Genomic DNA, 57671 nt, shown 5'->3' with positions numbered 1-57671 from the left:
ACGTTGCAGGATCAGGGAAACCTCGAAACCTTCCGCGTCGATACGCCCGGCCAGGAATGGGCCATGCGCCGACAGTAACGGGACCAACGTACGATTATATAGGACTTATTTACCGGGTACTCAACTCTATGTTTTGTCATCCCGACGGCAGGAGGGATCTTCGGTAGCAAACTGAAAAATTCCTTTTACCGAAGATCCCTCCTGCCGTCGGGATGACAGGAAAAGCGCTTGCCGAGGCTCAACTTTAGAAAGCTTAAGCAGATTCCTACTTGAGAACAGATCGTGGCCGGTCTTCCGGCCGAACGCCCCAAGTAGTACCCGGTTTGTTATCCATAATAATCGTCAGCGTGCCACCGTCCAGAATGGCCTGATGCGTGAGATACGATTTCGTGTAGGGTTTGCCATTCAACAGCATCTGCCTGATGTAACGATTCGCCCCCCTGTTGTTCTGTACGACGAGCCGGAACGTCTTTCCACTCGCCAACTGTACCGCTACATCATCGAAGACGGGACTGCCAAACACGTAAGCTCCATTAGCGGGATTGACCGGGTAGAATCCCATGGACGACAGCACGTACCAGGCCGACATCTGCCCGACATCTTCATTGCCAATCAACCCATCGGGCCGGGTCGTGTACATACTATCGAGCACAAAACGCACTTTTTCGGCTGTTTTCCAGGGTTGCCCCACATAGCCGTATAGATAGGTAATGTGGTGGCTGGGCTCGTTGCCGTGGGCATACTGCCCAATCAGGCCGGTGATATCATTCGATGCTTCCTTGCCCATATCGCCTTTGACCACGAACAGTGAATCCAGCTTTTGCGTGAACGCCTTTTCACTCTTGAACAGGGCTATCAATCCTTCTACATCGTGCGGCACCAGCCAGGTGTACTGCCAGGCGTTCCCTTCGGCAAAATCGTCTTTCATGTGCCGGGACATGATAGGGCTGAAGGGTGTTCGCCGTTCGGTATCCGACACACGCCCCCGCATGAATCGCGTTTCCGGATCAAAATACTGCTGGTAGGCTTTGGCTCGTTTGCTGAAGTAGGCGTAGTCATCCTGTTTCCCCAGCTTTCTGGCGACTTGCGCAATAGCCCAGTCATCGATGGCGTATTCGAGTCCCTGGGCTACGCTTTCCACCAGGCTATCGGCGGGTATGTAGCCCTTTGCCTTGACGAATTTCAACCCGCGCTCGTCCAGCATAGCGCTTTTTTTCATGGCCGCAAACGCCCGGTCCACGTCGATTCCGGCAATGCCTTTCAGGCAGGCATCGGCAATAACAGGCATGGCGCTGTTGCCGGGCATGGTGTTGGTTTCATTCCCGACCAGGTGCCAAATGGGAAGTTTTCCCTGCTGATCGCAGATCGCCAGCATACTGTTCACCATGTCCGATACGCGCCGGGGCTGGGTTAAGGTAAATAAAGGATGGGCGCTCCGGTACGTATCCCAGAGCGAGAACGTAGTCATGTTGGCGAAGGTCGCCTTCGTATGCACCTGCTTGTCGGCACCGCGATAGTCGCCGTTGTGGCCGTTGAACAAAGACGGGGCCACCTGCGTGTGAAACAGGGCCGTGTAGAAGATTTTCAGCCGGTTCTGATCGCTGGTTTTCACGATGATCTTGCCCAGCTCCCGGTTCCAGGCGGCATCCGCATCGGCGGCTACCTTAGCAAAGTTCCAGTGGGGCAACTCAGCCCGAATGTTTGCCAGTGCATTGGCCGAGCTAACGGGCGAAATGCCCACTTTTACCAGCACCTGTTCATTAGCCTGGGTAGCAAAACTGACCACCCCTTTTATCCGAACGTCTTTGGCCGACGAGCCCGCAACGGCCGTCTGATCGCTGTAAAGCGCCAATTGCCGAAGGGGTTTGGCGAATACGACCGCAAAATACAACCGCTGATCAGGTGCCCATCCCTTCGAAAAACGATACCCCGCCAACGTCGAATCATTGAGCTGTTCCAGATAGGTTTCCGTTGGTCGATCACCCACGCCTTCGCCGAGATCGAGCGTGATGTGCGCGTCGCTGGACTTGGGGAATGTGTACCGATGCAGCCCTACCCGCTCGGTAGCGGTCAGGGCCACGTCGATGTCGTAGCGCTGCAACTTAACGGCGTAGTAGCCGGGTCGGGCGGTTTCTTCGGTATGCGAAAAGCGAGATGCGTAGCCACTATGACTATCCTTTGTTGTGCCACGACCTAACTTAACGGGGCCGGTTGTTGGCATCAGCAGCACATCGCCCAGGTCACCAATGCCGGTTCCGTTCAGGTGGGTATGCGCAAAGCCGACGATCAGCGAGTCTGAATAATGGTAGCCCGAACACCAGTCCCATCCCTGCGACATCTGCGTTGGGCCCAGTTGAACCGCCCCAAACGGTACGTTTGCCCCCATGAACACGTGCCCATGAAAACCCGTGCCAATAAACGGATCGACGTAGCGGGTGAACCCCAGCGGTTTTTTCGTTTTAGGCGATTGACTTACAGCAACTAGCGGCTGCGTTGCCAGACAGACAGCAACAATATAAATGAGTGTTTTCATAGACGATGTCAAGGCGGTTGAAAAATTACGGTTGTCCACAGACGTATTTTTGTCATGCTGACGAAGGAAGCATCTTCGCGGAGAATACTATTAGCCAATTACCGAAGATGCTTCCTTCGTCAGCATGACAAAAATGAACCGAATTCCCCATGGTCCGTGTCTGCACGGACCACTCACCCGGTAGGTCTATTAAGTCAGCCCACTAGCGGGCCGTGCGGACACGGCCCGAGGAAAAGGCATTCTCACTTCGTCGTGTTCAGATAGATACTGCTCGGCAGCTCAAACTCTTTGGTGAGCCGGATCACATCGGATGATGGCCCAACCATGACAGCAAATGTACCCGCTTCGGCGACCCATTGCCAGGATGCGTTGAGCAATTTAAGGTCATCGGCGCTTAGCTCGAAGTCGATGGTTTTCTGCTCCCCTGCTTTGAGCGGAATCCGCCGAAACTTCTTTAGTTGTTTGATTGGCCCAACCACGGAGCTGACCTTGTCATCAACATACAGTTGAACGACCTCATCCCCATCCCGCGTACCGGTGTTTTTAACCGAAAAAGATACGTTTGCCCTGGTAGCCTTTCCTGTGCCAAGCACCCGTATTGTCAGATTGCTGTAGTCGAACGACGTGTAGCTCAATCCATAACCAAACGCGAAAAGAGGCTTGGCATCGACCTCTACATAATCGTGGCTGGCGGGTTTCTTGGCATTGTAATAAACGGGCAACTGACCAACCGATTTAGGAATCGAGATCGGCAATCGACCCGCCGGGTTGTAGTCACCGGCCAGCACATCGGCCAGCGCATTGCCTCCCTCCTGACCCGGATACCAGGTCGTTAACAGAGCGGGGACGTGCGCGGCTGCCCAGTTCATGTTTAGCGGCCGACCCTGAACGTGTACTAATACAACGGGTTTACCGGTTTTTACAACAGCCTCCAGAAGCTGCTGCTGACGGCCCATCAAATCCAGCGACGACCGGTCGAACCCCTCGCCACTTTCCATGTCACTGATCGATGCTTCTGTCGCGTTGACCGACGCGGCACCGGTTGTCTGGTATTCCGTTTTGAAATCGCGCGCACTGGACCCTCCCAGCACCAGTACCACGACATCGGCAGCACGAGCGGTCTCTACGGCTTCGGCAATACCGGCCGACGACGTATCCCGAATGCTGCACCCTTTGGCGTAAGTTACGCGGGTGCCAGCGCCAAACTTCGTCCGGATTCCCTGAAGCATCGTTATGACTGACCCGGCTGGCTGGGGAGCGGTGTAATCACCCAACTGGTTGTACACATTGTCGGCATTGGGGCCGATGACGGCTATGTGTTTCGTGGTTTTGGCTAACGGCAGCAGGTTGTTTTCGTTCTTTAGTAACACGATTGCTTCCTGCGCGACCTGGCGAGCCAGCTTCACGTGGGAATCGGTTTTCACCCCCGCCGATGCCTTTTGTGGATCGACATAGGGATTATCGAAAAGACCCATCGCAAACTTCTGTCGCAGTACGCGGCTCACCGCCGTATCCAGCACCGCCGTACTTACCTTTTTCTGGCGAATGGCGTCCAGCAGGGCCTTACCAAAACCATACCCGCTCAAATCATCGTCCAGCCCGGCGTTGATGGCCAATGCAGCACCATCGGCGGGCGTAGCCGCTACCCGGTGCGTACCATAAAGTCCCGAAATACTGGTCAGGTCCGATACCGTAAACCCCTTGAAGCCCCATTGATCACGCAGAATCGTTTTCAGCAGATAGGGATTGGCCGAACACGGAACGCCATCGATGGAGTTGTAGGCCGTCATCACCGACAAAGCACCCGCCTTTACGGCAGCCTCGAACGCGGGCAGGTAAGACCGCTGTAGTTCACGCATACCGGGACTGACACTACCACCATTATGGCCCCCTTCAGGTACGCCATAAGCCGCAAAATGCTTGAGCGTCGATATGATATTGACGCCACTCGTCAGGCTTTTCCCCTGGAAACCACGCACCATAGCACTGCCCAGCTGACTGGTCAGAACAGGGTCTTCGCCGTAGGTTTCCTCTACCCGCGACCAGCGAGGTTCACGAGCCAGATCGAGTACGGGGCCGTAGCCAATGTGCGCTCCCTGCAGCCGGGCTTCCTGCGCGATAACGGTAGCCATCTGTTCGATCAAAGCCGGATTCCAGGTACTGCCCTGCCCGAGTGCCGTTGGAAATACCGTGGTGCCGATGGCCATGTGGCCGTGCGGACATTCTTCGGCCAGCAGCAACGGAATGCCCAACCGACTATGCTCCATGGCGTACTTCTGGAGGGCGTTCGTGGCCTGGGCGGCCTGGTCTGGGTTAAGGCCGTTGGTCAGGGTTTTCTGAGTCCAGGGATCAGCCCGCAGGGTAGCCCATAAAGCGCCTATCTTCTGTTCCTGAATGGCCTGTTCGAACTTCTTGCTGACCTGAATCGTAGTGCCCTGTTTATCGTACATCTCCCAACCCAACAGTGTCGACAGTTGGCCCACTTTTTCCTCAACGGTCATCCGTTTCAGGAGATCCTGCACTCGTTTGTCGATGGCTGCTGCCGGATTTTTGTATAGCGGCACGGGTTCTTTGGGCACGCTGGCCGAGAGCGCCATCAGGGCCAGAAAGGTTGCAGCAACGCGTAGCGGGTAACGGAGGGTATTCATTCGATCTCTGCTAAAAAACGAGGGCTTCGACAGCGCCGGACGGCTGGCCGCTGCCATTAAAAACTTTCCATGGTCCGTGAGGACACGGACCATGGGGGCTTTTTTTATCGTGCTGACCAAAGCAGCCGACTTCATAAAACATCATCAATGCGTGAACCAGCTATCGGGAATATCCATTGGCTCGGAGCCGTTGAGGCTGTATTTCAGTTTGAGGGTAAAGCCGCCCCCACCTTCGATAAAATCAGCTTCGAAAGGGTGAGCCCCTTTCTGCAAAGCAACCTGCCCGCTTTTTTCAATTGGAGCGTGGTTGCCGTCATTATCCACCACCATCCGATCCGCGATCCGGAGAATACCACCATCGTCGCAGGTGTAGAAGAAGCTGTACACGCCCGTTTTCGGTACGGTCAGGTACCCCCGAAACTGAATGCCAAAGCTAGGCGCGTTTATCGATAACGGTACAATCACATTATTGATCGTGTAGGTACTGTCGACGGCCTGTAGCTTCATCAATTTCGTTTCTTTGAAAAATTTTTTGATGTAGCTGCACTGTAAACCAGCCTTCGAACCGGTAGCACTAACCGGCACGGCATACGCCTGTTTCTGGTAACGCAGCGAATACACATCGCCCCGAACACCCGATGGCGTAAAGGCCGCCACCTTGATCGTTTGCGGTTTTGTGATAACCAATCCAGTAGGCAATTCCGGAGAACCCGAACCCGGCTGCGATCCGTCGACGGTGTAACGAAGAGTGTAGCTATCAAGTGGTTTTTTGATGTGCAATTCGGCTTTATCGACAAATACGTTCTCTTCGGCAAAGCCGGTCAGATCGGGCAGGCGGTAATGAATGCCCATTTTCTCCAGGCGCAGGAAATGCTGGAGGAGCCGTTCCTGGTAGGCTATAAAATCCTTTTTTGCCGTCCAGACCACTTCCGACAGCGCCGTCATGCGGGGCATCGCCATGTAATCGACGCGGTTTTCGGTTGAGATGTATTCCGTCCAGATGTTGGCCTGCGCACCCAGAAACTGCTTCGTCTGGCTGGCGGTTACGCCTTCGGGAACAACCGCCATGTTATACACATTTTCTACCGACCGAATGCCCGGAGGGCTATCGAAATACAGATTGCTAACCGGCGTCATCACCACATCGTTGCCGTTTTTCGCAGCTTTTTGGGGTGCATCTTTTACCCAGCTACGCCAGTACATGACGGCGGTGGAAGGCTTCAATCCACCTTCGAGCGCATCATCCCAAACCATCAGTTTCCGGCCTTTCGATTGCACAAATTTCTCGATCCGGTGTACGAAATAACTCTGTAGCTCCTCCACGTTTTTGATGCCTTCCCGTTTCATCAACCCGGTGCAAGCGGCCGATTCTGTCCAGGTCGACTTCTCAACTTCGTCGGCCCCGATGTGTATATACGGACTGGGAAACAGGGCGATAACTTCGCTCAGCACCGTTTCCATGAAGGTATAGGTGGATTCGTTGCAAGGACAGATGGGTACAGAAAACGTTTTGCCCATCCCCGGCTGACCCGTACAGCTCAGGAACGGATATGCTTTGATGGCCGAGCTCAAATGGCCGGGCATGTCTATTTCGGGAATGATTTCGATGTGCCGGGCGGCTGCGTAGGCAATCAGGGCGCGCATCTGCGCCTGGGTGTAAAATCCACCGTACTGCGTCTGCCCGTTTTTCTGCTGGATAAACTTCTTCGGCAGCTCGAAGTCGGGATTGGTAGCGGCCCGTTTCAACACGACCGAATCCTGGTTATTGAACGTTCTCCAGGCACCTTCGCTGGTTAATTTGGGGTACGCTTTTATTTCCAGCCGCCACCCCTGATCGTCGGTCAGGTGCAGGTGAAAGGTATTGAATTTGTATAGCGCCAGCCGGTCTATAAACGTCCGCAGGTAGGCCATCGAATAAAAATGCCGCGACACATCGAGGTGCATGCCCCGCCAGGCATAGGCAGGCTGATCCTGAATTTGCACGGCGGGAAGACTCATGGACGTCACAGGGTTTCCCGCTTTTTCAATGGTTATAGGGAGCAACTGGCGAATCGTCTGCACAGCCCGAAACATTCCGACGGGCTTACTGGCTTTCAGCGTCACTTGCTGTGGGGTGATAGTCAGTTCGTATCCTTCAGGATTCGCAATAGCGGGATCGTGCTGAAGGACAATTTTTGACCCGCTCCCCTTCGCTGACAGCGTTTTGCCAAGCCCCTGCTGTAATAGGGCATTCAGTTGGCTGGCTTCACCCGCAAACCGGCCGTCCTGAACCACCAGTGCCGTTTGCGCCGTTACGGTAAACTGCCCCGACGCGGCTTTTAATGACGTTGGATAGGGAATAAGGGGATACCGCCGGGCCAGGTCCTGCGCCTGTCCGGAAGAAGCCATCAAGAGGGCGGTCAAAAAGAGGACGTATACTCGAATCATGTTTACGTAAATGGGCGTTTAAGTTTCTCGTACGATAGGTTTAGTCATGTCCACTCGTTGGCCCATTAACACGGTACTGCTCCGGTGTTAATTGCCAGTTGTTATCGAAGAAGCCAGCCATCCGAACGCCTTTGCTGCCCGTCTGAACCATGTCCAGTCCGAAAATCATGAAGTCGGGGAAACCGCTGGCTCCGGCAAAATACTGGTTGGCTAAAGCCGCCCGCATCCCTTTGACACCCGTTCCGCCAATGACAGCAACCGATGTTGTGGCCGACCCGTTGATGGGCCAGACGAAATAAGCCGCCAGATCATCGCCCTGCCATTGCTGATCGCCCGCCCGCACGCGGTTCCGCTCCAGCTGGATCGGACAGTCGGCCAGGAGTTGTTTCCAGGCCGCATTGTTGGTGGCGTTTCCGAACAGCACAACACCCCGATTGGCATAGGCCGTCAGCGCAAAATCGGTATCGGCAATGATGTCGACAGCGCCATTGCCGCGGTAATACCAGGTTTCGGCATCGTAGCGGGCTTTCTGCAGGTTCAGGTCATTTTCTTCTTTCGTGCCCTTGGTGCCGTATACAAAGACCATTCGGTGATTGAACGCATCTTTGAACGTGCCATTGCGATGTGGTCCTTTCTGGGCGACACCGGGCCGTTGAGCGGGCTGCCACTGCCCATTCTCCCGGCGCAGGAACAGCGTATCCTGTGCACGCACCGTAGTGTAGGTGATGGCCGGTGTACCATCCAGCGTGACTGTCAGGGGCGTTTTTGCCGCGAATTCATTCAGCGCCAATTTCAGCAGAGCCACATTGGTCGTAATACCGGCAATAGCCTTTCCTTTGCGGTTGAGCTGTATGCGGCTATAGAGCAGTGGCTGCGTTTGCTGTTCGATAGAGGCCCAGCGATAGGTTGACGAAATGCCCGGATTAGCCGTCATGAAATCGATCTCGTTGACGGTCGAGTCGACTCCAATCTTGTGCCATTTAAAAAAGTCGAACAACGGTTTCCAGTCCACACTTTCATCGCCAAACCAGTGGCTGCCACCGGGGTATTCATAATAGCTTATATCGGGCTGCGATTCACCCAACAGTTTTCGCATCTGGCGGGCGTAGGTCACGGGGACTGTCCGGTCGGCGTCGCCGTGCAGTACGTAAATACCGAGTGGTTTGTAGTTGCTCGTTAGTTTCAGGACGTCGCTCTGATTCCCGGCCCGTAACAGCATCTGTTCGAGCGGGTCGTTGCTGGTATCCGGAATCACCCCATCGGCAGAACCGTACTCTTTCAGCGTCGGATAACCCGCGCAGGGGGCAATAGCTGCCCATTTGTCGGGATACGTTGCCCCCAGAAACCAGGTGCCGTGCCCACCCATCGAGTGGCCGGTCAGGTATACATGCTGCGGATCGGGTTTGAAGGTATTTTTGGCGATGGCCAATACTTCCAGCGCGTCGATACGCCCCCAGTCTTCCCAGTTGAAACCGCGTGGCCGACGGTTGGTAGCGGCTACCAGATTCCCCCAGTCTTTGGCTTTGTACGCCCGCGCCTGACCGCTGGCTTCTACGCCTGCCCCGTGTACCGACAAGAACAAGGCCGAGGGAGCCGTACTTGCCGACGACTGGGGAGTTACGGCATAATACTGCAAACTACCATCGATCTGACTAATGAATGTCTGGCTATAAGAGGCTTCTGCCGGAACGGCCTCTATTGAAACGGTACCCGCGTCGAGTGCCTTTCCTTTCTGCGTGAGCATCAGTTCGCAGGGGTGTGGTCCTTTCGCCGTAACCCCGCTTCCATCAAACATAAACGCCACTTTTCGGCTCGATAACGCCGGAACGATAGGTATTGCGGTGGTCAGGGTTTTACCCGATAGTTTGCTGGTCAGTTGCAGCCCCAGCAACGGAGTTGTCGAGGTGTTCACGACAACGACAGCGCCTTGCAGCGATGCCCTGGATTCGCCCAACCGGATGCTGGGCAACGTTGGGTCGTCGGTCGATAACAGCGCGGGCCTGTCGGGGAAAGACAGGTTAGCCGTGATCATGACGCCCCGTACGTAAAACTCATTTACGCCTTTTTTGAGCTTGATGGGAATGTGCAGATACCCCATGCTATAGGCATCGCCCATGTGTAACTCGCCATTCACGTACACGTTGCTGTTCCCTTTTATCGTCAGCAATGCTACCTGCTCGCGCGTGGATGGGTAGGTGAGGTACGTATATCCCCCGCCCCCACCGATGCCGCCCCGCAGGCTACCCGCTACCACGCCAGGGCCTGCGGGTGCGCCCCCATTACCCCGATATCCACTCCGAAGCCGGAGCCGGTTCAGGCTATCGGCCGTTACAGCCAGCCATTTAATGTCACCGCCTTTCTCGTCGGCTCCGAACACGGCTCCTTCGGTGGGTTGCCGGAGTGTTCCGCTATACAGTTGGTGCGCCAGCGGATCGGTGTAAATAGCCTCCCGTCCGTAGCGGCTACCGGTCAGGGCAACCAGCCCTTTTGTGAACGTATATGTCTTCGGATCGGGTGTCTTCGAGGCTGTCTGCGCCCCGGCGTAACCCATCGGGAGCAGCGCCATGGCCAGGCAAGTAATTGATTTCAGCATAGTTGAGGTATAACGGGAATAACTATCGGGTTATCACACCCAATTCAGCAATGGAAACAGTAGCATCTTTTTCACCTGTCGTTTCGAGGGCGTCAAATTTCAGGTAACGACCCGACTGCACTTGATCGAAGCGGATCGACTGTCCAACGGGATTATTGTTAATGTTGCTGAAGGTGCCCTGGCTGACAGGGGCCGACCAGGTTTTCCCATCCGGACTCACCGATACGGCGTACCGGTAGACGATCCCCTCTTTTTTGCCGTCCTGGCGGGGCAGGTAGGTAAAGCCCCGCAGCGGCAACGTCTCACCCAGATCCAGAACGACCGATACAGGCTCTTCACCCGCTTTGCGTTGTTGCCAGAATGTATCGGCATTCCCATCAATCAGGCGGTCGGCTCCTTTGCCCGATGCCGGGCCACCCGCCGAGACCACCGTCCATTTGGCGGCACTAATGTCGAACTCCGCTGAAACGGGGCTGCTGGCTTTTTTCATGTTGTCAATAAAGGCGCGGGCCTTAACGGTTCCACCCTGCACCAGCGCAAACGGCTTCCCGAACCGGGGACTAGTGGCTGTCGGCTCCGACCCGTCGGTGGTGTAGGTAATGACCGGGTCCGTGGTGCGGGGACAGGCAATCGTTACCAATCCATCTTTACGACGACTGATGACCGGCGTGACAATGAGTTCGGGCGCGTTGTATAGCTCGATCAACCGAATGAGCGGGCTGGCTTTAGCCTCTTCAATGTTCACCCGGATCTTGCTGGTCGTTACGGTCGGGAAGCGCAGAATACGTCGATTGCCGATGGTCGTTCCCTGTGCAATGGGCTGGTAGTTACCTGCCTGCCAGGCCGATACCGAAAACTTCTTCACGCGCTGGCCCAACGCAATGTACTCTTCAATGAGCAATCGGTTGAGCGTAGTCGACTTACCCAGATCGATATCGAGCGTGGCTTGTTTGGCTCCGTCAGCGGCTGCCCAGTACGTATCGCGGCTTTTATCGAGGATGTTCGTCGCTGCGTAGGCAGGGCCTTTGCTAAAGACACTACTGGCCGTGATCGCTTTGCCCCCCGCCAGATTGACTGATGCCTTATCGGTATAGGCTTTCAACTCCATGAGCCGGGCTACGTCGTTTTCGTGAACCAGCCCCCGACGATCGACGGGCAGGTTGAGCAGCCAGTTGCCATTGCGGCCAATCGAACTGTAATAGATATCGACCAGGTGTTCCAGCGATTTTACTTTCGTATCCTCACTGGCGTGGTAATACCAGCCGGGCCGGATCGAGCAATTCACTTCGATAGGTACCCAGTGCGTGCCGTCTTCGTGACCGAGTGTCAGTTCCCAGTAATTTGGATAGGCCGGATACACCTTATCCCGGTTGAGCGTACTCCAGTTGGTTTCTCCCGCATACCCGTCTTCATTACCTACCCAGCGAATGTCAGGACCGGCATCGCTAAAAATAACGGCGTTAGGCTGATACTGACGCACGGTAGCAATGAAGCCCGGCCAGTCATACACCTGCTTTTTACCATTTGGCCCTTCGCCGTTGGCTCCGTCAAACCATACCTCATACACATCGCCATACTGCGTCAGGACCTCCTTAAGGGTATTTTTAAAGATGTCGTTGTAGTCGGGTGTCCCGTAGGCGGGGTGGTTGCGATCCCAGGGCGACAGGTAAATCCCGAATTTCAATCCGTATTCTTTACAGGCCGCCGACAGGTCTTTCAGGACATCGCCTTTGCCATCGCGCCACGTACTGTTTTTAACCGAGTGTTCAGTAAATTTCGATGGCCACAGACAGAACCCATCGTGGTGCTTGGCAGTGATAATGATCCCTTCCATACCCGCATCTTTGGCGACTTTCGCCCACTGCCGGCAGTCGAGCTGGCTGGGATTGAACTGATTCGCGGTTTCGGTGCCGTGCCCCCATTCTTCGTTGGTGAACGTATTCATGTTGAAATGGACGAAGGCATAATACTTCATTTTATGCCATTCCAACTGGCGGGGCGATGGTACAACGCCGAAGGGGGCTGGCGTTTGGGCAGGTGCCAGCCACGACAGGCCGACGAAGAAGAGAGCAAAGCAGAAAAAACGCATAGAGGCTAGTAAAGAGGCATTCGGAACAGTGCCGCAAGGGGTGGCAAAAAAGACTTACTTTTACAGGAACAGGTAAGAAGCAAAGATACCGCTATTTTAAATTTTATATAAAATCTTCTGCAGTTTTAAAAAAATATTATTAACTATATCGTTAAAGAGCCATCGTGGTCTATATCATTTGGTGGTGTTCACCAATCCGTTTCGCCCGTAAATTTCCTTCAAAGTAGAACTAAAAAAGAAGATAAATTTTACAATAACTCCATTTTCTGTACCGCAACATCATCGTCCAATGCCTTCTTACACAATCGGTTTACTCCTTCTCGTTTCCCTCTGGATCGTCTCTTTTTCCGTTCCTGACCAACCAACGATCAGAGGTAATGCTTTGGCCGCAGGCAAAGATGCAGTGCTACTTGATTCAACCGCCACGGGCAAACAACTAGCTATGCGTCACTGCGGGAGTTGCCATTTGTTTCCTACCCCTGAATTACTGGACAAAAAGACCTGGGTTACGGGCGTCCTGCCGAATATGGCCAGGCGACTCGGGCTCAAACTACCCGAACAGGATACCTTGAAACGGCTCTCGCCCGAAGAAGAAAGGGCGATTCAGGAACTAACTATATATCCGGAAACGGCAGCATTATCCATGCGTGACTGGGCAAAAATTGTTCATTATTATGAACAGGCAGCACCCGCCGAGCCATTACCGCAAAAACCTCATCCATCCGTCACCAACAAACTTCCCTTATTTACGCCGAAGGAACTTGTCCTCGGCGATAAACCCGTCCCGCAAACGACGCTGCTGAAGTATGACAATAACACCGCTCAGCTTTACGTAGGCGATGCCCAAAATGCGGTATACGTGCTCAATTCGCAGCTTCAACTGGCCGATACCTGGTGGATTGATACGCCACCAACGGATATAGATTTCCCCCAAAATGCCGCTCCGAGGCTTCTGACTATCGGCGTTTTCAGTCCATCCGATCAGCACCTGGGCCGACTGATGACGCTGGAACGAGCGGCAAAGCCCGGTTCCAGCCCGATTAACATCCGGGACTTGCCCCGCCCCGTGCAGTTTGCCTCCGGCGACCTCAATGCCGATGGAAAAGACGATGTCGTTATTTGCGGATTCGGCAATAACGCCGGAAAACTGTTCTGGTATGATGGATTCGAACCGACGCAAGAACACGTATTGAAGGCATTTCCAGGTGCCCGCAACGTGGTGATTGCGGACTTCAATCGGGACAAAAGGCCGGATATCATGGTTTTGATGGCGCAGGCGCGGGAAGAAGTTTCTATTTTTTACAACCAGGGCAACGGGCGGTTCAGGGAGAAAACCGTTCTGCGTTTCTCCCCCGTATTTGGGTCCAGTTATGTTGAACTCGTCGATTTCAACAAAGATGGGTTTCAGGATATTCTGCTGGCCAATGGCGACAACTGGGACTATTCAGCCATCAACAAGAACTACCACGGCATACACCTCTATCTAAACGACAAAAAAGATAACTTTAGCGAAGCCTGGTTTTACCCCATGTACGGGGCCAGCAAAGCCATTGCCCGCGACTTCGACAAGGATGGCGATCTGGACATTGCGGCTACATCGTTCTATACGACGCTGGCCCAGCCGGAACAGGGATTTATTTACCTGGTCAACCAAGGCGGGTTGACATTCCAACCGTTCAGCACGCCGGAGGCCGCCAACGGAAAATGGCTAACCATGGAAGCCGCCGACATCGACCGGGATGGTGACCTGGATATTGTGCTGGGTTCTTACTTCCATACGGTTGCCGAAATGACGCAACTGCTTTTCAAAGGCATTACTTCCTTTCCGCAACTGCTGGTGCTGGAGAACAAGAAAAAATGAACGCAATTCACCACACCCCCGTACCCTCTCCTAAAACAGGAGAGGGTACGGGGGTGTGGTAAAACACCAACAACAAAAATGGGCAAGCCAATCGGTTTGCCCATTCCAATTAAATACACTTATTGTCTTACTGGTACCAGGATTCTTATTTCACATCCCAGAAAATCTTGGTTGTCAGGTTGTCGGTTGCTTTTACCGACGCGTAGTTGGCCGCATTATACGATATCTCGTTCCCCGGAATCGTCCACCGAACGGGTGGTAAAGTCTGGTTGTTCGCGTTATCGACCAGGAAGTTCAACACCGGGTAATCCAGCCGGCGAATGTCGGCCCAGTTTTCGTACGGCTGAACCAGGTTATAGTGCAGCCATTTCTGCGTCGCAATCAGCTTTAGTTTGTCGGTGGCGCTGGTTGCGCTGCTCCAGTTGACACCCGTACCGGCAATGTAAGCCGAAATCGACGCTGCCGTTGCCGCCGTTGGCATGGTAGATCCCGTAATACCCGTGGCGTTGGTCAGGGCCAGGATTCCGTTGTAGAACTGTACTGACTGCGTGATGGCGGTCTCGTAAGCCGTTTTCGCCGATGCATCGTTCGCCGTTCTCAAGTAATACTCTGCTTTGATCAAATTCATTTGCGGGGCATTGATCAGAATACCGGGGAAGAACTGATTATGGCTTAACGTGTACCGGTTGTATATGGCAACTTGACCAGCACTATACAGAGCCGTTTGCACGGCTTCTGTAGCCGTAGGATCAATACCTGTGTAGACTCCGGCTGCTTTGGCCCCTGGCTCAAACAGTATTGGCAAACGGGGATCTTTATTGGCATTCATGTTGTCGATGATCGCCTTTCCCGCCGTATTACCGAACCAATCGCCATCTGACGCTATCCCATCTTTAAATCCTTTCGAATTGATGTCCGTGTTGATATCGTACACGTTGATCTGGATGTTCTGCGCGTTCGTTTCCACGATTGGATACGTCGTCGCGTTACCCAGAATCTCAGCCATTTCGGTGTTCGATCGGGTTTTGAAGCTTGCCACGTCCGATACCCGGTTCAGCAGCCGCAGGCGAAGCGAGTTCGTATACCGCTTCCAGGCCGTTATGTCGCCTTTGTTCACGAAATCCTGCGTCTGAAACGATTTCTGGTAACCGGCATTCAACGTAATTCCGTTCAACTCCGTTGCAATCCGTTTCAGGTCGTCGAGCAGGAAGGTGTAAATCCCCTCGGCAGTATCGAACTTCGCACTGGATCCCACATAATCACCCCCGTTTGTACTGAGCAAACCGGCCGTACTGAAGGGAATGGAACCGTGCAGATCGACCATTTTCGCAGTGTAATCATACACATAAACCGCGGCTGCCAGCATGAAAATTTTCCGGTCAGCCTGTTGTTCGGCCGTCTTCGACGCATATACCTTTTGCAGTTCGCGGTACTGCGCCAGCGTGTTGTAATAGTTATACCAAACGTCTTCTATCCCCGACGAACCCGGAACATATTGCCCGGATGCATTGACCCAGCCCGTTGCCTGCGTGTAGCGGTTGATGGATGTACGCAGGGAAACGAAGTAGTACCGGTAGCCGGGAAGTACGTAATCTTTATTGGAATAGAGCACGCCGGTAAACTGCTTCTCTACGGTTGTTTCTGCAATTTTGGCCGGATTGGGGTAGGCGTCGGTAAATTCAGACTCTTTACAGGACACGTTTGCCAGCAAAAGCCCTCCTAAAAACAGAATAGATATTTTTTTCATCTTCATGATTGACATAAGGTTAGAAGCTGGCGCGTAACATGACGCCCATGGTGCGGAACGATGGGTTGTTACCAGCATTGTTGATGTTATCCGACCATTTCGTACCTACGTTGGTTTGTTCAGCATCCAGATCTTTGATGGTTCTGTAGATGAAGAACAGGTTGCGACCAAATACCGACAGGGTCAGGTTTTGGGTACCAATTTTACGAGTGATGTTGGCCGGAATCCGATAGCCGAACGAGATCTCTCTCATTTTGACGTAGGTATTTTCCTTCACGTACAGCTCATAACGAGCATTGCCGTATTGCGGGCCACCCCAGTTGTAGGTGCTGTTGTAGTAAACAGCCTGCGAGATAACATTGGTATTGGCTTCGCCCGTTGGCAGTACGCCGTTCATCAGCATACCATCGTGGTATACCGTTTGACCAGCCGGACCCGCCGATGCCGATGTCTGAACGCCTTTGCCGTTGGCATCTATGTAGTAACTAAGGCCACCATGCTCGGCATCCATAGCCGTAAGACTTTCTTCGGTCAGGCCACGCGACGTCATCCAGTTGATACCCGTTGGCATAATTGAACCACCGTACCGGAAGTCAACCACTACGTCCAGATTAAAGCCTTTGTAAGCAAAGCTATTCAGCAAACCACCGGTTAACTTCGGCATGGAGTTACCCGCTTTTATCCAGTTAGCAGCATCCAGTTGATAGAGACCATTCGGGCCAACCACATTGCGTCCGCTGGCATCTTTCAGGATACCGTGTACGTAGATATCACCCATTGGCTGACCGACTACCGAGCGCAGCTGAGCCGCGTTGCCGTCGTAATCAGCGTGCAGTAACTCGGTCGAGTTGTTGGCTAACTTTTCAACTTTGTTGCTGTTTTTCGCCATGTTCAACGTCAGATCCCAGTTCAGGCCGTTGACATCGCTGCTTCTCAGGGGCGACACGTTCAGGGCCAGTTCCAGCCCCTGGTTTCTCAAAGTACCGATGTTAGCCAGAATGGTTTTAGCACCTGAGGTAGCGGCAATCGTCAGGGGTAGAATCTGATCGACGATTTGTGCATTGTAGTACGACAGGTCGATACCCAGTCTTCTTTTGAACAGTCGGGCTTCAAAACCAAATTCAAACTCGTGTTTCTGTTCTGGCCGTATTTTGTCGTTGCCGTAGTCGCTGCTGATATTGGTGTACAGTACCGAGCTACCACCGCTCTGCTGTACACTCAGGCTTCCCTGGTTGTAGGCATTGTTGGCGCTATAGATGCCTGGGTAGTTACCCACGATACCCCAAGAACCTCTTAGTTTAGCATAATCGACAACCGTTGGTAACCGGAAAATGTCGCTCAGCACAAGGCTTGTATTGACCGATGGGTACACAAAGGCGTTGTTTCCTTTGGCGAGCGTCGATGTACGGTCTCTGCGGATGGTACCTTCAATAAAGAATAAATTCTTATAATCGAAGTTCAGCGTACCCAGGAAAGCATCCCGAACGTAACGGTCGCGGTAGTTGTATGCCGTATTGTAAGATGGCGTATTGACCGAGGCTGAAATGTCAAAGAAATTCTCCGTACTCAACCCACCATTTGTTTCCCGTTGCATTAACGTGTTCAGCATCTTGTTAGCCGTGTAGCCACCTCTAGCCGAAACGATAATGTCATCGTTTATCTTTTTCGTATAGTTCAGCAAAATGTCCGTATATACGTTGGTGTACAGATTATTGCGCATTGCAAAAGAGCCGCTATAGCCAAATGCCAATGGAATCGAGCTGCGTTGCTTGTCTTCCATACGTTCCGAGGTAAAGTCCGTACCAACCCGGCCGCGCAGTGACAGTTCGTCGGTGATCTGCCAGTTCTGGGTGATGCTGGCAATGATCCGGTTGCTATACTCATCGTAGGTATTGGCGCGGGTGCTCCAAACGTAATCGCCGATGTCCGTTTTGAACCCATTCCGGATGATGTTTTCGTTCGGCGTCAGGCTCTGGTTGGTTCCGGTTACAAACTTGTAGCCCTGGCTCGTCTGATACTTGTTGAAATACCAGTCGGCCGACTCAAAGCGGTTCATCATCCCCGAAAAGTTGTTGATCATGCGATCGACTTTAAACGGACGATTGTGGGTGTACTGATTGACGTAGTTGATCATCAGATCTGTTTTCAGCTTTTTGTTTTCGTTAAAGCTGGCGTTCAGGTTCATGATGTTCTTTTCGTTCTTGGCACCGTAGCTGATCATGCCATTGTCCTGGCGAGTATACGAAAAACGCAGGGTCGAGTTTTCCGACGATTTGGACACGGCCAGGTTGATGTTGGCACTGTGCGCATTCTGGAACAGGTCGGCATAACTGTTACCCGATGGCGAATAGGGCCGAACAACGCCATCAAAAGCCATGACGGGTTGCCCGTCGAATTTGGGGCCGAAGTTGACCGTAGCACCTAGCAGTCCGCGGGTATCGCCTTTGCCATCGCCATCGGTATCGTAATAAATGAATCCGTTGGCATCCTGGCCACCGTTGTTGTAGTTCAGCATATAGCCCGGACCTCTCACGTTCTGGTAACGGGGCAGGTACGCGATTTTATCAACACTATAGCTGGCGCTGAAATCCACGCCAATGCCTTTTTTGCCTTTACCAGTTTTGGTGGTTACCAATACCACACCGTTAACGGCTTCAGAACCGTAGAGCGCAGCCGCCGATGCTCCTTTCAGAATCGAAATATTCTCGATGTCGGCCGGGTTCAGATCAAGCAGACCGTTACCCCGTATACGTTGATCGCCCCAGTAGTCGTTGTTGCGGACTTCGCCGTTCCGAATGGGGATACCATCCATCACGATCAGTGGTTGCGTGTTGCCCGTGATAGAGGCTAGACCACGCACGCTGATGCTCACTGCGCTGGTGGCCCCACCCGGCGTAGCATTGATGGTTACGCCCGGCGCTTTACCATACAGGGCGGTCGCGAAGTTTGGCGAGGCCGTCTTGACAAGTGCTTCATTATTAACAACTGCGGTAGCGTAACCAAGGGCCCGCTCTTCTTTTTTGATACCAAGTGCCGTTACAACGACTTCATTGATGGTTGACGCATCCTCTTCCAGCGTTACATCAACGGTCGCTCGGTTGTCGATCGCTACTTCTTTCGATTTGTAGCCAATGAAGGAGAACACGAGCGTTCTGTTCTTGGCAGCCGTAATCGTATATTTACCACTCGCATCCGTTATGGTACCCGAGATACTTCCTTTCACTACAATAGAAACACCGGGTAAAGGCTGGCCATCATTGCCACCCGTAACTCGACCCGAAATTGACTGAGCCAATGCGGGTGTGCTCACTACCAATAATAAGATAATAAGCCTGAGTAAATCTTTTGCCATAGAAAAATTTGTTAAAATAGACTATTAGGGAACTTTAATACAATATTAATAAAATCTTTGAACTAAACCGCATAAAATAAAAATTTTTAATAATTGAGATAGTTTGGCATAATCCCCTTCGGCTTAATGAGTATTTCTACTAGTATCCCAGAAGCCCCATCATTAGGGCATAGGCGCTATATGACCCGCCAGCTCAGCAACCTGGTTAAGTAGTTGAATACTTCTTCGGTTTCAGGCCGATATACTGTTCAAAGACTCTCGAAAAATGACTGAGGTTGGTAAATCCCAACTGATAACCAACTTCAGAGACCGTCAACCCTTTTTCTTTCAATAACCGGGCGGCTTCCTGCATCCGTGCGCCCTGGTAATAGTCGAAGACGCCCTTGCCGAAAGTTTGCCGAAATAGTTTCCGCAGCTTGGGTTCACTCATGCCAGCCTCCCTGGCTAGTGCGGCAATGTGTGGCGGTTCGTCCAAGTGCGCCTGCAACCGTGCTTTGAGGGCATAAATCGCTTTGATATCATCCATGTGCATGCCACTGGTTGGTACGGCCTCCCGCTGTACCAGCAAGGCGAAAATGAAGCACAGCAACTCTTCACACTTCAGTTTGTAATAATGACTCTCGACGCTTTCGGGAATGGGTTGATCCAGCATTTCGTTGGCGGTTCTGATCATTTCGGGTGAAATACCGCTCTCAAACACGAAGTTGCCTTTGGCTTCCAGTATACTTTCCACCACCGGGTGCTGTATGTTCCCGAAAAGTTGACGCAGATACGGTCTTGACACCGCAATCGTTACACTTCCAAAAAATGTGTTTGACGGCATTTCCAGCACGGAAGAAACGGCATGCATGCAGATAAACACATAAGCCCGTTCGGGCGATAGCTGTTTTTCGGGTTGTGTCGGCGAAGCAAAAATGCCACTCAGCAGAAAAATAACGTCGTCCTGCCCGTCAGCCATCACATTCGTCCGTTCAATGAATACCTCCTCGCTGAGGTGATAATTCCGGATCATCATGCGCAGGTCCTTTCCCCACGAAAATCCGGTAATATAGCCCGCCCCCTTGCTCTCAGGGATATCGATAAACCGTCCCCGAACGGTAGCGCCTATTACGCGGCCAAACTCGGCCATGATGCCCGATCCCGTATCTGTAATCGATAGTTTCATTCACGACTATTTTAATAGCATTTATGACTATTTCATCCCTAAAAGTAGCCATAATTTTGCGACATGCCGAACGAAAGGCATTAATCAACAACAAGAAAATGCTAGTAGCGAACAAAAAGATAGCCATTATAGGCGGTGGCCCCGGAGGCTTGACACTCGCCAGACTTTTACAGCGCAAAGGTGTAACGGTAAACGTGTATGAACGAGATGTCAACCGAGACGTGAGGGTGCAGGGAGGAACGCTTGACCTGCATTTTGAATCAGGATTAAAAGCACTTGAGGAAGCAGGTTTGCTGGATGCCTTCAAAGCAACCTACAGACCTGATAACGACAAACTTCGTATCCTTAATGAACATGCAGAAATTTTCCACGACGAACATGACGAAGAATCTACCGGCGATTTTGGAGATGAATGGTTTCGCCCCGAAATCGACCGGGGGCCCCTACGGAATCTTTTACTGGATTCGTTGCAGCCCGGCACCGTTGTCTGGGACAGTCATATTACCTCGCTTGAACGCACGGACAATACGTATCAGCTCATTTTCAAGAACGGCCATACGGCTACAGCCGATATTGTGATTGGCGCAGATGGTGCCAATTCTAAAATTCGTCCATTCGTTACGGCAATCAAACCTTTTTATTCGGGCGTTACCATTCTGGAACGAAATATCGATGACGCGAAGAAGAATGCCCCAACGATTTACGACTTGGTAAAAGGGGGAAAAATCATGGCCTTTGGCGATTCAAAAACAATAACCATGAGTGCCAAAGGCGATGGCAGTCTGGACTTTTACATAGGTTTCAAAACGGATGCCAACTGGGTTACAGAAAGCGGTATCGATTTTAAAAATGAGCAACAGGTTCTGGCATGGTTTAAAAAAGAATATGCTACCTGGGATAGCATCTGGCTCGAATTAGTGGAACACGGCAAAAACCCTTTCACACCAAGACCACTGTACTGTATGCCCCTGGATCAGTCCTGGGAAGCACAACCAAACATAACCCTGCTTGGCGATGCCGCCCACGTAATGCCACCCTACGCCGGCGAGGGCGTCAATATGGCCATGCTCGACGCGCTGGAGTTAAGCGACAGCCTGACGAGCGAAACGTTCGCTGATGTTAAATCCGCAATTGCACATTATGAAAAACAGATGTTTACCAGATTCGCCGAAGTAGGCAAGGAAACGCTGGATAACACCGACTGGATGCACTCCCCTGTCGCATTGAGCAACATAGTCAACATGTTCAGCAAATGAATCACCGATACAAGTTTCGGAATGAAAAGTCAGGATCACGCATCTCAATTTCATTCCGGCTTGTCTCCAATTGGGCGGCTGTGGCATAAACAAGCATTTGTTGTTCATAGTCGCCGATAGCCGCTTCGATGGTTGCAAATTTTCCGTTAGTCAGGTTGTTAGACAAGATCAAAGCGTCTTTTAAGCCGGTATTCACTCCCTGTCCGGCAAAGGGCGGCATGATGTGGGCGGCATCGCCAACCAGCGTTATCGGCAACGGGCGATTCGTTTTCCAGGGTTTATCCAACGGTATTTTTCTCGTTGGCCAGATAACAAACGAAGCGGTTGCGCGGAACAATTGATGGTAGCGTTCATCCCAATCCGCGAACCGATCCAGGAGGAACGTAATCAGGCTGTCTGTACTCGGACCGGCAGCGCCGTTTTCGGGACGCCAGGTTAACGGCGTTTTAAACATTACGCTGTAGCTCAACAGGCCACCATTTCGGGGGTTCGCAACGACTACATTGCCTTTGCTGGCAGTCATTAGTATACTATCGTTGCACAGTTGGTAAAACCCGGCGCAGGTCTTTTCCGGTTGGGGTACTTCGCCCTGTAAAATCAGCGTTCCGGTATAATCGATTTCGGCCTCCGTAACGTGTTTTCTCGCGGTAGACATCCCTCCATTCGCGCCGATGACAAGGTCGGCCGTTGCTGTCACATCCCTGTCGAAATGCAGCCGCCATGTCCCGTTGTGTGCTTCGAGGCCGGTAAATTTTCTGTCCCAGACAACGGTATCGCTGGCTAAACTGTCGAGCAACAATTGTCGTAAATCGGTCCTGTTGATCTCGGGGGCATCATACTGGTCTTCGGGGGTAGGCTTTTTAGCAAACAATACATGGCCGTATTCGTCGGCCACGGTTCTTCCCATGGGAATTGCCAGCGCATAGTACCGTTCCAGCAAGCCCGCTTCCTGGAGGGCGTCCTGGCCGGACCCTTTATGCAGGTCGAGCGTGCCGCCCGAAACTCTGGTCCCTGCGTCTTTATCTCGTTCGTAAACGATTACGTCTACGCCTTTTTGCTGTAGTAATCTTGCCAGGGTTAGACCAACGGGTCCTGCACCGAGGATGGCTACCTTTTTGTTGTTCAGTAACATGATTTTGCATTGTGTCAGTACAGTGCAAAATTCGGGCATGCGCCAGCCTCAGGCTTGTATAAACGCGACAAAATCGTCATTTGAACCCAACCAACGTATCATTCCATAACGACTAAGGCTCCCATAATTCAATCTTGTTGCCCTCAGCATCCATAATATGGACAAATTTCCCATACGCATAGGTGGCAATGCTGTCGAGTACGGTTACCCCGTTTTCTTTGAGTTTATCGACCAGCCCTTCAATATTCTGAACCCGGTAATTGATCATAAACTCTTTTTGGGACGGAGCAAAATAATCATCGCCCGTTTTGAAAGGGCTCCACTGCAGCGAATCGACCTGGTCAGGATTGTGTATATTTCTGGATTCAAAGCTGGCCGAACCCCACGCGTTGATATCGAACCCTAAATTTTTGGCATACCAGTCTTTCGTTTCCTGCAGATTGTCGGAGAAAAAGAAAATACCGCCAATTCCCGTCACCTTCGGAGTTGTATCAACGGGTGCAGTTGCGTTGTCTGATCGCTTGTTTTGGTCTTCCATCGTGCCTGTTTATTATCGACTCTAAGATAAGTAAATTATTACCAGACACGCTGCACTTACCGAAAATCGGGCGATTGAAGTACGGGCTCTAGCTGGTCACGGTGCGTTTCGCCCCAACGCGCGGCAATTTCGATTACCGGCACCAGCGTTTCGCCCAAAGGGGTTAGCTCATACACCACTTTGGATGGTCGCTGATCAAAAATCGTTTTGACCAGGATCCCCTGATCCGTCAGTTGTTTCAGTTGCGTATCCAGCAGCCGCCTGGAAGCTTTGGGAATATGGCGCTGCAACTCACCCGGTCTATTAATGCCCGAGTGTATGCACCAGATTAGGTTGATTTTCCATTTCCCGTTCATCACTTCCATGAACAGGTGCAGGCCGCAGTCCAGCTCTACAGGCAATTTTCGTTCGTACATCCTGCAAATCTCACCAATTCTGTTATTTTTTTGATACGGCTGAATTTAGCCGTACTTGATCCGATCAGGATAGCCATTGACCTTTGGTGTATGAACTATAAACTATTTGGCACACACACCGGCTTGCCCGTGAGCGAACTCGCCTTGGGTGCCGCCAGTTTGGGCAGTCGTAGAGGCTACGGTGCTGCGCCCGACGATATTCAGAAAATTTTGGCCGCGTATGCCGATGCGGGCGGCAATTTTATCGATGTGGCCGATCAGTACCAACTTGGCGAAGCGGAAGAGATCATTGGGGAATTTATAGCCTCACAACGTCATAAGTTCATCGTCTGTACCAAGTACACCCGAAGCAGTGAACTGGAGCCGTTGCCCGCCAACGAAGGCAACCATCGGAAAGCGATGCGGCAAGCTGTCGAAGCCAGTTTGAAACGGCTGCGAACAGACTATATTGACCTATACATGCCCCATTATGACGACGGGCGAACGCCTGTTGACGAAATCGCACGTGGACTCGAAGACCTGGTTACATCCGGCAAAGTTTTATATGCAGGTCTGGCAAACTTTCCGGCCTGGAAAGCGGCTGCCATTGCCCGCACGATGCCGTTGAGCGCCTTGCAAATTGAATACAATCTGGCCCAACGAACAGCCGACCGGGAATTGATGCCTATGGCTCAGTACTTTGGCCTGGGCACCATGCTTTATTCACCTTTGGCGGGTGGACTGCTCACGGGCAAATACCGCCAGGGGGCAACAGGGCGACTCACCCGGTCTACTCCTGAAAGATATGAGGAGAACGCGGGTACCAAAGCCATACTTGACGAACTGACATTGATCGCTGCCGAAGTTGACGCAACACCTGGTCAGATAGCGTTAAGATGGACGATGACCAAAAACTGTTTCCCGATCGTTGGTGCCAGAACCCCTGCTCACATCGCGGAAAGCCTAAAGGCGCTATCGCTCCAGCTAAGTCCCGATCAGCTTGCCCGCCTGGATGCTGTCAGCGCAGTAGCTATGGGCTACCCTCATGATCTGCTCAGAACAGTGCAGAAAGTTTATTAATGCGTTTCCGTAGCGTCTGTCTTTCGACTGGCGTTTTTTTACTCTAATTCACACGGCGCTATTCCTTGGTAACAGGCCATTCCGTTGATCCGCTTAGCAGGTATAGGTATGTTAAAAAGCAGTTGTCTGTGTGTTTCTTTTGCGAATAGCCTCCTCGGTTCTTGGAATAAACGACTCTCTGGCATTCAATTCGGCGGTGGCCTGAACGTCTTCGATGAACGGGCGTAACTGTTTGTCATAATCCGGAAACGCCAACTCAAAATTTCCGTTGTGTTTTTGCAAGGCATCCGCCACGGCTGCCGCTCCATTCATGGCCAAGGATCCACCCATTCCCGCAGCGGGTGAAGCGCAATAGGCGGCATCGCCAACCAGCGCCACTCTGCCCTTGGTCCACAACGGCATTTTTATTTGGCAGAATTTATCGAAATAAAACTTTCCCGACTGCTGCACTTCATCCAGTAATTCGGCAGTTCGCCAACCCTGTCCGGCAAACTGCGCTAAAATAATTTTTCGTTGCTGCTCGGTATCGCGATAATCGTAGGGAATTTCTTTTTCCGTATGGAAACAAAAAATAACGTCGGTCTTATTGTTGTAGGCATTCAGCATAATGGCCTTACCCGGCACATTATACAGCTGCATTGTTTTCTCCTTTATCAACAATTTATTCACAATCGTAAGCGAAAAATAGGCTTCGAGAAAATGGTTGTATTCCGTCTCGTGGCCAAACCAGATTTTACGTACACCCGAATGAATTCCATCGCAGCCAAACACCAGATGAAAGGCGTGCTGTGAGCCATCTTTAAACGTGACATTTATATCGTCGTTTGTTTCGTTTAAATCCGTGATGCTGTTGTTAAAAATAAAGTCAACATCATTTTTCAATTGCGTATATAAAACGCCTACAAATTTATCCCGTTCAATTTCGATTTCATTATCGGGAAGTTCGTCGCCCTCATTTGTTAGTAAAATCGAACCTTCGGTACGATCATCGGCATTTTTGAATTCGATCTTTTCTACATACAGCCGGTGCGATTTTAATTGGTCAAAAATGCCCATCCGTTTAACAATAGCTATGGTGTCGCCACGCAGGTCAACGGCCGCACCGTTGGTTCGGGGCTCATTGGCCATTTCAATAACGGTTACTTTATAGCCTAACCGGTTCATCCAATAGGCGGTCGAAAGGCCGGCGATGCTTGCCCCCGAAACGAGTACTTTTTTCTCTTTGAACGATTCCATTTCCGATACTTTTTTACTTGACGATGCAAAGCAACGGCGTATAGAAAGGCTAAAAAACGGCAATACAAGGTATGTATTGGACTAATCGCGGTTTTTATTCCGGAACGCCAAAGCGGTCATTCCGGTGACTTTGGTGAACAGTCGGGAGAAGTACGGGTAATCGTCGTAGCCCAGTTCAGATGCAATTTCTTTCACCGATTTATCAGAATGATAGAGCCATCGTTTTGCTTCCAGCATGACGCGTTCCTGTATGTGATGCGAAACGGAATAGCCGGTTGTGTTTTTTACACATTCGTTTAGGTAAGCGGTAGATATATTTAATTTTTGGGCGTAGGCCGCCGGGCGTTTTTCAGTAGTGTAGCTAGATTCCAGTAGTTCCCGAAAGGCTTTGGTAATGCTATCAAACCGCGAAAGTTTATCTGCTGGTTTTGATTCGGTTAAATACTGTGAAACAACGAAGGCAATCAACGCATTGCAACTATCTCTTAATAAGGAATAGTATAGTTTATCCGTTTTCCGTTCAGAAAATTTCAGAACTACCGATATCGCTTCGGATAAAACAGAAAATGTTTCTTTCGTTAATGCCAGCGGTTTCGCGGGCGTGATTTCATCTAATAACGTGCGATAGTCGGGATGTAGATTTTCATTATTGATGGCCCAACTGCTAACGACTACATTGTCAAATCCGGTGATAAGATGCACCTGATCAGGATGCATGTAGATAACAGACGGAGATTCGATTTGATACGTCTGGAAATCAATTTCAAGGGTTACCGTTCCACGTTCGAGTAAAAAAAATGAATGGCGATCGTGCCGATGGGGCTGCTTTTCTTCTTTGAAAATTTGTAAATGGTTGATCGCTATTTTTTCAATGGAGATACCCCCACCGAAATCATCGGCCATCGTATTTACAGGAATGGATGTTGTCTTTTTAGGCATGCTCTATTCAGTTCAAAGTCCCTGACGGCTCCGGTGTCAGGCCTGTACGAACGCAACTAAATCGGCGCGAATACCCTGTTTCGTTGCTTTTCGCGCGAATGCCGCTGGCGTACTGCCACTGTAGCGCTTGAATTCCCGGCTCAGGTGCGATTGGTCCGTATACCCCAGTTCGTGCGCTAAACCAGCAAGGTTGGTATCCGGATGAAGCCATAGATGGTTTCGTACCTGCTCAAAGCGCATCAGGCCAGACACGTCTTTGACCGTGTGACCGGACGATTGCCTGAACTTTCGTTCCAGCGTACGAACCGTCGCGTGGGCCGCCGTGGCTACCTGGCTTACCGGTATGGTGCCGTTTGCTTCGCTCATCGCCACACCCGCTTTGACCAGAATACTGTCAGTAGCAATCCCCGACTGTACCTCCAGAAAATACTGTTTCAACTGCACTACGGCGTCCTCTATCCTACCAGCATTGATGTACGCGTCCAACATCGGTTGAAGCCGGGCAATCGGATGCTTAAGTAAGCGTACTCCGTCTTTGCCGGACGGCAGTCCGAGCAGGTCGAATACGGTCCAGGGAAAGCATCGGACACCAATGATTTCCAGGCGGTTTTTCGTGTAAAAAACAACCGGCTGATTGAGCAGGCCGATCAGAAACGGTGAGGGCAATGGCTGCATGTGTCCCTTGTCAGAAAGGCTACAGCCACTCCCGAAATGAAAAATCAGTTCAGCGTAGCCATCGGGAACTACCTCAAAGCCCACCTGTTGTTCTCCGAAGTCTTTTGTGTTATACCAAAAGCATTTTATGGTATTCCGTAATTCTTCAGGCGGTTCAAATTCCAGGTGCTGCATGGTGAAAGATAGGCATGTCTGCTACGCGAACTACGTGGCGCTACCGGATTAAAGCAGTGGAAAAGTAAAAACCAGCCAGTAGGTATAAAAAGCGACCTGACTTTTGAGCGCACTAAGGGCTTTGTAGAGCAAGTTGGCCACAGACTGCCGGTTGATTTCCATTAATTCAGCAATCTGGTCGTTTTCCAGTCCGTTGTAAAACTTAAGAAAAACAACCTCCTGCTGGCGTTTGGGCAGGGTGTTGATGGCCTGCCGAACCTTGAGTTGACTTTCTGAGTCGGCCTCTCCCTGCTCGATCTGTGTTTCGATCGTCTGCCAGTCCGATAGTTCGCTTACTTCCGGGCTATTCAGCGACGATTGAACGGGCTTACTCCGTCGGAATTCCTGAACAAGCTGATTACGAAGCGACTTGAACAAATAAATTGATACATATTGAATCGTGATCGCCGTTCGCTTCTCCCAAATGCGAATAAATATCTCCTGAATTGAATCCTTTATAAAATCACGATCATCGGTAAAGTTAGTGGCATAGGCAAACAAAGCCCTGTACTGTCTCTCGGCCAGTTGACAAAAAGCAGCTTTATCGCCGGTTTTTGCTTGCTGCCAGAGGGCCAGTAAGTAGTCGTTCTCTTCGATTATGCGGTGCCGCTGATCCAAAATACCTGTTTGAGTAAGGAAAAATAACAGTTAAATTCAGAAAAACATAAGCTGGTGCGTACGGATAGCCAGACCACCCGACACATCGACAGGAATCCTGTACGGGCAACCTGCCGATTCACTTCACAAGCGCAAATACCCGTACCGCTTTGCCAGTAGCACCTGCGAGTAGCTCGGTGCGGCCAGCCACAGTCACCGGAACGAGGTCACGAATATCGCCATCCCACAGTAGGCCCGACTGGTCCATCGGTAGGTAGATAAAACGGCCTTTCCCCTGATTCAGAAATAACTGGCCCCGATTGGCGTCATCCTTTCCCAACCGAACCCGGTTATACTCGCGGTTGCCCCCAATGATCAGGTCTGGCAACCCATCGTGATTGACATCAACAGCCGCCAGCGCGTAGGCCGGGGCCACCTGCGCTTCAGGGGGTAGCGGCTGTTTGATAAACCGGGGACTTTTGCCTCCGCTGTTACGAAAGAAGACGGTTTGCAGCGTAGTTGCGTCAAGTTTTTCGGCTCGTTTCAGTTCGTCGGGATCAAACAGATCCGTAATGGTTGCCTTCGAGTAACTCGTATAATCCGTAAATTTTTTGCGCAGGTTCACAACCTGGTCGAGCATCTCGTCGCGGGCATTGAACGGATGGGGCTGCCGGTCTGCCCTGTTATTCCGGTCGTATCCTGCCAGAACCGGCAACAGGGCACCGGCTACATTTTTAATACCATACAGGGTCAATGGCCTGTCCGTCGTCGCCTGAAGCTGGCTATTCAGCCCGGCGTTTGCGGCAATAATGTCGGGTTTACCATCCTTGTCGAAATCCTGCACCAACAACCGATTCCAGCAGCCGGTTGTAGCGGGCAGTACCGGATCAAGTACCGTTGCTTTCCCATTCGGAAACGAAACAAGCTGAATGGGGCCAAAGTCAGTAGCTGCAATCAACTCCGGACGGCCATCACCCGTAAGATTGGCAAAGGCGGCATCCGTCACCATACCGAGTTGAGTTAGGGCCGGTTGCTGGCTCGTCACATCCGAAAAATGCCCTTTCCCGTCGTTCAGCAAGAGATGGCTAACAGGAATTTCGGGGTAACGCCCCGGCACAACCCGTGCTCCAACGAAGAGGTCACGGTCACCATCGCCATCCATATCCGCCGAACGAACACAGGACGCACTCACCCGAACATCGGGAAAGGCCGTTGCTTTCGTCAGGTGTCCTTTCCCATCATTCAGGTACAGACGAACCCGCAGACGAGGGTCATCGATGGGCAGTTCGTACCCGGCACTGGCTACAACCAGGTCCAGGTCTTTATCACCGTCCACATCGAGCCAGTCCGCACCGGCATCTTCGTAGGCACGGTCGGCCAGCAGGGCTGGTTGAGGGCTGGGTGTAAACCCACTGGCTCCAGCCAGAAACAGTTGCCCCCCCTGCCCTCGTCCTCCCCCCGCAAACACATCGTCGCGCCCGTCACCGTTCGCATCGCCAACGGCAAAATAGGGGCCCGTTGGCGAAAGCATATAGGGCAGCAAGGGCTGAATTTTGAAATCATTGACGGCAGGCTGCTGGTGCGTCCAGGCCAGCCCACCGGTAGCCTGCCAGAACGGCTTAGGCAAGGCATCCGGCTGGTAATCAGCCGTCGGGGCGTAGGTAACGGTGAGTTGACTATTCTGTCCCTTGCCCAGACTTGCCGAGCGGATAAGCTGTGTTTTTCCATCAGCCCACCGAATCCGTATCGAGTCGATGGAAGTAGCCTTACCCAGTCCGAACAGCAACGGCCCATACATAGCCGACTGAAATCCGCGCACTGGCATAAACTCCTGCACCTGCATCCGACCACTCGCCCAGACGGTTGCCCGTGCGCCCATCAGTTGCCCCTGGTTAGGACTTTTTAGTTGCAGAATCAGGTGATGATTCTGCCCGTTCGTATCCGCGTGGTTTTCATAAACGCTCGCTTCGGCATTTACGTTGTTGATCACCAGATCCAGATCACCATCATTGTCCAGATCAGCGTATACAGCCCCATTCGATTGATCTTTCTCGTCAAAACCCCAGGCAGTGGTTTCGTTGGAAAAGGTGAACGGTCCCGCCAACGTGTCAGATTTCGAATCACCGAAGCGATTTCGGTAGATGAAATTTGGCTCGTCGATACTGGGCATTTTGGCGATCACGGCCAACGGGTCCGACGAGCTGGCAGACTGCCCCGTCTGACGAGCTTTCAATTGCTCATCCACCGTAAATTTCAGAAACTCCATGTTGGTATAATCGCGGGCATAGCCGTTGCTCACAAACAGGTCTTTCCAGCCATCATTATCAAAATCGGCGAACAGGCCCGCCCAGCTCCAGTCGGTGTTGGAAATGCCCGCCATCTGACCTATTTCGCTGAACACAGGAATGGCAACCCCTGAACCGCCGGTTTTTTCTTCACCCACGTTCAACTGGAGCATGTTGCGCATCGTCTGATGGTGGAAACCGGAACGCAGCAGTTGAGCATACTTATCGTAATTATCATCACCCGACGTCAGTTTGATGCGTTCGTTTCGTTCGGGAAGCATGTCCAGCGTCATCAGATCGATACGACCATCGTTGTTTACATCGGCCGCATCGGAGCCCATCGAGTATAGGGATGTATGCCCCATCGACTCCCGCACAACCTCTTTGAAGGCCGGACCGGCACCGCCCTGTTGGTTGATGTACAGGTAGTCGTTTTCGTTGTAATCGTTCGAGACATAGAAATCGAGCCAGCCGTCGTTGTTGAAATCGCTGACAGCTACCGCCAGTCCAAAGCTCAACACGTTGGATGTCAACCCGGCAGCAACCGACACATCGACAAATTTACCATTCTGATTCTGGTACAGCTTGCTGGAATAGTTGGCGTTCGTCTGCTGTTTATAATCGCTGATCATCCGGCTAAACCCGGCATATTCCTGCACCGAATGATTTAGCAGAAAGCAGTCCAGATCGCCATCCCGGTCATAATCGAAGAAGGCGGCCTGGGTTGAGTACGCAGAATCATCGAGGCCATATTCGGCGGCTTTTTCGGTAAACGTTAAATTCTTATTGTTGATAAAAAGGAGATTCCGGCGCAGTCGGGCATCCGTTGCCGCCGATCGGCAAACGTAAATATCCAGCCAACCGTCGGCATTGATATCGACGACCGAGACACCGGTATTCCAGCCCTCGGCGGCACCGACTCCGGCTTTGTCGGTAATGTCGGCGAAGGTCAATTTGCCGGAGCCGGCTTCGGTCTTGTTCAGGTAGAGCTTGTTGGCGTTCAGATTGCCCGTGAAGTATAAATCCACCAGGCCGTCGTTATTAAAGTCGGCAGCGGCCACGCCCCCGCCGTTGTAGAAATAGCCGTACTTCAGCACGTTGAATTCGGGCGCTTCCTGCAGTGAATTTTTAAACGTGATGTTGGTTTGGGAGGCCGGTAGTTTTTCAAACAGCGTATCCTGCTTGCCGCAGGATGCGAAGAGCAGGACAAGTATAGGTACGAAAAAAATCGTCTTCATAAAGGCAGTACCTGGCTACGATGGAGCAGAAAGGACGAAAGCGGACGAATCATCGCCCGCTTTCGCGACCTCTCAGGTAAAAATAAGGGCATTTAGTTTTTATCCCACCATAAGGGCGTGGTCACTTTGTCGGGGCCGCCGATCAGCGATTCCGCTTTCTTGGCTTCTACCGCGTTGGTTTGCTGCTCAACCAGCAGAATTGGAATCCGGCGCAATACACCACCCGCCGGAATGTCTGGATTATCCGAGTTCACAACCGGGTATAGTTTCGGAAAGCGTGTCCGACGATATTCGGCCCAGCCTTCAAACCCATCCGGGAAAATGGCCAGCCATTTCTGGGTGCCGATCTGCTCCCGTTGTATGGCTTCGGTACTTCCCCAGGCAACCGGAATGTTGCTGAGCGGTGCCGATTTCAGGAAATCGTTTGGTGCAACGGGCGTTTTCGTGCTGGTCTGGTAGGCCGCGATAGCCGCAGCATCAGATACACCCCATTGAGCCATAGACATGGCGATGCCTTTGTTATAGAAATCCTTCGCCGTTCCGCCCATGTTCCAGCCATTGAGGGCTCCTTCAGCGCGGAGGAAATACGACTCGGCAGTGGCCATTACGTTCTGGGGCGTCGCCAGTCCCGTTGATGTCCAGCGTTGCCCGACGTGCGAGTTATAGTCGGCTGTGTTAACGGTTTCGGTTAGCTGCGTCGTAGCCAGACCATTCCGCAAGCCCTCGTAGGTATTGGTTTTCACCGCAGGCAGAAAATAGGTTGGCATCCGTGGGTCTTCATAGCCTTTCAGCACCGATTCCATAGCCGCGCTCATCCGAAACTCGTTCCAGTCCGACATGATCGAGAGACCATTCCCGTCGTTTCCTTTTGTGCTACGCTGTACCAGGGCGTCGTCGTCGGGGCTGGTGGTCAGGACGCCCCCGGCCACAGCCGCTTCAGCTTCTGATTTAGCCCGCGTAGGATCAACTTTCGAGATGCGCATGGCTAACCGAAGCCGAAGTGTATTGGCGAACTTGAGCCATTTGCTGGCGTCGCCACCATACATCAAATCGAAGGCACCGAATGGTTTTTCAGTTGTTTTAGCTTTCAGTACCGTGGTAGCAGCGGCTAATCGTTTGAAAAAATCATCGTAGATTTTATCCTGTGCGTCATATGCTACGGCTGTTGCAGGCTCGCCTGCTTTGAAATATGGAATTGGCCCAACCTGATCCGTCCAGCGGTGAAATGTGTAGACCCACCAGATACTAGCCAGCGCATACTCCGCCGAATTGGGATCGGTGCTCGACATGATGGTTTTCAACTGAGGCACGACCTCGGTGTACATCTGCGTCCAGGGGCCCTGTAACCAGTCCATCCGGATCACGAATCGGTCGGACGGGAAATACGTGGCGACACAGGCAAAATACTGTGCGTACTGGTCGGAAAAGAGGTTCTGGCCTACCTGGTACGTGTACTGGCTCAAAATACCGGCCGACTGTGCTTTCGAAAACAGATACGGTACCTCACCCGCGCCAATGACCGTTATCTTGGTTTTGTTGGTATTGATCTCATCAAAATTGTTGGTACAGCCGGCAGCCCAGAATAAGGGAGTCGCCAGGCCAGCCGCCAGGATTGTCCTCCGTAAGCGCATTTTATAAGAAGTCATATTGACGGTAGTTTCGAGTTAAAAAGAAAGTTTCAGGTTCAGACCCAGGCTTCGGTTCGATGGTAACGTACCATACTCAACCCCCTGGAAGTTACCGTTGCTGATGTTAACATCGGGATCGAACCACATTTTCCGTTTACCAATACCGGGAATGTCCAGGATGGAGCTGCCCCGATAAAACCAGAACAGGTTGCGAGCCACAAACGATAAACGAGCCGACTTGATGAAGAAATTGGAAGGCACTGGAATGCCATAGCCAATCGACAATTCGCGAAGGCGGACGTTGGTGGCATCGTAAGCAAAAAACTCGCCCCATCCGTACCGTTTTCCTGATACCGTCTGCCAGAATTGTTCAGCCGTAATGGCCGTTGCGTTTGTTTTACCCGAACCGATCAGGGTTACGCCATCGGCACCGGCCACGCCAGCCGTAACACCCGGCAATACCCAGCCACCGTCACGCTTTTGGGCCGTCACTTCGGGAATACCGCTGAACGCCAGGTTCATTTCGGTACCTGATACAGCAATACCACCAAAACGGCCATCGACCAGCACGCGGAGTGAGAAGCCCTTGAAGGTGAACGTATTCGTTAAACCCAACAGCATTCTTGGGTTGAAATTCCCGATCAGTTCCTGATCTTTTGTGGCCACTGGCAATCCGGTCGATACCACAGAAGCTTCCGAAACCGTCGTACTGTTCGATTGGGAGCCAATCAGGTACTGGCCTGTTGTTGGGTCTTTCGCCCAGCGGTACGATACGATGTCGCCGTACGAACCACCCTCCGCCACAATCGGTGATGCCGACCGACCGAATCCGCCCGACAAGAATGCCGTTTTAATATCGGGAGACAAACTGATGATCTTGTTACGGTTCAGGCCCATGTTCAGCGTCAGATCCCACGAGAAACGGTCATTCTTGATGGCTGTTCCATTAATTACCACTTCAAGACCCATATTGCGAATGTCACCCGCGTTGATGTACTGATTGCTGAATCCGGATGCCGGTGCCAGGCCTAGTTTCAGCAACTGGTTAATCGAGTTTGTTCTATAGGCCGTAACAGTCGCCCCCAGGCGATTACTGAAAAACCGGGCATCAAGACCGATTTCTAAGCTTTTCGTAATCTCGGGTTTCAGGTTACCGATTGCCTGCGTACCATCCCGGCTAATAAAGCCGGATCCAGCGCCCTGGCTGTACGAATAAACGGTCTGGAGCAGGTAAGGATCGGCACCGTTACCCACCTGTGCAAACGATCCGTTGATCTTCAGGAACGAGAGCGGCCCCGACAGTTTTAGCAGATCCGACAGGACGACCGAAGCCCCCACCGATGGATACTGGAACGAGTAGGGTTTTGGCAAAGTTGATGACCAGTCATTCCGCAGGCTGGCGTTCACAAAAATAGCATCCCGCCAGGCCAACGATGCCTGTCCGAACAGGGATTGCGTCTGAACACGGGAAAAATCATCCGCGAGCGACTGGTTGGTACCGAAATTCAGGTTGTAGCGGTTCGGAACATTCAACCCATCGGCGGTGGCAGCGGTGGATTGGTAGCGGGTGTCCTGAATGATAGCACCAGCCTGGTAGTCGAGGGTAAGATCAGGACCAAGTTTATTTTTCCCTTCGATCAACAGATCATACCAGCTCTGGGTATTCACGATGTTGTTTCGCGAGAATTTACCACCCGGCTGATTAGCCCATAAAATTGTCCCCTGTCCGTAGCTTTCTTCGTTTTTATCAAAGTACTTATCGAGGTTGGCCCGGCCCTGAATGCTCAGAAAATCCGTTAGCTGATACTTGGCCAGCACAAACCCGATTACCCGATCCCGATACTGATTGATGGCTGTTTGGTTGGTCATCCAGTACGGATTCTGATAAATAGACGACAACGTTGATGGCCAGGCGGTTGGCGTAGGCTGACCGAAGGCGTTTGGCGATGCGTAGTTCTGGGCCGTGCTCAGGCTAATGTTGCGTGGAATCTGATACAGGTCGATGACAGGCGCGTTTTCTTCACCCGTCCGGGGTTTGTTCACCACCGACTGATTGATGTAGGTCACTTTGGCGTCGGTCGAAAACTTCGAGCTGATCTGATTCGATAAGCGCAGGTTAATGGTGTGGCGGGTCAGGTCATTGCCCGGCACGGTTCCCTGCAGCGAGTTGTTGGTGTAGGAAAGGTAGGTTTGCGACCGCTCCGAGCCCCCCGTAATACCGATGGAGTTGTTGAAACTAACCGCTGTGCGGAAGAAATCCCGAATGTTGTTGGGCTGCGCCAAATACGTATCGGGCTGGCCCAGGTAGTTGGTGTACGACTGGCCCGTCATGGCCGCGCCCCAGCTGGCCCCAACCGCCGGATCTAATTTGCCACCCACGCCCTGTCCGTACTGATTCTGTACCATCGGCAAGGCAAACGGCTTATCGACCGAAACGCCCGAGTTTACATCGACCGTCACCTTGCCCGCTTTCCCGCGCTTCGTCGTGATCAGGATGACACCGTTGGCTGCCTGGCTACCGTAGAGGGCAGCCGCCGACGCGCCACGCAGCACCGTTACGTTCTCGATATCGTCGGGGTTAATGTTGGAAGCTCCATCCGAGTTGGCAACACTACCGAAGTCGCTGGTGGCCTGCCCGAAGGTGCTGTTGTTGATTGGAACGCCATCGACAACCATCAGGGCATTGTTAGTACCCTGAATGGAGCGGTTGCCCCGCAGTACGATTCGGGAACCGGTTCCTGGTCCACCCGACCCCTGGGTGATGTAGGCCCCGGCAATTTTACCTTGCAGGGTGTTCAGCACGTTACCATCGCGAACTTCGTTGATCTGCGCAGGCTTGATCATCTGGGTAGCGTAGCTCAGGGCTTTCGCTTCCCGTTTGATACCAAGCGCCGTTACGACTACTTCGCCCAGTTGCCGATCATCGGCAGCCAGTGTTACCGTAAGCTGCGTTTGGCTGGCCGACACCGGAACCTCTTTGGCCGTGTAGCCCACCGACGAAACGGTCAGGGTGGTGGCTTCGTTGGGTACCGATAATCTAAATTCACCTGCGGCATCGGTTGTTGTACCGCGCGTGGTTCCTTTGATGACCACGTTTGCACCAGATATCGACTGACCCTGCTCATCGCGCAGGGTACCCGTTATTTGCCGGGTTTGCGCCCAGAGTGGTCCGGTTGCAGCAAATACCAACAAAAAACAGCAAAGTAAGTGTTTAAGCATAGGTTAGCTGAGGTTAAAAGTGAGTAATAGATTGGAAGAGAAAATTTCTATTTAACGGCAAAATGCAAAATTAAAGCCCAAGGTGCGCTCATTAATCAAAAAATTTATAAACTATCCTCTTATTTAACCTTTCTTTAATCTACCCCTTGCGCAGCAATTCTACCTAGTTGTGCGGTCGTATTTACAGAATTTTGGTTTTAGAGAGCGCATCGCTGTCGTGTGTCCGTAAAAATATAATGGGGAAGAAATGCAATTGGGTAACGGCTTAAAAAACTAATTTCATCTTGGCTACGTATCGTTACAGCCTATTTTTACCGGCCAATAAGTTCTACCGTTCAACTCATGAAAAAACCGTTACTTCTTTTCTGTCTGCTGGTCTATGCAACCCGGCTGATTACCGTTGCCCAAACGCCCGGCGAGTATGTATGGTGGAATCCCGCTAAAAACGATTTTCCTGTTATTGAAGGGCAGGGCTGGGCCGCTAAAGACAGACAAAACTCCTACGACCGCCTGCCCGCCACAGCCGAGAAACTAGTGCGTAAAGAGGTCTGGAATCTTTCGCATAGTTCGGCGGGGCTGATGATTCGGTTTCGAGCCACTACGGATCAGGTGGTTGTCCGGTATGGGGTGGGCAATAAGCAACAGGCCCTGCCGCACATGCCCGCTACGGGCGTTAGTGGAGTCGATCTGTACGTTGGCAACAGCGATGGCGACTGGTTATGGGCCGCCGGGAAATACACCTTTGGCGATACGATCCAGTATCGATTTGCCAACCTCGAACCCGGCGATTCATACAAACGAGGACGCGAATACCGCCTGTTTTTGCCTTTGTACAATTCCGTTCAGTGGCTCGAAATCGGCGTCCCAACCGGAGCAACGTTAACGCCCTTGCCCATTCGACCCGAAAAGCCGATAGTCGTCTACGGTACGTCCATTGCACAGGGAGCCTGTGCCTCGCGGCCCGGCATGGCCTGGACCTCGATTCTGAGTCGCAAACTGGACAGGCCGTTGATCAACCTGGGCTTCTCGGGCAATGGCCGACTCGAGTCGGCCGTCGTTGAGTTGGTATCGCAGGTCGATGCCAGCCTGTACGTACTGGATTGCCTGCCGAATCTGATTGCTACGGTGGGCATCAAACCCGATGAGATCAAAAGCCGGATTCTGGAATCCGTGAAAACACTGCGTCAAAAACGCCCGACTACCCCCGTCTTGCTGGTCGACCATGCGGGCTATACCGATGGCAGTATCAATCCCATCCGCCAGCAGTATTATACCGACGTGAACACATTGATGCACCAGGCATTTGTGCAGTTGAAAGCGGAAGGCATCAATGGAATTTACCTCCTGCCCAAATCACAAATTAATCTGGATATGGATGCCATGGTCGATGGAACCCACCCGACGGATTTGGGAATGCAGCAGTACGCCGATGCCTACGAAAAAAGCATCCGAACAATACTGAATGAGCCAGTGGGCAACCTATCGACCACGAAACCCCGCACCCAATACCGCGACGGATCGTTTGACTGGGAAATCCGCCACCGCGATATGCTGGCCCGGCTGAAGGCGAAGCCACCCCGGATTATCTTCATGGGCAATTCCATTACCCATTTCTGGGGTGGAGACCCCAAAGGCTCGCGTGTTAATGGCGCGGATTCCTGGAATAGCGTACTGGAGCCGCTGGGCGCCCAGAATATGGGCTACGGCTGGGACCGCGTCGAGAATGTGTTATGGCGCGTTTATCATGGCGAACTGGACGGCTACCAAGCCGACCAGGTGGTGCTGATGATTGGCACGAACAACATTCAGCTAAACACGGATGCCGAAATTGTAGCCGGGCTCAAGTTCCTGATCCAGGCCATTAAATCACGGCAGCCCACCGCCGAGGTCCTGATGGTGGGCATTTTACCCCGTCGGGATGGGGAAGCCCGCGTGGCTGCGCTCAACGAAGCCATTGCCCAGATGACCACCGAAGCGAATGCCGCCTTCATACAACCGGGTTTTGTTTTCCTGCAACCCAACGGCAAAGTCGACGAGTCCTTGTTCTCGGACGGACTGCACCCCAACGCTGAAGGGTATCGACGACTGGCCGGCGCACTAAAGCCCTATTTAAAAGGAGGAAAGAGATAAGTAACGCTTATGGAGAAAGCATACGTTATTTTTCGCTCCCGTAGAATGCCACAGAGACAACAAACCACAAAAAACTGCCATGAAACCAGGTTTATTATTGATACCTTTACTGACAATGGGCTCTCTCTTAGGCTGTTCCGAAAAACCGCATAAAGAAGAGAAAGTTAGTGTCAAAGACACCGTGGATACACGGGTAAGTAAGTTTCTTAACGACTTTAAGAATAGACCTATTTACAGAACGTTGACAGAACAAATTATTGATACGACATCAGACGAGAAACTGGTGCAAGTCGTTTTCGACAACTTAACCGAAAAGCTGCCAACCAGCTATACGGAAGAGGAAGAGTATGAAACCATACGGGGCTGGAATAAATCAAGACAGGCCATCTATATGATCTGGCTGCTGGAGTCGGAAGTAAACAACGGTGGGTACAATCAATTTTACGCTAACTCGGGTGGTCAGTATTCCAAGTACCTGCCAAGCGCACTAAAACTTGTCGGAGCAGACAGGTTAGCCGATTTGACCCAGCGCGCAAACGAGGTTTTCAAAAAAGAAAACGAAAAAAGCAGTGATAGTCAGGACAGTACAACTACCGAAAATAGCAAACCCTATCCTGACTATCTATTCAAACGATTTGATAACGACTTCTATGAGATTGCCCAGGTTGACAGTTTAAACCAGGTGCAAGTTGACTTTATTCGCAGCCACAAAGGAAAGTTTATTGATAACTAAAGCAGGATAAGCCGTCATTACTGCACTTTTTTCTCCGCCACGGGCATCATTACTTCCACCATTTTCCCAATGGGCTTTCCGTTCCGGTAGGCGATTACTTTTACCCGGTCGGCCCCTTTAGGCATCAGAAAAGGCTGGGTGTAGAGCGGAAAGTGATCGTCGGGTACGGTATTGTCCGTCGAGTAATACAGGTACGTATCGGGGAGTTCGTGGCTCAGCATAACCTCCGACATCCCCATGGGATGCTTTTTCAGCGTTACAATGGGATTGTACACGCTACGGGCGTAGTTCACATCCTGTGCGTCGAAGCGGTTGAAATGGGCTTCCACCCGCTTCATGAAGTCCAGCCAGTTGCGCTGGCCTTTAGAAGACCAGAAAACTTCCGACAGGGCAAAGGCCCGCGGCCAGGTCATGTATTCGGCGTGGCGGATGTTGGGGACCGACTCCGTCCAGAGATTACCTTGTCCACCCAGAATGAGGTCGGCCCGCACACTGTCGGGAACCGGTTCGAAGGCGTAGGAAGTACTTAAGCGCACCATACTGTAGGTACTTGGTTCGGCCGATGGCTCGCCCTGATACAGGTCCAGGTAACAGAATTGGGCCGGCGTCATAATGACCGGGTGGCCCTGTTTGGCCGCTTCGATACCGCCTTTCATGCCCCGCCAGCTCATCACAGTAGCATTGGGTGCCAGCGGAACGGTCGAACCGGTTCCCTCCAGAATTTCGTCCCAGCCGATGAGTTTTTTCCCCTTCGACTGCACGATTTTCTCTACCCGCCCTATGAAATAGCTTTGCAGTTCTTCGACCGTTTTGAGATTGTTGCCAGCCATCGTCACCTTACATTCCTCACAGGTCGCCCAGAAGCCTTTGTAGGCTTCGTCGCCCCCCACATGAATGTAGGGGCCGGGAAACAATTGCGCTACCTCGGTCAATACCTTGTCGATGAACAGATACGTACTATCGTTGCAGGGGTTCAGGTTGTTGTCTTCCAGCTTGTAGAATTTGCCATTCGTCGGCACTAACACCTGTTTTTTGCCACAGGCCAGGTTCGGGTACGCAGCAATGGCGGCCAGCATATGGCCCGGCATGTCAATTTCCGGTACAACCGTAATGTGCCGGTCCTGGGCATACTGCACAACTTCGCGGATATCATCCTGTGTATAAAATCCACCGTACGACGGCACTTCGCCCGGTTGCGCGTTTTCAATATCGCCCCAACGGCCACCCGTTCTGGCGGGTCGCCACGCTCCCACTTCGGTTAGCCGGGGTAAACTGTTGATCTGAATACGCCAGCCCTGATCGTCGGTCAGGTGCCAGTGAAAAACGTTGAATTTGTACTGCGCCATCTGGTCGATATACCGCTTTACGAACTGTTTATCGAAAAAGTGGCGACTCACGTCCAGCATCAGCCCCCGCCAGCCAAAACGGGGCTGGTCGCGGATATGCAGGGCTGGCACCGACTGCCCACGAAACGTGTTGGCCACCGGCAGCAACTGCCGCATCGTTTGCAGGCCGTAAAAAAGCCCGGCGGCTTCGGGAGCCGTCAGGAGAATACCCGTTGGCGTTACGACCAGATCGTATCCCTCCGGCCCGACACCCGGTACAGGAGCCAGCCGAACCGTTATGGCTTTTGTCAGCTTAGGCGCATCCGATGCGGGAATACCGGGCAGATTTTCCATAACCATCCGGCGCACATCGGTCACCGGGGTTAGAATAGCGAGCCGGGTTTGGGCCGTAATAGCGAACGTTCCTGTGCCGGGTTCGAGGGTTTGCGGAGCTGGAATCAGGGCCGGAATGGACATCTGGGCTGAAGCCGAAAACGCTAGAAGAAGCAACGCGATGAGTTTGTGCATCAAGTTCAGGTAGTAGACTGTCGGTTAGACAACCAAATTGGAATAGGGTTTAGACGACGAACTCAGCCGCCGGATTACGGTCTTTTTACGCGCGTTTTTCCGCTCCTACAGTTCGCTATACAATCTCCTCTCAAGTTGACTTACCAGATCACTTGGCTGGTGTCAGGGTTAACCGTTGTTTATCGGCCAATAGAACCTTACTCAGGGTTTCGTAGGGCAAACGTTGCGGACTGACCTTATTATCAATGCTCAGAACAGCCGCCGTTGCCGCCGACTGCCCCAGAATCATAAATACGGGTTCCATCCGGATGGAGCCGTAGGCAATGTGCGAACTGGACACACAAACCGGCACCAGCAGGTTAGCGCACTCGGTTTCTTTGGGCAGAATAGAGCCGTACGCAATTGAGTAGGGTTTATCGGGGTGCACGCCAATGTCGCCTTCGTTCTGCACAAACCCATCCGCTTTCACATACCGCTGGGCATTGTGCGCATCGAGTGCGTAGGAACCCATGCCTATCGGTTGCGGCACGGTAGTCTTGCCCAGCGCATCGGCTTCTTTCATGACAAACACGCCGAGCATCCGACGGGCTTCGCGAATGTAGAGCTGATGCGGCCAGTTGCCGTTATCCGTAAATTCATCTTTGGCCAGGCCCCACTGCTGCATTTGTTGGTGCACATCGGCCGGAACGCGCGCGTCATTCGCCAGGAAATACATAAGCCCTTTCTGATAGAGCTCATGGTCTTTGATGATCGCCCTCCGGCGTTCGTACGTAGCCTCCGGGTAATCGTAATTTTTGCCGATATAGTCGGTACTGAAGGGACCGTGGTTGTTGGTATCGGTTTTTCGGTTAGGAATAGGGTCATATTTGTCGAAGGTTTCGCGCCAGCCGGTGGCAAAAACACGGGCGAGTAGTTCATAGCGGTCAGCGTTATAGCCTTCGGGCTTCGGAAAAGGCACCCGGTTGTCGGGGTGATTACTAAGGCACATCCTGAAGCAGTAGCTCTGTATTTTCGAATCGCCCGTTCCGTTGGCGGTTGGCTGCTCGGACGAGATTTCGGGGAGCAACCCGCTGGCCGGATCGCCCGGCACCTTGTATGGGCTAACGTTGGCTTTGAAATAATGGCCGTGCTGAAACACCCCCGCCTGTACACCATTCCAGGTCTCGCCATAGACGCTGTTGGCTTCGCGCCCCACATGGTAGGTTACGCCCGCTGCGGCCATGAGGTCGCCCTCGTAGGTGGCGTCGATGAATTGCTGTCCTTCGTAAACCATGCCGCTCAGGGTGCGAAACGAACGAATGTGTCCGGTCTGCTTCGTTACGCCTTTAGATGATCGATCGAGCCACTCATCGCGATAAATTGTCAGTTTGTACTGCTTAACGAAATCCTCAAAAATCTGCTCGGCCGCGTGGGGTTCAAAAATCCACATCGTTCGGCTGGTTCCATCAATGGCGGGCGTTCCCTGGCCTTTATTACCGTATTCTTCCGGCTTTTGCCAGGCCCAGGACTCTTTCTTCTGATAATGCTGGTACAACCGTTGATAGAACTCACGGGCCAACCCGCCAATAACTTCTTTATTACCCGTATCGGTGAAGCCCAGTCCACCCGACGAAAGACCACCCAGGTGCGTATCCGGCGAGACGACAATGACCGATTTACCCATCTTTTTTACTTGGACGGCAGCCATCACAGCCGCCGATGTTCCGCCATAAACGATTACATCGGCACGCCGAACGACGGCCTTCGGGGGGTGAACAGGCCGGGCTACCAGCATAGTGGTCGTTGATGAACACAGAATGGCGTATGCAACCAGGCATAACTTACTCAACAGGCCGTTTGCATTACGGCCATCCCTACGGACGTTTTTCATAAAAAAAGAGATAAACTAATAGGCCTTAATCAATCTAGTACCATCGGGTACGTGTTTAAAAGACCCCTATAGGCAGTGGTTTACTTGATCAATACCAAGGGCCAACTCCTTTACCGGGTATACACCCAAATGTCGACACCATTCTGTGCGGAATCAGTAAGTAGCCCGACCGCCCGACAGATCGAAAATAAAGCCCGTATTGAAGCTTGCTTCTTCCGACAGGATCCAGGCGGCCAGGGACGCCACCTCGTCTACCGTTCCCAGCCGCTTCATGGGTATTTTGGCCGTCATGTACGCCAGTTGTTCGGGGGCGGTATGCTCGTTCAGGGCCGTCCTGATAACCGCTGGAGCCAGCCCATTGATGGTAATTCCCGTTTCGGCATACTCTTTCCCCACGCCTTTTACCAAACCGATCACACCCGCCTTCATCGACGAATAGCCCACCATAGACGGATTGCCTTCTTTACCGGCAATCGACGCCAGGTGGAGTATCCGGCCATAATTGGCCTTCTCCATGATTTTGATGGCGTACTTCGTCATCAGAAAAGCACCCCGTAAATTGATCGCGTAGATCCGGTCGTATTCATCGACGGAATAGTCCGTAATTTTCGTGCTGGTTGGTCCCACAATTCCTGCCGAGTTGACCATAATGTCGAGCCGTTGGTGGACCTGCGCGACCTGTTCGACGGCTTTTTCTACCGATGCCTCGTCCGAAATATCGACAACGTATCCGGTTACGCTGTACCCGTAGCCAGCAAACTCTGCCACTGTGCGGTCGAGTAAAGCGCCATTAATATCGAACAACGCAACCGTGGCTCCTTCCGAAGCAATTCGACGGGCAATCCCTTTGCCGATGCCTTCCGCACCGCCCGTAATAATGGCGACCTGATGTGTAAATCGATTTGACATGCAATGAACCTGTTTCGCGGATGTAATCCTGTTGTTTTTAAACCAAAAATGAAGTCGTATATACTGTCCTGTATGTTCTTTTGACGGTTTGATAGGCCAGTTGTGAAATTTGTAGAAATAGTTGTAGTATTTGTCACGCTCAGTAAGCTTTTCATACCTGGTGATCGTTTTAACAACAGAGTGTTACACTGAACGTTATAAGCCACTTGTATTCCATGGTGAAGCCCGCCTATTATATATGTCTCCTAGGTGCTAGCCTTTTTTGTCTGGTAAGCTTTAAAGGTAAATTTGGTAGTTTGTTGGACGAAGGGCCCTCCCCCGCCCGAACGCCCACCGAAGAACTCGCTACGTTTCAACTCGAACCCGGCCTGAAACTGCAGCTCGTTGCCGCTGAGCCCATGGTTCAGGACCCCGTCGTTATGAGCTTCGATGAGGATGGCCGACTGTGGGTTGTCGAGATGCGTGGATTCATGCCAAACATCGATGGCGAAGGCGAAAATAAACCCGTTGGCCGGATCTCCGTACTGGAAGACACGAATGGCGATGGCCAGATGGACGTGAGCAAGGTTTACCTCGACAGCCTGGTGATGCCCCGCGCGCTGTCCCTGGTTCCGGGCGGGGTGCTGGTGGCCGAGAACGGTGCCTTGTGGATGACCAAAGACCTGAACCACGACGGTAAGGCCGACACCAAAACACTCATCGACAAAGACTATGCCGGCAGTGGCCTTCCCGAGCATTCGGGTAATGGTCTCTGGCGCGGCATGGATAACTGGCTCTACAATGCCAAATCGCGTTTTCGGTACAAAGAGGTTAATGGAACGTGGCAACGCGACAGTACGGAAGCCCGCGGGCAATGGGGTATCAGCCACGACGACCAGGGACGGCTGTATTACAACTACAACTGGTCGCAGTTACACGCCGATCTGGTGCCACCCAATTACCTCTCCCGCAACAAGCACCACACCCCCACAACGGGAATCGACTATGGCCTGACCATCGACCGGCGGGTGTACCCGATCCGGCCCACGCCAGCGGTTAACCGGGGGTATATACCCGGCACCCTCGATAAAGAGGGGCATTTACGGGAATTTACGGCCGCCTGCTCGCCCCTCGTTTATCGAGGTACGGCATTACCGGAGCCTTTCCATGGCAATGTATTCGTGTGCGAACCAGCCGGTAATCTGATCAAGCGAAACATATCCGAAAATAAGGAATTGCTCATTGCCGCCCACGATCCTCACCCCGGCAAGGAGTTCCTGGCCTCGACCGACGAACGGTTCAGGCCCGTTCACCTGACGACGGGGCCAGATGGGGCGCTGTATGTAGCCGATATGTATAGGGGTCTTATTCAGCACAGCGCTTATGTAACGCCCTACCTGAAAGAACAGACGATTGCCCGTGGTTTGGTAAAACCCGTAAACTACGGCCGCATCTGGCGAATTGTTCCCGAGAACTGGCAAGCATCGAAACCCAGAAAACTGTCTGACGCATCGTCAGCCGAGCTGGTTGCCGAGCTTTCCAGCCCCGACGGCTGGCACCGGGATATGGCGCAACGACTGTTGATCGAGCGTAAGGATCAAAGCACCCGACAATCCCTGATGGATTTAGCGCAGAAAGGCACAAATCAGTTGGGCCGTTTTCAGGCTTTATGGACGCTGGATGGGCTAGAGATGAGTACGCCAACGGTCCTTTTTGGCCTCCTGGCCGACCACAACACCCTCGTCAGAACGACGGCACTTCGGCTACTCGAACCCATGGCCAAGAAAGATAAGGCTGTGCGCACCCAACTGGGGGAGAAATTGCTGAAGGAATGGGACAAAGCTCCTATTGAGCAGGTGCTCCAGATGGCCTTGACGGCGGGGGTACTCGACCAAAGTGCCGCGCAGCCCCTGCTGGCGGGTATTGTAAACCGATATGGCGAATCCGCGCTGATTCGGGATGCCGCGCTTAGCAGCCTTCAGGATCGGGAGTTTGCCTTTTTACAAAGCCTGACAAAATCACCAGCCTGGCAGGCGACGCAGCCCGCGAAAGAAATTTTTCTGGAGATGCTGACCACCTCCGTGATCCGCAAGCGGAATCCATCTGAACTGACAGCCCTGCTGGCCATGCTCCATACACCAAAGGCCGCTTTGACCTGGCAGGAAAAAGCGATCTTGACGAGCTTGTCGATTCAGGGGAGCAACAGCAAACTGAAACCGATCCGGCTGGCAGCAGCACCCAAAATCATGACACAGTCGGCGGGCAAGATCGACCCCGCCCGCCTGGCTACACTGGGCGCTATGTTCGAATGGCCGGGACACGTTGCCGGTCCGAATAACCTGCCCAAAAAGAGTCTGTTAAACGACGATGAGCAGAAGCTCTTCGCATCGGGACGGCAGCACTACCTCAGCACCTGCTCGGGCTGCCACGGTACCGACGGTGCCGGACTAAAGCGATTTGCCCCGCCCCTCATCGGATCTGACTGGGTACTGGGCGACGAAAAACGCCTGTCGCTTATCGTCCTGCATGGTATGGAAGGCCCCATAGAAGTCGCCAAAAAAGTGTATGACGCGCCGGATATTCTCCCCGTTATGCCCGCCCACTCAACGATGGACGATGGCGCGATTACGGCCATTCTGATGTACATCCGCAATGAGTGGGGCAACAATGCAGGCCCCATCGGGAAGCGCACAGTAGGCATGACACGGGTCACTTCGCAGGGTCGGGTGGTTCCCTGGACCGCTAAAGAATTGAACAACTATATCGCTGAAGGCAAGGCAACCAGCGGCAAATAACCGGACAACCTATCCCATCTCACAGTCATGGAAAGACGAGACTTTATTCAAAAAGCGTCACTTGGTGCGGTTGCCCTATCGCTTCCCAAACTCCCCGCATTTGCGAAAGATACCCGCATGGGTATTGTGGTGCATTCGTACTGGAGCCGCTGGAATTCGAAAACAGACAGCAAAAAGTATCCGGCCTTCACCAATGCCATTCAGTTACTTGATCATTGCCATCAACTGGGAGCGGGAGGAGTCCAGGTGATCGTAAACGGCTGGTCGACGGATTTCGCCAAAAAAGTGCGCGACGAGCGTGAAAAGTATGGTCTCTATCTGGAAGGGTCTATTGGCCTGCCCAAAAAAGCAGACGACGTTTCCAAGTTTGAGCAGGATGTCGTCAATGCGCGGGAAGCCGGAGCCCACGTCTTACGAACCGTTTGCTCTACTGGCCGACGCTACGAGACCTACCATTCGCCCGAAGCCTTCGAAGAGTTAAAAAAAACTGCATTGGCTTCGTTACAACTGGCCGAACCCGTTCTGCGAAAGCACAAGGTTAAACTGGGCGTCGAAAACCACAAAGACTGGCGAGCACCTGACCTGGTCAATCTCCTGAAGCAGGTCAACAGCGAATGGATCGGCGTGACGCTCGATTTCGGCAACAGCATGGCCCTGCTCGAAGATCCGATGGAAGTTGTCCAGACGCTGTCGCCCTATGTCTTTAGCACCCATGTCAAAGACATGGCCGTGGAGGAATATCCAGACGGTTTTTTGCTATCGGAAGTACCCATGGGGAAAGGTATCCTGAACCTAAAAAAAATGGTCGACCTCTGCAAACAGCATAACCCGGCGGGTACGTTCAGCCTGGAAATGATCACGCGTGACCCTTTGGAAATTCCCTGTTTAACCAATGCCTATTGGGAAACCATGGGCAGCGTACCGGGCTCCGACCTGGCGCGCATGCTACGAACGGTCAGGCAGCACAAATACCCCGGCGGCCTTCCCCGCGTCTCTCAACTGGACGCCGATGGCAAACTGGCCCTCGAAGAGAAAAATATTGTCGCCTGTATCGACTACAGCAAACAATCATTGGGGCTTGTATGAGGTGGATCGATATAGTCCTTTCTTCAATGGTCCGTGTCCCCACGGACCACTCATGCGTCAGCCAAGCTTACCTACCCGAAGTGTGGTCCGTGAGGACACGGACCACGGAGGAAGACTCGTTTTTGGGAGTCCATCGAAACAACTTATCAATACAACCTTCAACCATAAAAAATGAGTAAAGAACTACTTCCGGGCATCAGGCAATTTGACCTCACCGGAAAATCAGCCATCATTACAGGTGGCTCCAAAGGGCTGGGTTTAGCCATGGCTGCCGGACTAGCCTCAGCAGGTGCCAATGTGATGCTGGTGAACCGCAACGCCGAAGAAGGGGCAGCCGCGGCCCGGGAATTGAGCACCGATTATGGTGTAACGGCCCTTTCATTCGCGGCTGATATTACCAAAGCCGACCAAACCGATGCCATGGTCAACGCGGCCCTGAAGGCTTTTGGCAAGGTCGATATTCTGATCAACAGCGCAGGCATCAACATTCGGGGGGCCATCGACGAATTGACGCCAGACGATTTCAGCAAGGTCATGGATGTCAACGTGACCGGAACCTGGCTTTGCTGCCGGGCCGTTACGCCAGCCATGAAAAAAGCAGGCCGGGGCAGTATCATCAATCTGGCCAGTACCCTCGGCCTGGTCGGGTTGTCGAACCGGACGCCCTACACCTCCAGCAAAGGGGCAGTCGTGCAGATGACCCGTGCTTTGGCGCTGGAGCTGGCTCCGTTCAACATTACGGTCAATGCCATTTGTCCGGGGCCGTTCCTGACCGAAATGAACCTGCCCATTGCCGATACCGAAGAGGGCCTGAAATTCGTAGTGGGCGCTACGGCGCTGGGCCGCTGGGGCCTGCTGCGGGAAATTCAGGGGGCCGCTATTTTCCTGGCCAGCGATGCCGCCACGTTTATGGTCGGCTCCATGCTGACTGTAGATGGCGGCTGGACAGCAAGATAGATGGTCGTGGTGGCGGGTCGGATGGCCGGTGCCATCGCCCCCCACCCCGGCAAACGGAACACCGTAAACACTACCCCTAAACCTTATCCAATGGAACAGTTAAGCACCCAAAAGCAAACCCGAGCGCGTTACGGGATGTTAGCACTCGTATTCGTCAATGTAGCCATCAGTTACCTGGACCGAACGAACATTGGGGTTGCGGCTACGGCGCTTGGGAAAGACCTCCACTTATCAAAAATTGAGTTAGGTTATATCTTGTCAGCTTTCGGGTGGGCCTATGCTGCGTTGCAGATTCCCGGCGGATTAATTGCCGACCGTTTTGGTCCGCGTATCTTATACGCTTTTTGCTTAATCACCTGGTCATTAGTTACAGTGGCGCATGTACTGGTCAGAGGAATTGCCAGCTTGTTTTTTCTTCGGTTAGCCACTGGCACTCTCGAAGCGCCTTCGTATCCGATCAATAATCGGGTTGTAACCAGTTGGTTTCCCGACAATGAGCGGGCATCGGCCATTGCGATGTATGTGTCAGGACAATTTATTGGGCTGGCTTTTCTTAGTCCAGTGCTGGCAATGGTTCAATATTATGCTGGCTGGCAAGGGCTGTTCATCGGTACGGGGTTAGTTGGTTTAGTATGGGGTATTATCTGGTATCTTTTCTACCGCGATCCGCTGGATAGTTCGAATGTGAATAAGGCTGAACTGGATTACATTGAAGACGGAGGAGGTTTGTTCAGAGCAAAGGACCGAACGAAGGCACAGGCCAATTTATGGCGATGGTCCAACGTAAAACATATTTTTTCGAGCCGAACGTTGTGGGGTGTTTACATCGGGCAGTTTGCCGTCAATGCCACCCTTTGGTTTTTCCTAACCTGGTTTCCAACTTACCTGGTGGAATACCGGCACTTAGGTTTCATTAAATCAGGCTATCTGGGGTCGGTGCCTTTTTTATCCGCCTGTGCCGGTTTGTTGTTATCCGGCTTCGTATCCGACCGGTTGGTCAGGCAGGGGAAATCGGTGAGTATGGCGCGCAAAGCGCCCATTATTATTGGGCTTCTGTTATCGGTCAGCATCATTGGGGCTAATTACACCAACGATACGTTCCTGGTTATTTTCTTCCTGTCGCTGGCCTTTTTTGGGTCAGGTATGGCGCTGATTTCCTGGGTATTTGTCTCCATTTTGTCCCCCAAAGAACTGATCGGGTTAACCGGTGGCGTGTTTAATTTTATGGGCAACCTGGCTTCTATTGTGGTGCCAATTGCGATTGGCTATCTGGTTCAGGATGGAGATTTCAAACCCGCTTTGGTATTTATTGGCGCTTTAGGCTTGACGGGTGCCTGCTCATACATATTCCTGGTGGGCAAAATAGAGCGGGTTGTTATCCAGGACAAGCCGGAAGGCGTCGTTGTCGGCAAGTAAGAGCTGCGGCCGTTAATAAAAAATGGCCAGCCAAACGGTTTCTTCCTCTTCCGTTGTCCACTCGACGCGGTGTTTGAGGTGGGCGGGCAAGTTGATGTGCATACCGGGAAACAGCTCAACGGGCTGGTCAACACCGTCTATTCGGAGCCGGGCCGCTCCCTTGGCGAGTAGTACCCACTCAGCCTGTTCCTGATCGTACCAGAATCCATCGGGCGACGCGTGCCCTTTCGAGACGATACGTTCGACCCTAAAGCCAGGGCCGGTCACGATTTTGTCGACCAGTTCTTCGGGTAGAAAATCAGGAATGGAAGCGAATAAATTGCCGATTGTCATAGACGTCTGAATTAGTTGGCAAATTACTACTTTACAACTTGCCACACACTCCTGCGTATATCTGCGCTAGAATATGCTTTATGCCTTAATGGAAAAGACATTAGCCCCTACCCGCTGGTATCGTCTGATACCAATCGCCTTTATTACTTACAGCCTGGCCTATCTCGACAGAGCAAATTTTGGCTTTGGAGCCGCCAGCGGCATGGCAACCGATCTGAAGATTACGCCGTCCATGTCTTCCCTGCTGGGATCGCTGTTCTTCCTGGGGTACTTCTTTTTTCAGGTGCCCGGTGCTATCTACGCCGAAAACAGAAGCGCCAAGAAACTGATTTTCTGGTCGCTGATTCTGTGGGGTGGTCTGGCCATGGCAACGGGGATCATCAGCAATGTATACGCATTGATTGTGATTCGCTTTATGCTCGGCGTTGTCGAGAGCGCGGTGATGCCGGCGATGCTGCTCTTTTTAAGCAGATGGTTTACCAAAGCCGAGCGGTCGCGGGCCAACACGTTTCTGATTCTGGGCAATCCCGCCACTATTCTCTGGATGTCGGTCCTGTCCGGTTATTTAATTAAATCGGTCGGCTGGCGGTGGATGTTTATCCTGGAAGGTCTTCCGGCCATTATCTGGGCGTTCTTCTGGTGGCGTCTTGTGGCCGACAAGCCCAGCGATGCCGACTGGCTCACCGAGTCGGCGAAGCAGGACCTGGAAGCCGAATTACAGAAGGAGCAGCAGGGCATTAAACCCGTCAAAAATTACGCAGCGGCCTTTAAATCCAGAATTGTCATTCTGTTAAGTCTGCAATATGCCTTATGGAGCATCGGGGTGTATGGGTTTGTGATGTGGCTTCCGTCCATCATCAACGCGGCTCCGAACATGGACATTGTTAAAACCGGCTGGCTGTCTTCCGTCCCCTACGTGCTGGCCATCATCGGGATGTTGAGTGCGTCCTATTTTTCGGACAAAACCCTGAACAGAAAAATCTTTGTGTGGCCATTTCTGCTTCTGGGCGCGGTTGCTTTCTACGGATCGTACCTGATTGGCGCGACTAATTTCTGGTTGTCATTTGTACTTCTGATCATTGCGGGTGGTGCCATGTATGCACCCTACGGCCCTTTCTTTGCCATCATCCCCGACCTGCTGCCCAAGAACGTGGCGGGTGGCGCTATGGCTCTCATCAACAGCTTTGGAGCCCTGGGTTCCTTCGCGGGTGCGTATCTTGTGGGGTATCTGAACAGCTCAACGGGTGGGTTCGGAGCCTCTTACATTTTCATGGCCGGTTCGCTTTTATTATCTGCCCTTATCACCCTGATCGCCGTAAAAACCCCGGACAAGCAACCTCTTCCGGAAACGGTTGCGGTTCAGTAAGTTTCGTTTTGATGGCAATGTGAAGTCAGTTTCTTAAAACTGACTTGAGCGGTTTCTTAAAACCGCGTGCTGTCAACTAAACCATTCGGTTTTGAGAAACCTCCCTGTGTCAGTTTTGAGAAACTGACACCACGGTAACCTCAACAATATACTGGGCGTCCCGGCTGGAATTTAAATTCCAGCCGGGACGCCCAGTATATTGTTTACTGATTGAACTGAATGCTGTTCAATTGAATAATGCTGTCATTGGGTTTATCCCGCTTGACGACGATGATATACACATCGTGCTTGCCCGTGAATGGCTTGTCGAGCGTACCCGTTACCTGACTGGTCGTTTTCCAGTCGCCGGTCGCTTTGTAGGGGGCACGACTCACAACCGGACCCGCATAGGAATCCAGCCGCACCTCGATCTCACCCGCTTTGTTGAGCGACGAATAATCGTACGTCAACGACTTAATGGTCGTCATATCAATGCCTTTCAGCAAGACGTACGCCTTATGACCACCCGCATTCAGGCGGCTGCCGAACCGGGGGAAGCCTACATAGGCATCGGCATTGAGCGTCTTCACTTTCGCATTGCGTAAGGTAACAACCTCCGTGCTCGTAAGCGGACCAACGGCCTTACTACCGTTATCCGTATAACTGGCGATCAGGTTATACTGACCACGGGCATCTTCAGGCTTATGCTCAGTCAAGGCAAGGCTCCCCTGCGCAGGGACGGCTTTCTGTTTGCGGGCATCCGTCAGCGAGAAAATGTATTTTACCATCTCCTGGGCATCCTGCGCCGGAATCTGAGGGTGCGCACTCATTAAATGGTCTTTGCTCCAGTTGCCCCCACCCCCTTCGATGATCTTCCTGGCCAGTCGTTCTACGCTACCGGATTCTCCTTTGTAGCGCCCGGCAACGGCCAAAAACGTTGGCCCGACGGATGGCTTGTCGATCGTATGGCAAGCCTTGCAATCGCTGCTGGCAATCAGCGTTTTTCCCAGCGAGCCGGCACCCACCTGCCCTACTTCCTGGTGTCCCTGCTGCGAGGCCGCTACGGGTGCGCCATTCGGCTGAGCACTGTATTCGTAGTACACCTTGATGCGCTTAGGATCCACTTTCTTGTCCTCTTTATCGGTCACCTTCACCGAATAGGTAAACGGTTTATTTTCCCAGTAGAACGATTTATTGTCGGGGGTCACAATGGCCAGTTCCGGTTTGGCATTGCCCACTTTCACGGTGACGGTATCCATGCCCACCAGCCCCATTCGATCCGTTACTTTCAGGATGGCGTTATACACACCGGGCTGTGTGTAGGTGTACGTCGCCATGGGTTTGGTAGCTCCAACCGTTTTACCATCGAACAGCCATTGGTACGTAACCTGATCATCGTCGTCCAGATCGGTACCGCGTCCACTGAATTTGACCCGCAAAGGTGCCTGTCCAACGGCTTCGTCCAGCTCAGGAGCGCGGGGATCGGAGGTGAGGTAGGAGCGGGCGTCGCGCTGAGCCACGGCCACCGAGTCGACCACCCCCGCCCGGGCGATGGGTGCCCGGTTGCCCGTATTGTATTCAATCTTCACCAGGCGGGCATCGTCGTTATCGGCTCCGTATACGGAACCATATTCCAGCATATACATCACCCCATCGTTGCTGAATGCCAGATCGATCGGACGCCTGAAATCGCCCCCACCGGCCATAAACGGCTCATTTCGAATGTAGTTATCGTCTTTGTCGACGCGAACCGCCATCACCCAGTTACGCATCCAGTCGAAAATGAACAGGGCACCATCGTAGTACTCCGGAAATTTGCTTTTCGAAGGCGAGTTTTTATCGTAGGTATAGAACGCTCCGGCCATTGCACTCCGGCCACCCAGACCAAGCTCGGGGAAATCTTTAGAGGCCGCGTACGGGTACCAGATCATGGCCGAATTGGTCGGTGGCAGGTTTTTCAGCCCTGTATTGTTGACCGACGTATTCAGGGGTGCTTTCGGATCGAATTTGGGACCCGCCACATTGGTGGCATAGTCGAGGTCGGGATAAGGCTGGCTATTGCCGATAAAATAAGGCCAGCCATAGTTACCCGGCTTTTTGGCCTGGTTGAACTCGTCGTATCCCCGTGGCCCAATGGTACTGTCTTTACCGGCATCAGGGCCGATTTCGCCCCAATACAAAACCGACGATTTCGGATTTACGGCGATTCGGTACGGATTGCGCAAGCCCATGGTGTAGATCTCGGGGCGGGTTTGTGATGTGCCTTTCGGGAAAAGATTCCCGTCGGGAATGGTATACGTGCCATCGGCCTGCGGATGGATTCGCAGCACTTTACCCCGCAAATCGTTGGTATTGGCCGCCGAACGCTGGGCGTCGAGCGTAAGGTGATCGGGGCGCTCATCGATCGGTGAGTACCCGTTGGACGGGAACGGGTTGGTATTGTCGCCCGTCGAAAGAAACAGATTACCGGCCTTGTCCCACGCCAGCGAGCCGCCGTGGTGGGCACTGGCCTCAAACTCACCGGGTATTTTCAGCACTACTTTTTCCGACGCCAGATCGAGCGTATTGTCGTCTTTGACAACAAAGCGCGACAGGTGGTACGTAGGGTCTTTGTCGGTCGCCGGGGAATAATACACATACAGAAAATGGTTAGTCGCAAACTTGGGGTCAACCGTAATTCCCTGTACGCCAAAGCCCTGCTTCGTTGTTACGGGAAATTTGTGCATGACCTTATACTTATTCGTCCGGGCATTGTAGACGGTCAGATTCCCGCTCCGTTCGGTGAAGAATACCCGATCATCCTCAGTGATGGCAAGCTCCATCGGTTCGTTCAAATCATTGACCAGCACCGTCTTCACAAACCGGTTTTCTTCGGGCATCGTCACGGCATAAGCCTTGCTATAATCGAGAGGTTTGTTGCTGCCCATCACCCAGTTGAGCGCCCCCAGCAAGTGCTGCACAAACAACGGTTCGCTAAAGCTGGCATCTTCATGACCGCCACCCGTGTAGTACGCCCGTCCACCATCGAATTCGTGGTACCAGGCAATCGGATGATTGCTGCCATTGATGCCGCCATCGTATGTATTTTCATCCAGATTGGCCACCACCGTCAGGTTTGAATACAGAGAGCGGTAATTGTACCATTCGTCCGTACGCTCCCAGTGATCAGGCAAGTGCGCCGTAGATGGGTGGTTTTTATCGGTTACGTCAACGGTCGCTTTGCGCACGTTGGATTGACTCGGGTGACTGGCAAAATACCCACCGACCAGTTTGTTGTACCAGGGCCAGTCATATTCGGTATCGGCCGCGGCATGAACACCCATATAACCACCACCCGCCTGAATGTACCGTTCAAAAGCGGCCTGTTGCTTCTGATTCAGGATGTTACCGGTTGTACTCATGAACACGACGGCGGAGTAGTGGCGCAGGCTGTCGTCGGTAAAGTAATCCGCATTTTTGGTCGTATCCACTCGAAACGAATGCTCGCGGCCCAGCTTCTGCATAGCCGCAATACCAAACGGAATGGAGGTGTGTTTCCAGCCCTTGGTTTTCGAGAAAACGAGAATGCGCTTTTGTCCGGCCTGGAGGGGTCCGGCCTGGATAGACCCGGTCTGGATGGACCCGGCGTTCGCTGACTCACCAGCCGATGTTGATTGGGTAACGGCCGTTGGCGTTGCTGTGCCGATGGTCGTTTGGGTAGTGGCTCTCTGGGTATTCAGGCAGGCATACAGCCCGACTGAGGCCCCGGCGGCTCCCAGTAACCGGAGTGTGTACGTGATAGATGTTGACCAAATCATAAAGAAAAAGATTGAGCGTTAGGCTACGCTATAAGGTTTGACCATACATAAACTACCTACGTTTTCTTCCTTTCGGGCATCGTCAACAGGGGATGTTCAGAAATGAACTATCGGGAAGCGATTGTTTATCTGTATTATGGACAGTTTTAAACCAAAAAGGCAGGGGAAGACGGATTTTTTAATTTTTCTTTATGTTCTTCGTGCCTTCGTGTTCAATAATTTATTTCCATGAATCGTCGTCAGTTTATCCAACAGTCAGCCGGGGCAAGTGCAGGGCTGCTGGCTGGTCAATCGTTATGGGCTGCCCCCGCAGCCGCCTTCCCCGTTGTTCGGACGGCAGCCGCCAACCGTAATTTTACCAGTTCGGCCGTTGAGCAGACCATCGGGCGGATGCACAAAACAATCAAAGACCCGGAGCTGGCCTGGCTTTTCGAAAACTGCTTTCCCAATACGCTCGATACCACCGTTCAGGTTGGCACCACCAACGGGCAACCCGATACGTTTGTCATTACGGGCGACATCGACGCCATGTGGCTGCGCGACAGTACGGCGCAGGTCTGGCCTTATTTGCCCCTCATCAAACAGGATAAACCGTTGCAACAACTCATTGCGGGGGTTATCCGACGGCAGAGTCTGTGCATTCGGCGCGACCCCTACGCCAATGCATTCTACGCCGACGCCACCAAGGAAGGCGAATGGAAAAAAGATGTTACCGATATGAAGCCGGGTCTCCACGAACGGAAATGGGAACTCGACTCGCTTTGCTACCCAATCCGGCTGGGGTATCATTACTGGAAAACGACGGGAGACACCAGCCCGTTCGACACCGACTGGCTACAGGCCATGCAACTGGTGCTGAAAACCTGCCGCGAACAGCAACGCAAAACAAATCAGGGGCAATCCAGCCGAGGACCCTATCACTTCAGCCGGAACACCGCCTGGTCGACGGATACGGTGCCGGGCGATGGGTATGGCAACCCAACCCGACCCGTTGGCCTGATCAACAGCACCTTTCGGCCGTCTGACGATGCCACGATTTTCCCGTTTTACGTACCCTCGAACTGGTTTGCGGTCGTGTCGCTCCGACAACTGGCCACGATGGTCGAGCAGATTCGCCCCACCCCGGCCCTCTCCACCGACTGTCGGGCGCTGGCCGATGAAGTAGAACGGGCGCTGAAACAGTATGCCATTTACACGCACCCCAAATACGGAAAGATGTATGCCCTGGAAGTAGACGGCTACGGAAATCACCTGCTTCAGGACGATGCCAACGTGCCGAACCTGCTGGCGCTGCCTTACCTGGGTGCCATACCCGCCAGCGACCCCGTCTATCGGAACACCCGCCGGTTCGTGCTCAGCCCGGACAACCCTTATTTTTTCAAAGGCAAAGCCGCCGAGGGCATCGGCAGTCCGCACACGCTGGTGAACAACATCTGGACCATGAGTTTGACCATGCGTGCGCTCACCTCCACCGACGATCAGGAGATCCTGTCGCAGTTGCGTTTTCTAAAAACGACCCATGCCGGAACGGGCTTTATGCACGAGTCATTCAACCAGGACGACCCGGCCAAATTCACCCGAAAATGGTTTGCCTGGGCCAATACGCTTTTTGGTGAGCTTAT

Annotated in this window: 35 protein-coding genes (2 of these 35 only partly in view); 12 read left to right on the top strand and 23 right to left on the bottom strand. The window is 52.5% G+C overall.

All coding sequences use genetic code 11. The features are described 5' to 3' along the window. On the top strand, positions 1 to 78 hold the end of the coding sequence (locus ACYU8Y_RS14185; protein ID WP_460938258.1) for an SMP-30/gluconolactonase/LRE family protein. 846 nt of this gene lie to the left of the window's left edge; only the last 78 of its 924 coding nucleotides appear in the window; its start codon lies off the left edge, out of view; the stop codon is at positions 76 to 78. A gap of 187 nt (positions 79 to 265) precedes the next feature. Here ACYU8Y_RS14185 and ACYU8Y_RS14180 read toward each other — a convergent pair whose 3' ends face one another. The 5 genes from ACYU8Y_RS14180 to ACYU8Y_RS14160 all read right to left on the bottom strand — a co-directional run bounded on the left by ACYU8Y_RS14180 (position 266) and on the right by ACYU8Y_RS14160 (position 12290). Then, positions 266 to 2533: a GH92 family glycosyl hydrolase gene (locus ACYU8Y_RS14180; protein ID WP_460938256.1), complete on the bottom strand. Its 2268-nt coding sequence runs from the start codon at positions 2531 to 2533 to the stop codon at positions 266 to 268. A 242-nt stretch (positions 2534 to 2775) separates the two neighbouring features. Further along, complete coding sequence (locus tag ACYU8Y_RS14175; protein WP_460938255.1) at positions 2776 to 5181, bottom strand: glycoside hydrolase family 3 N-terminal domain-containing protein; 2406 nt, start codon at positions 5179 to 5181, stop codon at positions 2776 to 2778. Positions 5182 to 5325: 144 nt separating this feature from the next. Further along, a complete protein-coding gene (locus tag ACYU8Y_RS14170; protein ID WP_460938253.1) occupies positions 5326 to 7608 on the bottom strand; it encodes a family 20 glycosylhydrolase in 2283 nt (760 codons plus the stop codon). Positions 7609 to 7648: 40 nt separating this feature from the next. Then, positions 7649 to 10201: a carboxylesterase family protein gene (locus tag ACYU8Y_RS14165; RefSeq protein WP_460938251.1), complete on the bottom strand. Its 2553-nt coding sequence runs from the start codon at positions 10199 to 10201 to the stop codon at positions 7649 to 7651. A gap of 22 nt (positions 10202 to 10223) precedes the next feature. After that, a complete protein-coding gene (locus ACYU8Y_RS14160) occupies positions 10224 to 12290 on the bottom strand; it encodes an alpha-L-fucosidase (protein WP_460938249.1) in 2067 nt (688 codons plus the stop codon). A 289-nt stretch (positions 12291 to 12579) separates the two neighbouring features. On the opposite strand from ACYU8Y_RS14160, the gene ACYU8Y_RS14155 reads away from it, so the two are divergent. After that, complete coding sequence (locus tag ACYU8Y_RS14155) at positions 12580 to 14151, top strand: FG-GAP repeat domain-containing protein (RefSeq protein ID WP_460938247.1); 1572 nt, start codon at positions 12580 to 12582, stop codon at positions 14149 to 14151. A 145-nt stretch (positions 14152 to 14296) separates the two neighbouring features. Here the strand turns inward: ACYU8Y_RS14155 and ACYU8Y_RS14150 are convergent, their stop codons facing one another. The 3 genes from ACYU8Y_RS14150 to ACYU8Y_RS14140 form a co-directional block, all read right to left on the bottom strand. Further along, the gene (locus tag ACYU8Y_RS14150) at positions 14297 to 15898 is read right to left on the bottom strand and encodes a SusD/RagB family nutrient-binding outer membrane lipoprotein (protein ID WP_460938245.1); all 1602 of its coding nucleotides are present in this window, start codon (positions 15896 to 15898) and stop codon (positions 14297 to 14299) included. A 19-nt stretch (positions 15899 to 15917) separates the two neighbouring features. Continuing rightward, positions 15918 to 19250 (bottom strand): SusC/RagA family TonB-linked outer membrane protein, encoded by a 3333-nt coding sequence (locus ACYU8Y_RS14145; RefSeq protein WP_460938243.1) that lies wholly within the window; start codon positions 19248 to 19250, stop codon positions 15918 to 15920. Between the two features lie 205 nt (positions 19251 to 19455). Then, positions 19456 to 20415, bottom strand: a complete 960-nt coding sequence (locus ACYU8Y_RS14140) for a helix-turn-helix transcriptional regulator (protein WP_460938241.1) — start codon at positions 20413 to 20415, stop codon at positions 19456 to 19458. A gap of 23 nt (positions 20416 to 20438) precedes the next feature. Here ACYU8Y_RS14140 and ACYU8Y_RS14135 point away from each other — a divergent pair, with 23 nt between their 5' ends. Then, positions 20439 to 21671: an FAD-dependent oxidoreductase gene (locus tag ACYU8Y_RS14135; RefSeq protein ID WP_460938240.1), complete on the top strand. Its 1233-nt coding sequence runs from the start codon at positions 20439 to 20441 to the stop codon at positions 21669 to 21671. 1 nt (position 21672) lies between these two features. On the opposite strand, the gene ACYU8Y_RS14130 is transcribed toward ACYU8Y_RS14135, so the two are convergent. The 3 genes from ACYU8Y_RS14130 to ACYU8Y_RS14120 all read right to left on the bottom strand — a co-directional run bounded on the left by ACYU8Y_RS14130 (position 21673) and on the right by ACYU8Y_RS14120 (position 23757). Continuing rightward, a complete protein-coding gene (locus ACYU8Y_RS14130; protein ID WP_460938238.1) occupies positions 21673 to 22842 on the bottom strand; it encodes an FAD-dependent oxidoreductase in 1170 nt (389 codons plus the stop codon). Between the two features lie 73 nt (positions 22843 to 22915). After that, positions 22916 to 23341: a VOC family protein gene (locus ACYU8Y_RS14125; protein ID WP_460938236.1), complete on the bottom strand. Its 426-nt coding sequence runs from the start codon at positions 23339 to 23341 to the stop codon at positions 22916 to 22918. A gap of 56 nt (positions 23342 to 23397) precedes the next feature. Continuing rightward, positions 23398 to 23757, bottom strand: a complete 360-nt coding sequence (locus ACYU8Y_RS14120) for a winged helix-turn-helix transcriptional regulator (protein WP_460938234.1) — start codon at positions 23755 to 23757, stop codon at positions 23398 to 23400. A 90-nt stretch (positions 23758 to 23847) separates the two neighbouring features. Here ACYU8Y_RS14120 and ACYU8Y_RS14115 point away from each other — a divergent pair, with 90 nt between their 5' ends. After that, complete coding sequence (locus ACYU8Y_RS14115) at positions 23848 to 24816, top strand: aldo/keto reductase (protein WP_460938233.1); 969 nt, start codon at positions 23848 to 23850, stop codon at positions 24814 to 24816. 111 nt (positions 24817 to 24927) lie between these two features. Here the strand turns inward: ACYU8Y_RS14115 and ACYU8Y_RS14110 are convergent, their stop codons facing one another. The 7 genes from ACYU8Y_RS14110 to ACYU8Y_RS14080 form a co-directional block, all read right to left on the bottom strand. Next, positions 24928 to 26052: an FAD-dependent monooxygenase gene (locus ACYU8Y_RS14110; protein ID WP_460938231.1), complete on the bottom strand. Its 1125-nt coding sequence runs from the start codon at positions 26050 to 26052 to the stop codon at positions 24928 to 24930. Positions 26053 to 26133: 81 nt separating this feature from the next. After that, positions 26134 to 26991 (bottom strand): helix-turn-helix domain-containing protein, encoded by an 858-nt coding sequence (locus tag ACYU8Y_RS14105; protein ID WP_460938229.1) that lies wholly within the window; start codon positions 26989 to 26991, stop codon positions 26134 to 26136. A 36-nt stretch (positions 26992 to 27027) separates the two neighbouring features. Further along, positions 27028 to 27840 (bottom strand): DUF6597 domain-containing transcriptional factor, encoded by an 813-nt coding sequence (locus ACYU8Y_RS14100; protein ID WP_460938227.1) that lies wholly within the window; start codon positions 27838 to 27840, stop codon positions 27028 to 27030. Between the two features lie 48 nt (positions 27841 to 27888). Continuing rightward, entirely contained in the window at positions 27889 to 28497 is a 609-nt protein-coding gene (locus tag ACYU8Y_RS14095) for an RNA polymerase sigma factor (RefSeq protein WP_460938225.1), read from the bottom strand. Between the two features lie 118 nt (positions 28498 to 28615). Continuing rightward, positions 28616 to 31999, bottom strand: coding sequence for a VCBS repeat-containing protein (locus ACYU8Y_RS14090; RefSeq protein ID WP_460938223.1), 3384 nt, complete (start codon positions 31997 to 31999; stop codon positions 28616 to 28618). A 92-nt stretch (positions 32000 to 32091) separates the two neighbouring features. Then, positions 32092 to 33645: a SusD/RagB family nutrient-binding outer membrane lipoprotein gene (locus tag ACYU8Y_RS14085; protein WP_460938221.1), complete on the bottom strand. Its 1554-nt coding sequence runs from the start codon at positions 33643 to 33645 to the stop codon at positions 32092 to 32094. Between the two features lie 18 nt (positions 33646 to 33663). Further along, complete coding sequence (locus tag ACYU8Y_RS14080) at positions 33664 to 36846, bottom strand: SusC/RagA family TonB-linked outer membrane protein (protein WP_460938219.1); 3183 nt, start codon at positions 36844 to 36846, stop codon at positions 33664 to 33666. Between the two features lie 342 nt (positions 36847 to 37188). Here ACYU8Y_RS14080 and ACYU8Y_RS14075 point away from each other — a divergent pair, with 342 nt between their 5' ends. Beyond that, a complete protein-coding gene (locus ACYU8Y_RS14075; protein WP_460938217.1) occupies positions 37189 to 38976 on the top strand; it encodes an SGNH/GDSL hydrolase family protein in 1788 nt (595 codons plus the stop codon). Between the two features lie 115 nt (positions 38977 to 39091). After that, positions 39092 to 39709: a DMP19 family protein gene (locus tag ACYU8Y_RS14070; protein WP_460938215.1), complete on the top strand. Its 618-nt coding sequence runs from the start codon at positions 39092 to 39094 to the stop codon at positions 39707 to 39709. Positions 39710 to 39726: 17 nt separating this feature from the next. On the opposite strand, the gene ACYU8Y_RS14065 is transcribed toward ACYU8Y_RS14070, so the two are convergent. The 3 genes from ACYU8Y_RS14065 to ACYU8Y_RS14055 all read right to left on the bottom strand — a co-directional run bounded on the left by ACYU8Y_RS14065 (position 39727) and on the right by ACYU8Y_RS14055 (position 44341). Continuing rightward, positions 39727 to 41562, bottom strand: coding sequence for a beta-N-acetylhexosaminidase (locus tag ACYU8Y_RS14065; RefSeq protein WP_460938213.1), 1836 nt, complete (start codon positions 41560 to 41562; stop codon positions 39727 to 39729). Positions 41563 to 41710: 148 nt separating this feature from the next. Next, positions 41711 to 43336 carry an FAD-dependent oxidoreductase gene (locus ACYU8Y_RS14060; RefSeq protein ID WP_460939040.1) on the bottom strand — a complete coding sequence of 542 codons (1626 nt, stop codon included), beginning with the start codon at positions 43334 to 43336 and terminating at the stop codon, positions 41711 to 41713. A 249-nt stretch (positions 43337 to 43585) separates the two neighbouring features. Continuing rightward, complete coding sequence (locus ACYU8Y_RS14055; RefSeq protein ID WP_460938211.1) at positions 43586 to 44341, bottom strand: SDR family NAD(P)-dependent oxidoreductase; 756 nt, start codon at positions 44339 to 44341, stop codon at positions 43586 to 43588. Between the two features lie 215 nt (positions 44342 to 44556). Between ACYU8Y_RS14055 and ACYU8Y_RS14050 the strand changes: the two genes are divergently transcribed. The 4 genes from ACYU8Y_RS14050 (at position 44557) to ACYU8Y_RS14035 (ending at position 50574) form a co-directional block, all read left to right on the top strand. Next, complete coding sequence (locus ACYU8Y_RS14050; protein ID WP_460938209.1) at positions 44557 to 47115, top strand: DUF7133 domain-containing protein; 2559 nt, start codon at positions 44557 to 44559, stop codon at positions 47113 to 47115. Positions 47116 to 47142: 27 nt separating this feature from the next. Next, positions 47143 to 48201 (top strand): sugar phosphate isomerase/epimerase family protein, encoded by a 1059-nt coding sequence (locus ACYU8Y_RS14045; protein WP_460938207.1) that lies wholly within the window; start codon positions 47143 to 47145, stop codon positions 48199 to 48201. A 171-nt stretch (positions 48202 to 48372) separates the two neighbouring features. Further along, a complete protein-coding gene (locus ACYU8Y_RS14040) occupies positions 48373 to 49158 on the top strand; it encodes an SDR family NAD(P)-dependent oxidoreductase (RefSeq protein ID WP_460938205.1) in 786 nt (261 codons plus the stop codon). A gap of 90 nt (positions 49159 to 49248) precedes the next feature. Continuing rightward, positions 49249 to 50574: an MFS transporter gene (locus ACYU8Y_RS14035; protein ID WP_460938203.1), complete on the top strand. Its 1326-nt coding sequence runs from the start codon at positions 49249 to 49251 to the stop codon at positions 50572 to 50574. 12 nt (positions 50575 to 50586) lie between these two features. Here the strand turns inward: ACYU8Y_RS14035 and ACYU8Y_RS14030 are convergent, their stop codons facing one another. Further along, complete coding sequence (locus ACYU8Y_RS14030) at positions 50587 to 50907, bottom strand: cupin domain-containing protein (protein WP_460938201.1); 321 nt, start codon at positions 50905 to 50907, stop codon at positions 50587 to 50589. An 88-nt stretch (positions 50908 to 50995) separates the two neighbouring features. Between ACYU8Y_RS14030 and ACYU8Y_RS14025 the strand changes: the two genes are divergently transcribed. Continuing rightward, positions 50996 to 52273 carry an MFS transporter gene (locus ACYU8Y_RS14025; protein ID WP_460938199.1) on the top strand — a complete coding sequence of 426 codons (1278 nt, stop codon included), beginning with the start codon at positions 50996 to 50998 and terminating at the stop codon, positions 52271 to 52273. 203 nt (positions 52274 to 52476) lie between these two features. On the opposite strand, the gene ACYU8Y_RS14020 is transcribed toward ACYU8Y_RS14025, so the two are convergent. After that, a complete protein-coding gene (locus tag ACYU8Y_RS14020; protein ID WP_460938197.1) occupies positions 52477 to 56049 on the bottom strand; it encodes a ThuA domain-containing protein in 3573 nt (1190 codons plus the stop codon). Between the two features lie 228 nt (positions 56050 to 56277). On the opposite strand from ACYU8Y_RS14020, the gene ACYU8Y_RS14015 reads away from it, so the two are divergent. After that, positions 56278 to 57671 carry the 5' portion of a glycoside hydrolase family 125 protein gene (locus ACYU8Y_RS14015; RefSeq protein ID WP_460938195.1) on the top strand. 49 nt of this gene lie beyond the right edge of the window, so 1394 of the gene's 1443 nt are visible here — the first part of the coding sequence; its start codon is at positions 56278 to 56280; its stop codon lies beyond the right edge, outside the window.

This window comes from Spirosoma humi (assembly GCF_054776575.1).
This window is presented reverse-complemented; position numbering and strand designations above follow the sequence as displayed.

Bases quoted from the DNA above. Each gene is read 5' to 3' on its own strand.
- ACYU8Y_RS14135 (WP_460938240.1), top strand. From the start codon at position 20,439: ATGACTATTTCATCCCTAAAAGTAGCCATAATTTTGCGACATGCCGAA.
- ACYU8Y_RS14100 (WP_460938227.1), bottom strand. From the start codon at position 27,840: ATGCAGCACCTGGAATTTGAACCGCCTGAAGAATTACGGAATACCATA.
- ACYU8Y_RS14170 (WP_460938253.1), bottom strand. From the start codon at position 7,608: ATGATTCGAGTATACGTCCTCTTTTTGACCGCCCTCTTGATGGCTTCT.
- ACYU8Y_RS14040 (WP_460938205.1), top strand. From the start codon at position 48,373: ATGAGTAAAGAACTACTTCCGGGCATCAGGCAATTTGACCTCACCGGA.
- ACYU8Y_RS14115 (WP_460938233.1), top strand. From the start codon at position 23,848: ATGAACTATAAACTATTTGGCACACACACCGGCTTGCCCGTGAGCGAA.
- ACYU8Y_RS14145 (WP_460938243.1), bottom strand. From the start codon at position 19,250: ATGGCAAAAGATTTACTCAGGCTTATTATCTTATTATTGGTAGTGAGC.
- ACYU8Y_RS14150 (WP_460938245.1), bottom strand. From the start codon at position 15,898: ATGAAAAAAATATCTATTCTGTTTTTAGGAGGGCTTTTGCTGGCAAAC.
- ACYU8Y_RS14060 (WP_460939040.1), bottom strand. From the start codon at position 43,336: ATGCTGGTAGCCCGGCCTGTTCACCCCCCGAAGGCCGTCGTTCGGCGT.
- ACYU8Y_RS14105 (WP_460938229.1), bottom strand. From the start codon at position 26,991: ATGCCTAAAAAGACAACATCCATTCCTGTAAATACGATGGCCGATGAT.
- ACYU8Y_RS14140 (WP_460938241.1), bottom strand. From the start codon at position 20,415: ATGAAACTATCGATTACAGATACGGGATCGGGCATCATGGCCGAGTTT.
- ACYU8Y_RS14155 (WP_460938247.1), top strand. From the start codon at position 12,580: ATGCCTTCTTACACAATCGGTTTACTCCTTCTCGTTTCCCTCTGGATC.
- ACYU8Y_RS14050 (WP_460938209.1), top strand. From the start codon at position 44,557: ATGGTGAAGCCCGCCTATTATATATGTCTCCTAGGTGCTAGCCTTTTT.
- ACYU8Y_RS14175 (WP_460938255.1), bottom strand. From the start codon at position 5,181: ATGAATACCCTCCGTTACCCGCTACGCGTTGCTGCAACCTTTCTGGCC.
- ACYU8Y_RS14025 (WP_460938199.1), top strand. From the start codon at position 50,996: ATGGAAAAGACATTAGCCCCTACCCGCTGGTATCGTCTGATACCAATC.
- ACYU8Y_RS14090 (WP_460938223.1), bottom strand. From the start codon at position 31,999: ATGAAGACGATTTTTTTCGTACCTATACTTGTCCTGCTCTTCGCATCC.
- ACYU8Y_RS14045 (WP_460938207.1), top strand. From the start codon at position 47,143: ATGGAAAGACGAGACTTTATTCAAAAAGCGTCACTTGGTGCGGTTGCC.
- ACYU8Y_RS14130 (WP_460938238.1), bottom strand. From the start codon at position 22,842: ATGCCCGAATTTTGCACTGTACTGACACAATGCAAAATCATGTTACTG.
- ACYU8Y_RS14075 (WP_460938217.1), top strand. From the start codon at position 37,189: ATGAAAAAACCGTTACTTCTTTTCTGTCTGCTGGTCTATGCAACCCGG.
- ACYU8Y_RS14055 (WP_460938211.1), bottom strand. From the start codon at position 44,341: ATGTCAAATCGATTTACACATCAGGTCGCCATTATTACGGGCGGTGCG.
- ACYU8Y_RS14120 (WP_460938234.1), bottom strand. From the start codon at position 23,757: ATGTACGAACGAAAATTGCCTGTAGAGCTGGACTGCGGCCTGCACCTG.
- ACYU8Y_RS14035 (WP_460938203.1), top strand. From the start codon at position 49,249: ATGGAACAGTTAAGCACCCAAAAGCAAACCCGAGCGCGTTACGGGATG.
- ACYU8Y_RS14110 (WP_460938231.1), bottom strand. From the start codon at position 26,052: ATGGAATCGTTCAAAGAGAAAAAAGTACTCGTTTCGGGGGCAAGCATC.
- ACYU8Y_RS14080 (WP_460938219.1), bottom strand. From the start codon at position 36,846: ATGCTTAAACACTTACTTTGCTGTTTTTTGTTGGTATTTGCTGCAACC.
- ACYU8Y_RS14125 (WP_460938236.1), bottom strand. From the start codon at position 23,341: ATGGAAGACCAAAACAAGCGATCAGACAACGCAACTGCACCCGTTGAT.
- ACYU8Y_RS14165 (WP_460938251.1), bottom strand. From the start codon at position 10,201: ATGCTGAAATCAATTACTTGCCTGGCCATGGCGCTGCTCCCGATGGGT.
- ACYU8Y_RS14065 (WP_460938213.1), bottom strand. From the start codon at position 41,562: ATGCACAAACTCATCGCGTTGCTTCTTCTAGCGTTTTCGGCTTCAGCC.
- ACYU8Y_RS14160 (WP_460938249.1), bottom strand. From the start codon at position 12,290: ATGCGTTTTTTCTGCTTTGCTCTCTTCTTCGTCGGCCTGTCGTGGCTG.
- ACYU8Y_RS14180 (WP_460938256.1), bottom strand. From the start codon at position 2,533: ATGAAAACACTCATTTATATTGTTGCTGTCTGTCTGGCAACGCAGCCG.
- ACYU8Y_RS14020 (WP_460938197.1), bottom strand. From the start codon at position 56,049: ATGATTTGGTCAACATCTATCACGTACACACTCCGGTTACTGGGAGCC.
- ACYU8Y_RS14030 (WP_460938201.1), bottom strand. From the start codon at position 50,907: ATGACAATCGGCAATTTATTCGCTTCCATTCCTGATTTTCTACCCGAA.
- ACYU8Y_RS14070 (WP_460938215.1), top strand. From the start codon at position 39,092: ATGGGCTCTCTCTTAGGCTGTTCCGAAAAACCGCATAAAGAAGAGAAA.
- ACYU8Y_RS14085 (WP_460938221.1), bottom strand. From the start codon at position 33,645: ATGACTTCTTATAAAATGCGCTTACGGAGGACAATCCTGGCGGCTGGC.